51 protein-coding genes, 5 tRNA genes and 2 pseudogenes are annotated in these 50,578 nt (G+C 68.7%); 23 read left to right on the top strand and 35 right to left on the bottom strand.

The genetic code is table 11. The annotated features are described in order from the left end of the window. Positions 1 to 990: cytochrome P450 (locus PKD89_RS15205; RefSeq protein ID WP_324332520.1), on the top strand; the 990-nt coding region annotated here is incomplete at its 5' end. Here the strand turns inward: PKD89_RS15205 and PKD89_RS15200 are convergent. The 17 genes and pseudogenes from PKD89_RS15200 to PKD89_RS15125 form a co-directional block, all read right to left on the bottom strand. Further along, positions 952 to 2,079 (bottom strand): tyrosine-type recombinase/integrase, encoded by a 1,128-nt coding sequence (locus PKD89_RS15200; RefSeq protein WP_289011888.1) that lies wholly within the window; start codon positions 2,077 to 2,079, stop codon positions 952 to 954. The genes PKD89_RS15205 and PKD89_RS15200 overlap by 39 nt on opposite strands. A gap of 121 nt (positions 2,080 to 2,200) precedes the next feature. Then, positions 2,201 to 2,276, bottom strand: a tRNA-Thr gene (locus PKD89_RS15195). 30 nt (positions 2,277 to 2,306) lie between these two features. Continuing rightward, positions 2,307 to 3,314 carry a polysaccharide deacetylase family protein gene (locus tag PKD89_RS15190; protein ID WP_289011887.1) on the bottom strand — a complete coding sequence of 336 codons (1,008 nt, stop codon included), beginning with the start codon at positions 3,312 to 3,314 and terminating at the stop codon, positions 2,307 to 2,309. Between the two features lie 133 nt (positions 3,315 to 3,447). Then, complete coding sequence (locus PKD89_RS15185) at positions 3,448 to 4,578, bottom strand: DNA polymerase III subunit delta' (protein ID WP_289011886.1); 1,131 nt, start codon at positions 4,576 to 4,578, stop codon at positions 3,448 to 3,450. Then, a complete protein-coding gene (gene tmk / locus PKD89_RS15180; protein WP_287376563.1) occupies positions 4,578 to 5,207 on the bottom strand; it encodes a dTMP kinase in 630 nt (209 codons plus the stop codon). The genes PKD89_RS15185 and tmk overlap by 1 nt, the downstream gene beginning before the upstream one ends. Continuing rightward, on the bottom strand, positions 5,204 to 6,763 hold the full coding sequence (locus PKD89_RS15175; protein ID WP_289011885.1) for an MFS transporter: 1,560 nt from the start codon (positions 6,761 to 6,763) through the stop codon (positions 5,204 to 5,206). The genes tmk and PKD89_RS15175 overlap by 4 nt, the downstream gene beginning before the upstream one ends. 265 nt (positions 6,764 to 7,028) lie before the next feature. Beyond that, on the bottom strand, positions 7,029 to 9,812 hold the full coding sequence (gene topA, locus PKD89_RS15170; RefSeq protein ID WP_289011884.1) for a type I DNA topoisomerase: 2,784 nt from the start codon (positions 9,810 to 9,812) through the stop codon (positions 7,029 to 7,031). Positions 9,813 to 9,942: 130 nt separating this feature from the next. Further along, positions 9,943 to 11,265, bottom strand: a complete 1,323-nt coding sequence (locus tag PKD89_RS15165) for an acyl-CoA dehydrogenase family protein (protein ID WP_289011883.1) — start codon at positions 11,263 to 11,265, stop codon at positions 9,943 to 9,945. A 296-nt stretch (positions 11,266 to 11,561) separates the two neighbouring features. Continuing rightward, positions 11,562 to 11,918 carry a monovalent cation/H(+) antiporter subunit G gene (gene mnhG / locus PKD89_RS15160; protein WP_289011881.1) on the bottom strand — a complete coding sequence of 119 codons (357 nt, stop codon included), beginning with the start codon at positions 11,916 to 11,918 and terminating at the stop codon, positions 11,562 to 11,564. 108 nt (positions 11,919 to 12,026) lie between these two features. Continuing rightward, entirely contained in the window at positions 12,027 to 12,296 is a 270-nt protein-coding gene (locus PKD89_RS15155; RefSeq protein WP_287376550.1) for a monovalent cation/H+ antiporter complex subunit F, read from the bottom strand. Next, positions 12,293 to 12,931, bottom strand: a complete 639-nt coding sequence (locus PKD89_RS15150; RefSeq protein WP_289011880.1) for a Na+/H+ antiporter subunit E — start codon at positions 12,929 to 12,931, stop codon at positions 12,293 to 12,295. The genes PKD89_RS15155 and PKD89_RS15150 overlap by 4 nt, the downstream gene beginning before the upstream one ends. Continuing rightward, complete coding sequence (locus tag PKD89_RS15145; protein WP_289011879.1) at positions 12,931 to 14,418, bottom strand: Na+/H+ antiporter subunit D; 1,488 nt, start codon at positions 14,416 to 14,418, stop codon at positions 12,931 to 12,933. The genes PKD89_RS15150 and PKD89_RS15145 overlap by 1 nt, the downstream gene beginning before the upstream one ends. After that, positions 14,415 to 14,960 (bottom strand): sodium:proton antiporter, encoded by a 546-nt coding sequence (locus tag PKD89_RS15140; RefSeq protein WP_289011878.1) that lies wholly within the window; start codon positions 14,958 to 14,960, stop codon positions 14,415 to 14,417. Before PKD89_RS15140 ends, PKD89_RS15145 begins: the two co-directional genes overlap by 4 nt. Further along, entirely contained in the window at positions 14,957 to 15,241 is a 285-nt protein-coding gene (locus PKD89_RS15135) for a hypothetical protein (protein WP_324332519.1), read from the bottom strand. Before PKD89_RS15135 ends, PKD89_RS15140 begins: the two co-directional genes overlap by 4 nt. Before the next feature lie 53 nt (positions 15,242 to 15,294). Further along, positions 15,295 to 15,462 (bottom strand): annotated as a pseudogene (locus tag PKD89_RS19840) (MnhB domain-containing protein); the annotation flags it as partial. An 8-nt stretch (positions 15,463 to 15,470) separates the two neighbouring features. After that, positions 15,471 to 17,960: a hydrogen gas-evolving membrane-bound hydrogenase subunit E gene (gene mbhE / locus PKD89_RS15130; protein ID WP_289010181.1), complete on the bottom strand. Its 2,490-nt coding sequence runs from the start codon at positions 17,958 to 17,960 to the stop codon at positions 15,471 to 15,473. Between the two features lie 176 nt (positions 17,961 to 18,136). After that, positions 18,137 to 18,730, bottom strand: a complete 594-nt coding sequence (locus PKD89_RS15125; protein ID WP_289010180.1) for an ATP-binding protein — start codon at positions 18,728 to 18,730, stop codon at positions 18,137 to 18,139. Positions 18,731 to 18,850: 120 nt separating this feature from the next. Between PKD89_RS15125 and PKD89_RS15120 the strand changes: the two genes are divergently transcribed. Together PKD89_RS15120 and PKD89_RS15115 are read left to right on the top strand one after the other, a co-directional pair. Beyond that, a complete protein-coding gene (locus tag PKD89_RS15120; RefSeq protein WP_289010179.1) occupies positions 18,851 to 21,220 on the top strand; it encodes a DEAD/DEAH box helicase in 2,370 nt (789 codons plus the stop codon). Between the two features lie 236 nt (positions 21,221 to 21,456). Next, positions 21,457 to 21,810: pseudogene (locus tag PKD89_RS15115) on the top strand (glutathione peroxidase); the annotation flags it as partial. Positions 21,811 to 21,865: 55 nt separating this feature from the next. On the opposite strand, the gene PKD89_RS15110 reads toward PKD89_RS15115, so the two are convergent. From PKD89_RS15110 to PKD89_RS15065, 10 genes are all read right to left on the bottom strand, one after another. Then, the gene (locus PKD89_RS15110) at positions 21,866 to 22,303 is read right to left on the bottom strand and encodes a TadE family protein (protein WP_289010183.1); all 438 of its coding nucleotides are present in this window, start codon (positions 22,301 to 22,303) and stop codon (positions 21,866 to 21,868) included. A gap of 29 nt (positions 22,304 to 22,332) precedes the next feature. Beyond that, positions 22,333 to 22,626, bottom strand: a complete 294-nt coding sequence (locus PKD89_RS15105; RefSeq protein WP_287376532.1) for a hypothetical protein — start codon at positions 22,624 to 22,626, stop codon at positions 22,333 to 22,335. 64 nt (positions 22,627 to 22,690) lie between these two features. Next, entirely contained in the window at positions 22,691 to 23,287 is a 597-nt protein-coding gene (locus tag PKD89_RS15100; protein WP_324332518.1) for a type II secretion system F family protein, read from the bottom strand. After that, positions 23,284 to 24,114, bottom strand: coding sequence for a type II secretion system F family protein (locus PKD89_RS15095; RefSeq protein ID WP_324332517.1), 831 nt, complete (start codon positions 24,112 to 24,114; stop codon positions 23,284 to 23,286). Before PKD89_RS15095 ends, PKD89_RS15100 begins: the two co-directional genes overlap by 4 nt. Then, the gene (locus tag PKD89_RS15090; RefSeq protein WP_287376523.1) at positions 24,111 to 25,262 is read right to left on the bottom strand and encodes a CpaF family protein; all 1,152 of its coding nucleotides are present in this window, start codon (positions 25,260 to 25,262) and stop codon (positions 24,111 to 24,113) included. Before PKD89_RS15090 ends, PKD89_RS15095 begins: the two co-directional genes overlap by 4 nt. Continuing rightward, the gene (locus PKD89_RS15085) at positions 25,259 to 26,011 is read right to left on the bottom strand and encodes a hypothetical protein (protein WP_289011852.1); all 753 of its coding nucleotides are present in this window, start codon (positions 26,009 to 26,011) and stop codon (positions 25,259 to 25,261) included. The genes PKD89_RS15090 and PKD89_RS15085 overlap by 4 nt, the downstream gene beginning before the upstream one ends. A 172-nt stretch (positions 26,012 to 26,183) precedes the next feature. Next, positions 26,184 to 26,279, bottom strand: a tRNA-Sec gene (locus tag PKD89_RS15080). 75 nt (positions 26,280 to 26,354) lie between these two features. Continuing rightward, positions 26,355 to 27,293 (bottom strand): sigma-70 family RNA polymerase sigma factor, encoded by a 939-nt coding sequence (locus PKD89_RS15075; RefSeq protein ID WP_287376517.1) that lies wholly within the window; start codon positions 27,291 to 27,293, stop codon positions 26,355 to 26,357. 288 nt (positions 27,294 to 27,581) lie between these two features. Further along, complete coding sequence (locus PKD89_RS15070) at positions 27,582 to 28,139, bottom strand: hypothetical protein (protein WP_289011851.1); 558 nt, start codon at positions 28,137 to 28,139, stop codon at positions 27,582 to 27,584. Continuing rightward, a complete protein-coding gene (locus tag PKD89_RS15065; RefSeq protein WP_289011850.1) occupies positions 28,136 to 30,187 on the bottom strand; it encodes a methylmalonyl-CoA mutase family protein in 2,052 nt (683 codons plus the stop codon). Before PKD89_RS15065 ends, PKD89_RS15070 begins: the two co-directional genes overlap by 4 nt. Before the next feature lie 127 nt (positions 30,188 to 30,314). Here PKD89_RS15065 and PKD89_RS15060 point away from each other — a divergent pair, with 127 nt between their 5' ends. Beyond that, complete coding sequence (locus PKD89_RS15060) at positions 30,315 to 30,863, top strand: DoxX family protein (protein WP_287376512.1); 549 nt, start codon at positions 30,315 to 30,317, stop codon at positions 30,861 to 30,863. 28 nt (positions 30,864 to 30,891) lie between these two features. Beyond that, complete coding sequence (locus tag PKD89_RS15055; protein ID WP_289011849.1) at positions 30,892 to 32,307, top strand: malonyl-CoA decarboxylase domain-containing protein; 1,416 nt, start codon at positions 30,892 to 30,894, stop codon at positions 32,305 to 32,307. Here the strand turns inward: PKD89_RS15055 and PKD89_RS15050 are convergent. Beyond that, positions 32,219 to 33,733 (bottom strand): AI-2E family transporter, encoded by a 1,515-nt coding sequence (locus tag PKD89_RS15050; protein ID WP_289011848.1) that lies wholly within the window; start codon positions 33,731 to 33,733, stop codon positions 32,219 to 32,221. The two genes, PKD89_RS15055 and PKD89_RS15050, sit on opposite strands and share 89 nt — an antisense overlap. Before the next feature lie 66 nt (positions 33,734 to 33,799). After that, positions 33,800 to 34,552 (bottom strand): MBL fold metallo-hydrolase, encoded by a 753-nt coding sequence (locus tag PKD89_RS15045; RefSeq protein WP_289011847.1) that lies wholly within the window; start codon positions 34,550 to 34,552, stop codon positions 33,800 to 33,802. 153 nt (positions 34,553 to 34,705) lie between these two features. Between PKD89_RS15045 and PKD89_RS15040 the strand changes: the two genes are divergently transcribed. Beyond that, positions 34,706 to 34,793, top strand: a tRNA-Ser gene (locus PKD89_RS15040). A gap of 135 nt (positions 34,794 to 34,928) precedes the next feature. Here the strand turns inward: PKD89_RS15040 and PKD89_RS15035 are convergent. The 5 genes from PKD89_RS15035 to PKD89_RS15015 all read right to left on the bottom strand — a co-directional run bounded on the left by PKD89_RS15035 (position 34,929) and on the right by PKD89_RS15015 (position 38,434). Next, positions 34,929 to 35,453 (bottom strand): hypothetical protein, encoded by a 525-nt coding sequence (locus tag PKD89_RS15035; protein ID WP_289011846.1) that lies wholly within the window; start codon positions 35,451 to 35,453, stop codon positions 34,929 to 34,931. Positions 35,454 to 35,680: 227 nt separating this feature from the next. After that, positions 35,681 to 36,004, bottom strand: coding sequence for a protease inhibitor I42 family protein (locus PKD89_RS15030; RefSeq protein WP_287376500.1), 324 nt, complete (start codon positions 36,002 to 36,004; stop codon positions 35,681 to 35,683). Positions 36,005 to 36,032: 28 nt separating this feature from the next. Then, positions 36,033 to 36,875: a C1 family peptidase gene (locus tag PKD89_RS15025; protein ID WP_289011844.1), complete on the bottom strand. Its 843-nt coding sequence runs from the start codon at positions 36,873 to 36,875 to the stop codon at positions 36,033 to 36,035. Positions 36,876 to 37,404: 529 nt separating this feature from the next. Beyond that, positions 37,405 to 37,734 carry an SDR family oxidoreductase gene (locus PKD89_RS15020; RefSeq protein WP_289011843.1) on the bottom strand — a complete coding sequence of 110 codons (330 nt, stop codon included), beginning with the start codon at positions 37,732 to 37,734 and terminating at the stop codon, positions 37,405 to 37,407. Between the two features lie 145 nt (positions 37,735 to 37,879). Then, the gene (locus PKD89_RS15015) at positions 37,880 to 38,434 is read right to left on the bottom strand and encodes a carboxymuconolactone decarboxylase family protein (protein ID WP_289011842.1); all 555 of its coding nucleotides are present in this window, start codon (positions 38,432 to 38,434) and stop codon (positions 37,880 to 37,882) included. A 139-nt stretch (positions 38,435 to 38,573) separates the two neighbouring features. Here PKD89_RS15015 and PKD89_RS15010 point away from each other — a divergent pair, with 139 nt between their 5' ends. From PKD89_RS15010 to PKD89_RS14975, 8 genes are all read left to right on the top strand, one after another. Next, positions 38,574 to 38,900 (top strand): STAS domain-containing protein, encoded by a 327-nt coding sequence (locus tag PKD89_RS15010; RefSeq protein ID WP_289011841.1) that lies wholly within the window; start codon positions 38,574 to 38,576, stop codon positions 38,898 to 38,900. Positions 38,901 to 38,903: 3 nt separating this feature from the next. Next, entirely contained in the window at positions 38,904 to 39,362 is a 459-nt protein-coding gene (locus tag PKD89_RS15005) for an ATP-binding protein (protein ID WP_287376492.1), read from the top strand. Continuing rightward, entirely contained in the window at positions 39,359 to 40,129 is a 771-nt protein-coding gene (locus tag PKD89_RS15000; RefSeq protein WP_289011840.1) for a sigma-70 family RNA polymerase sigma factor, read from the top strand. The genes PKD89_RS15005 and PKD89_RS15000 overlap by 4 nt, the downstream gene beginning before the upstream one ends. A gap of 16 nt (positions 40,130 to 40,145) precedes the next feature. Continuing rightward, on the top strand, positions 40,146 to 40,856 hold the full coding sequence (locus tag PKD89_RS14995) for an ATP-binding protein (RefSeq protein ID WP_289011839.1): 711 nt from the start codon (positions 40,146 to 40,148) through the stop codon (positions 40,854 to 40,856). Positions 40,857 to 40,942: 86 nt separating this feature from the next. Continuing rightward, on the top strand, positions 40,943 to 41,149 hold the full coding sequence (locus PKD89_RS14990; RefSeq protein WP_289011838.1) for a hypothetical protein: 207 nt from the start codon (positions 40,943 to 40,945) through the stop codon (positions 41,147 to 41,149). Positions 41,150 to 41,234: 85 nt separating this feature from the next. Beyond that, positions 41,235 to 41,323 (top strand) — tRNA-Ser (locus PKD89_RS14985). A 156-nt stretch (positions 41,324 to 41,479) separates the two neighbouring features. Then, positions 41,480 to 41,953, top strand: a complete 474-nt coding sequence (locus PKD89_RS14980) for a group III truncated hemoglobin (RefSeq protein WP_289011837.1) — start codon at positions 41,480 to 41,482, stop codon at positions 41,951 to 41,953. Continuing rightward, the gene (locus PKD89_RS14975; RefSeq protein WP_289011836.1) at positions 41,950 to 42,423 is read left to right on the top strand and encodes a group III truncated hemoglobin; all 474 of its coding nucleotides are present in this window, start codon (positions 41,950 to 41,952) and stop codon (positions 42,421 to 42,423) included. Before PKD89_RS14980 ends, PKD89_RS14975 begins: the two co-directional genes overlap by 4 nt. A gap of 16 nt (positions 42,424 to 42,439) precedes the next feature. Here the strand turns inward: PKD89_RS14975 and PKD89_RS14970 are convergent, their stop codons facing one another. After that, positions 42,440 to 43,093 (bottom strand): helix-turn-helix transcriptional regulator, encoded by a 654-nt coding sequence (locus tag PKD89_RS14970; protein WP_289011835.1) that lies wholly within the window; start codon positions 43,091 to 43,093, stop codon positions 42,440 to 42,442. 179 nt (positions 43,094 to 43,272) lie between these two features. Here PKD89_RS14970 and PKD89_RS14965 point away from each other — a divergent pair, with 179 nt between their 5' ends. The 9 genes from PKD89_RS14965 to PKD89_RS14925 all read left to right on the top strand — a co-directional run bounded on the left by PKD89_RS14965 (position 43,273) and on the right by PKD89_RS14925 (position 49,203). Beyond that, positions 43,273 to 43,422 carry a hypothetical protein gene (locus tag PKD89_RS14965; protein WP_287376479.1) on the top strand — a complete coding sequence of 50 codons (150 nt, stop codon included), beginning with the start codon at positions 43,273 to 43,275 and terminating at the stop codon, positions 43,420 to 43,422. Beyond that, positions 43,422 to 44,297, top strand: coding sequence for a YwiC-like family protein (locus tag PKD89_RS14960; RefSeq protein ID WP_289011834.1), 876 nt, complete (start codon positions 43,422 to 43,424; stop codon positions 44,295 to 44,297). Before PKD89_RS14965 ends, PKD89_RS14960 begins: the two co-directional genes overlap by 1 nt. Before the next feature lie 49 nt (positions 44,298 to 44,346). After that, positions 44,347 to 45,069 carry an iron-sulfur cluster repair di-iron protein gene (gene ric, locus PKD89_RS14955; RefSeq protein ID WP_289011833.1) on the top strand — a complete coding sequence of 241 codons (723 nt, stop codon included), beginning with the start codon at positions 44,347 to 44,349 and terminating at the stop codon, positions 45,067 to 45,069. Between the two features lie 778 nt (positions 45,070 to 45,847). Continuing rightward, positions 45,848 to 46,345, top strand: coding sequence for a nucleoside deaminase (locus tag PKD89_RS14950; RefSeq protein ID WP_289011832.1), 498 nt, complete (start codon positions 45,848 to 45,850; stop codon positions 46,343 to 46,345). A 155-nt stretch (positions 46,346 to 46,500) separates the two neighbouring features. Further along, positions 46,501 to 46,590, top strand: a tRNA-Ser gene (locus PKD89_RS14945). 619 nt (positions 46,591 to 47,209) lie between these two features. Then, positions 47,210 to 47,410 (top strand): hypothetical protein, encoded by a 201-nt coding sequence (locus tag PKD89_RS14940; protein WP_289011831.1) that lies wholly within the window; start codon positions 47,210 to 47,212, stop codon positions 47,408 to 47,410. A gap of 230 nt (positions 47,411 to 47,640) precedes the next feature. Further along, positions 47,641 to 47,847, top strand: a complete 207-nt coding sequence (locus PKD89_RS14935) for a hypothetical protein (protein WP_289011830.1) — start codon at positions 47,641 to 47,643, stop codon at positions 47,845 to 47,847. Between the two features lie 169 nt (positions 47,848 to 48,016). Then, positions 48,017 to 48,406 carry a hypothetical protein gene (locus PKD89_RS14930; RefSeq protein ID WP_289011829.1) on the top strand — a complete coding sequence of 130 codons (390 nt, stop codon included), beginning with the start codon at positions 48,017 to 48,019 and terminating at the stop codon, positions 48,404 to 48,406. 206 nt (positions 48,407 to 48,612) lie between these two features. Beyond that, positions 48,613 to 49,203: a hypothetical protein gene (locus tag PKD89_RS14925; RefSeq protein WP_324332516.1), complete on the top strand. Its 591-nt coding sequence runs from the start codon at positions 48,613 to 48,615 to the stop codon at positions 49,201 to 49,203. Positions 49,204 to 50,578: the final 1,375 nt, after the last annotated feature.

Genomic DNA, 50,578 nt, shown 5'->3' with positions numbered 1-50,578 from the left:
AAGGCGCCCTGGTGGGCCTGCTCGATCGAGTATCTGTGCTTCGGGGAGATCGTCTCCGGGCCGGCATGGGAGATCGCCCAGAGAATCTCGTCGTTCGCTGAGGAGGACCGGCACCGGGAGCTACGAAGCCCGGTGGAGGCTCCCTTCACCAAGGGGTCGATCCTTGAGCTGGGCGACACGGTCCGGACGATCGCCCGCGAGATCGTGGGCGAGCTCACCCCGGGTGACGACCTGGGGGACGCAGCCCATCGATACACCGGGCAGGTGTTCCAGCAGGTGCTCGGTCTGCGCGACCTCGAGGTGCTCGTCACCGAGGCACAAAACTTTGCGCGGATCTGGACCTTCGAATCGGCGAGTCATCGAGATGAACTCGAGGCGGCGTGCGTCCATCTGTCGAAGATGGCCAGCGAGGTGCTGAATGCGCCGGCGACGCCGTTGGCCAAGGGGATCGCGACCGCGGAGCTGTCCGATGCCGAGCGGGTCGCCCTCATCGTTCAGATGCTGGTCGCCGGGTGGGAGACGACCGCCGCTCAGTCGGCGATCCTCGGGTGGCAGATGTGCGGCCAGACGCCGGAGCGTGACCGCTGGTGGGCGGGCGAGTGGGACGACGACCAGGTGGTCGAGGAGGTGCTGCGGTATCGGTCCTCGCCCGGCGCATTCGTGCGTGTCGCCTCCGAGCCCACCGAGATCGCGGGGCACCCGGTAGCCGAAGGTGACCGAGCGCTTGCCTTGCTGTGGGCCGGGAACATGGACCCGGACGTCTACACCGATGCGACGACCTTCGATCCATCCCGCTGGCCCGATGCCACCCCGCACCTCTCGTTCGGTGTCGGGCAACACAAGTGCCTGGGCCTCCACCTCGCCCGGCTCGAGCTGGCCGAGTGGGCCAAGGCGCTGCGCGAGCGGCGGGTGACGGTGGACCGGTCGCCGGACTGGCCGGAGAGCTACCCGCTACGACCCGGGCCGCTCCCCGTCGTCGACGTCGGCTGAGAGGCCCACTCTCGCCCCGGCCAACAGGTCGCCGATGATCGTGGCTGCGCGGCGATCGCTCGCTGCCACGGGCGCGGTGTAGGTGCTCAGCGTGAGCTTTACGTCGTCGTGACCGAGCCGGTCCGCAACCGTACGCGGATCCATACCGGCTGCGATGAGCCAGGTGGCGGTCGCATGTCGAATGTCGTGGAAGCGGACGCCCTCGATCTCGGGGAGCTGGGCTCGGACGTCAGCCCAGAGGTCGCTGATCCTGTCGGGCCTGATGGGGATGGCCCCATCGCGATCCCGCGACCAGACCCAGGCGTTGTTCTGTCCCCGGTCCGACTGGCGCGCCTTGTGCGCAGCCAGGGAGGCGAGCGTGCCCTCGTCGAGGCTGATGACCTTCGTGCTGGACGTCTTGGTCTCCTTTGGGAGGCCGTTGCCTGGGGTCGAGTCGATCGACCGCCGGATGATGACGCTGTTCCTCTCGGTGTCGATGTCGCCCCATCGAAGGCCAGCAATCTCGCCACGGCGGCAGCCGGTGCAGATCGCGAACTGCAGCACGGCCGCGAACTCCGGGGTGGCGATCCGCATCGCCCGTTCCATGACGATCGGGGTGGGGACGGTCGGCTCCCGCTTGGGGACCGACGGGGCCTGCATGCGACGGAAGGGATTCATCTCGATGTAGCCCCATCGCTCGGCCAGCCCGAACATCGCCGAGAGGCTTCTGAAAGCGGCCAGCCCGCTGGGCCGGCCGTGCTCGGCGGTCACCCGCGAGATGATCGGGGCGAGCTTCCTGGCGGTAACCTCGTGAAGCTCCATCGGCAGAAGCGGAGCAAGCGCCTCCAGCTGGAGGATCCTCCGGTATGAGTGGACGGTTCTCGGTGCAAGCCGATCGGCACAGTCGGCGAGCCAGATCTCCCGGAAGACACCGACGGTGGTCTCTTCATGACCCGACTGGGTGGCTCGCTCGTGTTCCTCGAGCATCGTCCGCCGCATGCGCTCCGCCGCTCGGCGCGATGAGACGTTACGGCTCTTTCCGGCCACGCGGACCTGCCACTTGCCACCGGGCCGAGCCCGGATGCTTCCACTTGCAGACTTGGTGCTCACGGGGCCCGATTCTAGGGGCCGATAGCGAGAATGTGGACTAAATTGTGGTCTGCAGCGGTGTTACGCTCCCGCAGCCGACCTTCATAAAGGTCCGGATGCCTTGGGAACACTGGGATGTGAGTGGAGCCCGAGAGGAGAATCGAACTCCTGACCTGCTCATTACGAGTGAGCTGCTCTGCCGTCTGAGCTACCCGGGCGAAGATCTCACCTTACCAGCGTGACGTCGCTCAGTTCCCCTCGGACTCGTTGGCGCTGCACAGCTCGATGAAGCGGGCGCCCTGGGCTTTGTAATGAGCGATGATTTTGGGAAGGGCCTCTACGGTCGCCCGACGTTCCCCACCGCCGTCGTGCGCCAGGATCAGCTGGCGCTGCCCAGGCACGGTGGCTCTGGCCAGAATTCTGCCGCTGTCGCGCACCTTCCAGTCCTCGGTGTCGACGTCCCAGCCCATCAGGCCCAGGCCGTGCTTCTTGGCCGCTCGCAGGGTGTCGTCGTTGAACGAGCCGTAGGGCGCCCTGGCGCACTGCACCGTGCCTTTGCCCAACAGATCGTCGATGATCTTGGTCGAGTCGGCCAGTTGTGCCTCCGCTGCGGCAGGCGACAGCGTCTTCAGGTCCTTGTGGTCCATCGTGTGACTGCCGACCGAGAAGCCGGCATCGGCGACCAGCCGAGCATCGTCGGGACGCTCTTGCACGTTCTGACCAAGGAAGAAGAAGGTCGCCGGCACCTTCTCTTTCTTCAGGATCTCCACCATCTCGGCGGTGTACTTCGAGGGCCCGTCGTCGAAGGTGAGAGCAATCACCGGCGCCTGCTCCCCTTCGAGCATCGGCATCGTCAGCAGTTCGTGTACCTCGGAACCGGGCATTGGGGCAGAGCCGTTCCAGACGCCCCGCTCCGGCAAAGTGGCCGCCTCGATCGCCCGCTTTTTCTCCTCCGCCTGGCGCTTCTCCTCGGCCTCTCGTGCAATCTTCTCCGCCTGACGAACAAGCGCTACCTCTACCGGGGTGCTGACGAGGGCCTCCGATGAAGCCTCAGGAAGTTCTCCAACCACCGACAGGGAAGTCAGTACGGGCTGTGGGCCACTGGCCTGCTCGGTTCGACCGTTGGCCTGCGTGACCCCTCGCCACCCGGCGGCGCTTAGCGTCACCACGACAACAGCGACCAGCGCCACCTTCAGAGCGAGCAGCGTGCGGCCATCGGATCGCTCGTGAGTGTTCTCGACGCTCGGTTGGGTCACGCGCTATCACCTCGGAGGTTGAGATCGGCTTACGGCACTGAACGCGACGAAGCCACCAGATGTGTTCGACGGAGTTGTCCGAACCTTACACCCCGATAAGAGGCTCGGGCCGCCATGCCCAGGGCGCCGTCGGTCACAGCGACGGCGTCGGCTCACCCAACGCCAGCAACAGCGCCAGCAGCGCCAGGTCCTCCCGTGCGTTGTGTAGAAGCGCCAACTCCAGATCGGCGAGCCCGTCGCCCACCCGCCCGTAGGTCTGCGCCCCGGCTGCGTCGACAGCGCGTGCCCGCGCCTCATCGGCCAACGCCGCCATTCCGGCGCGCAACGCGTCGTTGCGCAGCCGACGGGCCTCGCGTTTGTGGCGCTCCTCCAACCGCTTGCGTCGTCCGGTCTGCCCCCGTGGGGTATCCCCCTCGGCGTGATCGAACGACTCCAACTGGCGAGCATGGCTTGCGGCCAGCGCCTCCCCCGCCGCATCGAGGTCGGCGATCAGCTCGGCAACCAGCCCGCTCGCCGTCGCAGCCGTTCCGTCGACCCGGCCCAACAAGTCGCTCCAGCGGCGCCAGCGCTGCGAGGCCGCCTCGTCGGACAGCAGCGCCCGGACACGCTCAAGGTCGCCGCCCGCCGCTCGGGCCGCCACCGCAACCGCGTCCGGGTCGAAGCCCTCCTCGGCGGCCGCTGCGACCAGCACCTCCGTGGGAATCGGACGAAAGTCGACCCGAAGGCATCGGGAGGCGATCGTCACCAGCTCCGGGGTGACCTCCTCGGCCAATACGACGAAGGTTGTGCTCGCCGGTGGTTCCTCGATCGTCTTCAGCAGCGCCGGTGCGGCGTTGCGGACCAGGTGAAAGTCGACGAGGACCAGCACCTGGTGGGACCCCTCCGGCGGTGCCAGCTCGGCCCTGCGGGCGATATCGCGGGCCTCCTCGACGCTGATCGCTGCGCCGGTGCGTTCGACGACGGCGATCGCCGGGTGCGACTCCGCCGCCGCCAGGCGCCGGTGCCGATCAGCAGTCTCGGGATCGTGGCGGGCCAACAGCTCGCCGGCGAAGATGTCGGCGGCCCTGCGGGTTCCCCAACCGGTCTGGCCGACGAACAGGTAGGCGGGCACCGGACGCTGTAACGCCGCGCTGAGCTGGGCAATTGCCGGCTGCTGCCCCACCAGCTCGGCGAACGGACCGGGGGTGATCCCCGGACCGGTCGCCTCGGTCTCCAGCCCGCCCTGGCCGATACCGTCCTGGTCGGGCGTGCCCTCCTCGTTCATTAGCGGTCCACGATGACGAGACCGAGCCGCTCCTCGACCAGCGCCTCGACTGCGCGACCCACCCGCTCGATGTCGGCGGAGCCGTCGAGTACCGCCCAACGCTCCGGGTCGGCGTCGGCCTGGGCGAGGAAGCCGGTACGAACCCGCTGATGGAACGCCGGCTCAGCCGATTCGATCCGGTCTCGCTCAGTGCCGAGCCGGGCAAGCGTGACCTCGACGCTGACGTCCAACACGATCACCAGGTCCGGCTCCAGCCCGGCCACAGCAAACTGCGACAGCGCCAGCACCTCCATCGGGTCGAGCCCTCGTCCGTACCCCTGGTACGCCACCGAGGAACCGCTGAAGCGATCGCTCACCACCGACCGTCCGGCGGCCAGCGTCGGTGCGACCACGCGCTCGACGTGCTGGGCGCGGTCGGCCGCCATCAACAACGCCTCGGCCCGCAACCCGGGGGTAACCTCGGAGTCGTCGGCCAGCAGCAGATGGCGTAGCTGCGCCCCGAGTGGGGTGTCCCCCGGCTCCCTGGTGGGGAGCGCTCCCAGCGACGTGGCCAGCCGCCCGACCTGGGTGGTCTTGCCGGAACCGTCGGGCCCCTCGAAGACAATGAAACGGCCGCGCTCGGGGCTCATCGGCGCCGCTCGGGGTCGGGTCGTGGTGCGGCGCGCTTGGCCGGGTCCACCTCGGCCAGGCCGACATCGATGCCAACCGCCTCGGCGGCCTGAACCTCGGCCGTCTGAACCTCGGCCTGGCGGAGGTCGCCATGAAACAGCTCGGCCGAATACTCGGGGCGGACAGTGTTGTGGCGCAGCCCGGCTCGGACGTCGGCCAGGCCCTCGCGTAGCTGAAAGCCCATCGATCTGGCGGCCAGTGTGGCGGCGCCGAGGATGATCAGCCCGCCGAACCACAGCGCCACCCGGACGCCGGGCACCGCCAGCGACACGCCGAAGATCTCGGCCTGGGGGATGCCCTGGGCATTGCTGGGAAATATCGACGAGGTGAGCTGCTCGAACAGCGCCGCCATGGCGGGGCCCAGAAGCAGCGACACCAGCACGCACAGGCGCACCAGGGTGAGCAGCGTCGAGAAGATCCGTCCCCGCAGCTCGTCGGTCGTATAGGTCTGCAACAGGGTGAAGCCGAGGATGTAGACCGTGCCGGCGCACACGCCGAGCAGGAACACGCAGGCCGCGGCCGGCCAGAACGAGGACATCGACGCCGCCAGGAACAAGGCAATGCCGCTGACATAGGAGGCGATGAGAAACGACGCCCGCTTGGGCAACAGTTTCTGCACCACCGACAGCGCGGCGATGCCAACCGCCACGCCGAGGCCGAGCGCGGTGATGAACAGCGAGAACGTGTCCCCCGAACCAATCACCTTCTCGGCGAACACCGGCCCCAACGGCACGAGCATCGCCCCGCCGAACAGCCCGGTGGCCAGGCCCACGTTGACCCCCCGCACGACCGGGTTCTCGACGATGTAGCGCCAGCCCTCGCGCATCTCGCGGAATGTCTCGCCGACGCCCGCCACCCGCTCCTCGCCGATCACGTGGCGGCCGAGCGCGTGCTTGGGAATGCGCACCAGCTTCCAGATGATCAGCCCGCCGATGACGAACGAGGCGGCGTTGAAGTAGAACGCCAGCGCCTGGGTGTTGCCCAGCTCGTTGCTGAACTGAAGGGGCCCCAGCCAGGAGATGTTGGCCAGCGAGCCGTTGGCGGCGGTGAGCAGGTAGATCAGCCCGCCGGCCACCGGCATGGTGCAGTAGGCGGCCACCAGGCTGAGCGAGTTGGCGTCGGTCAGCTTCTTGCGGGGCACCAGGCTGGGGGTGACCGCCTCCTTGGCCGGCGACCACAGCATCGTGAACACCTCGAGCAGCAGCGAGGCGATCACCAGGCCGGTGACCGAGCGCACGAACGGCAGCGCCATGAACACGACCGCCCGGGCCAGGTCCGACCAGATCATCACCTTCTTGCGGTCAAAGCGGTCGACGAAGACGCCGGCGAGCGGTGCGAGAAACAACCCCGGCGCCACACGGGCGGTCAGCACCAGCGCCGTGGCCGCCTCGGGCGCCGACGAGAGCTGCGCCGCCAGGGCGGTGATGGCAAAGAGCCCCACCCAGTCGCCCAGAGCCGACACCAGCTGCACAACCCACAGGTAATAGAAGTCCCGAGAACCGAAGATTCGCTGCATCCAGCCCTCGCCCGAACCGGTCGAGTCCGGATCGAACGAAGAGAGGTCGGGCGAGGAGGGGAGCGTTTCGGCTTCGACGGATGCTCCGGCCGAATCTGATCCCTCTGGTGGTCTGGTGGTTCCCATCACGGTGTTGAAGGCGCGCCGACCCGACCGTTCGGACCGGGTACGCAGGCTCCTTTTCTACTGCACCGCAGGGATTCGAGGTGGGATGCGGACGCTCGTCACGCGACACCGCAGGATCGGCCGCAACCCATCGAGTGCTCTAGTCCTCGGACGGCGTGGGGGGTGGTGTCTTCTTGGCCAGCGCCTTCTTGGTTGCCGCCTTCTTTGCAGGGGCCTTCTTCTTGGCCGGAGCCTTCTTCTTCGCAGCCGCCTTCTTCTTGGTCGCCTTCTTCTTGGCGGGCGCCTTCTTTTTGGCGGCCGCCTTCTTTTTTGCTGGGCCTCGGGCACGTCGGTCGGCGAGCAATTCCTGGGCCCGCTCCATCGTCAGCCCATCGGGCGTGTCGCCCTTACGCAGGCTGGCATTGGTCTCGCCGTCGGTGACGTACGGGCCGAAGCGGCCGTCCTTGACGACGATCGACTTTTCCGGGTTGTCGGGGTTGGGGCCCAGGTCCTTCAGCGGCGGCTTGGCGCTCTGCCCCTTGCGACGCTTGGGCTCGGCCAGCTTGGCCAGCGCCTGCTCCAACGTCACCGTGAACAGCTCCTCCTCGCTGTCGAGGCTGCGGCTGTCGGAACCCTTCTTGATGTAGGGGCCGTACCGGCCGTTCAGCGCCTCGATCTCCACGTTGTCCGCCAGATCGACGCCCACCACGCGGGGCAGGGTGAGCAGCTTCACCGCCTCCTCGAGCCCGATCGTGGCCACGTCCATCGTGGCGAACAGCGAGGCGGTGGCGGGCTTCTCGTCCGGCTCCTCGGGATCGGACATCGCCACGTAGGGGCCGAAACGCCCCGCCTTGACCATCACCGGCCAGCCGGTGTCGGGGTGAATGCCCAGCTCGCGGTCGCCCGACGGGGCGTCGAGCAGCTCGGTGGCCCGATCCAGGGTCAGCTCGTCGGGGGCCAGGTCCTCGGGGATGCCGGCGCGGTCCTCGCCCCGCTGCAGATACGGCCCGTAGCGACCGACCCGGGCGACAATCTCACGGCCCTCATCATCGGAGCCCAGCGGGATCGAGTTGACCTCGCGAGCATCGATGTCGCCCAGGTTTTCGCTGACCATGCGAGCCAGGCCGGCGTCGTCGTCGGTGGCGCCGAAGTAGAACCGGCTCAGCCATGGCACGGCCTCCTCGGTGCCCCCGGCAATGTCGTCGAGGTCGTTCTCCATGCGGGCGGTGAAGGCGTAGTCGACCAGCTCGGGGAAGTGGCCCTCCAACAGGCCGATCACAGCAAAGGCGGTGAAGCTGGGCACCAGGGCGGAGCCCTTCTTCCACACATACCCGCGATCCAAGATGGTGGAGATGATCGACGCATACGTCGAGGGCCGACCCACACCCAGCTCTTCAAGCCGCTTGACCAGCGACGCCTCCGTGAAGCGCGACGGCGGCTGGGTCTCGTGACCCTTCGCCTCGGCCTCGTCGATTGTTGCCGACTGACCTTCGCTCACCTCGGGCAGCACCGATTCGGCATCGTCGGCCTCCGCCCCGTCGTCCTCGCCCTCGACGTACGCGGCGAGGAAGCCGGGGAAGAGGATCGTGCGGCCGGACGCTGACAGGGTGACGTTCTGGGACCCGGCCGAGCCGGCCGCAACCGTCTGGGCCGACAACCGCACCTGCACCGACTCGCCACGGGCATCGTTCATCTGGCTGGCCACCGTGCGCCGCCAGATCAGCTCGTAGAGCCGGAACTCGTCGCTGCGCAGCTCCCCGCGCACCTCATCGGGCGAGCGGAAGCTGTCACCGGCCGGGCGGACGGCCTCGTGAGCCTCCTGGGCGTTCTTCACCTTCTTCTTGTAGGTGCGGGGCTCCTTGGGCAGATACGGCGCCCCATAGCGCTGCGAAATTTCGCTGCGCGCCGCCGCCAGCGCCGCCCCCGACAGCGTGGTCGAGTCGGTACGCATGTAGGTGATGAACCCGTTCTCGTACAGGCGCTGGGCGACCGACATCGTCTGAGCCGAACTGAAGCGCAGCTTGCGGCCGGCCTCCTGTTGCAGCGTCGAGGTCATGAACGGCGGGTAGGGGCGGCGGGTATAGGGCTTGGCCTCGACCGAGGTCACCGTGGCCGGAGCATCGGTGAGGGTGCCGGCCAAGGTTGTGGCGGCCCCCTCGTCGAGCACCAGCGCACCCTCTCGGGTCAGCTGGCCTTCGGCGTCGAAATCGCGGCTGGTGGCCAAGCGCACGCCGTCCACCTCGATCACCTGGGCGCCAAAGTTGGTCGCCTTGCCAGCCGCTGGCGCAGCGGCGCCGCCGTCTCCGCCGGCGACGTGCACCTGTGCCTTCAGGTCCCAATACGACGCAGAGCGGAACGCCATGCGGGCCCGCTCGCGCTCGACGACGATGCGGGTGGCCACCGACTGCACCCGGCCGGCCGACAGACGGGGCATCACCTTCTTCCACAGAACCGGCGACACCTCATAGCCATACAGGCGGTCGAGGATCCGCCGGGCCTCCTGGGCATCGACCATGCGGCGGTCGAGATCCCGAGGGTTGTCGATCGCGGCCTGGATGGCGTCGGGGGTGATCTCGTGAAACACCATGCGCCGTACCGGCACCTTGGGGCTGAGCACCTCGAGCAGGTGCCATGCAATCGCCTCGCCCTCGCGATCCTCATCCGTTGCCAGATAGAGCTCGTCTGCGTCGGCCAGCAGGCCCTTCAGGTGCTTCACCTGGGACTTCTTGTCTCCAGCGACCACGTATAACGGCTTGAAATCGTTGGCTGTGTCGACGCCCAGCCGTGCCCACGACTCGGCCTTGTAGGCGGCCGGCACTTCCGCCGCCGAGCGCGGCAGATCGCGGATGTGGCCTATGGAGGACTCGACCACATAGTCAGCACCGAGGAACTTCGAGATGGTGCGGGCCTTGGCAGGTGACTCGACGATTACGAGGGAGGACATCGGGTCCAGCCAAGACCAGCGCCGCGCACGGCGTCAACACCGACCCCGCCGGACCGATCGCTCCGGGGGCCGTCGAACACCGGTGGACCGGTGGTTGGATGGGTCCGATCCCGGGCCGGTATGAGGCCGATCAGGGCCCGGAAAAGACCCCGGACCGGTCGGTGGCCGGGCCGACCGAGGGCGCCCGGTCGTCCTCGTAACGGGTCAGCTCGGCGCGACCCACCACATGCCAGTGCACCTCGTCAGGTCCGTCCGCCAAGCGCAGCGTGCGCTGGGCGGCGTACATGCTCGCCAGCGGGGTCCACTGGGAGATACCGGCGGCACCGTGGATCTGGATGGCCTCGTCGATGATCTCGCACACCCGCACCGGCACCATCGCCTTCACCGCGCTCACCCAGATGCGAGCCTCGGCGTTGCCGGTCAGGTCCATCGCCCGGGCCGCACGCAGCACCATCAGCCGCATCGCTTCGATCTCGATGCGGGCCTTGGCGATCACCTCGGTGTTCTTGCCCAGGCGGGCCAGCGGCTTGCCGAACGCCTCGCGGTTGAGCCCGCGCCGCACCATCAGCTCCAGCGCCTTCTCGGCCGCGCCGATCGAGCGCATGCAGTGGTGGATGCGGCCGGGACCAAGCCGCAACTGGCTGATCTCAAAGCCGCGTCCCTCGCCGAGCAGCATGTTGGAGGCGGGCACCCGCACATCGGTGAAGCGCAGGTGCATGTGCCCGTGCGGGGCGTCGTCCTGGCCGAACACGTGCATCGGGCCGACGATCTCCACCCCGGGGGTGTCCATCGGCACGAGGATCTGGGATTGCTGACGGTGCGGCGGGGCGTCGGGGCTGGTGCGCACCATGACGATCATGATCTTGCAGCGGGGGTCGCCGGCGCCGGAGATGTAGAACTTCTCCCCGTTGATCAGCCACTCGTCACCATCGAGCTCGGCTACGGTCGCCACATTTTTGGCGTCGGAGGAGGCGACGTCGGGCTCGGTCATTGCGAACGCCGAGCGGATCTCTCCGTTGAGGAGGGGCTGGAGCCAACGCTCCTTCTGCTCGAGCGTACCCACCCGCTCAAGCACCTCCATGTTGCCGGTGTCCGGCGCCGAGCAGTTGAGGCACTCCGCAGCCAACGGGTTCTTGCCCAGCTCGGCGGCAATGTAGGCGTAGTCCAGGTTGGACAGGCCCTCGCCGGTCTCGGCGTCGGGCAGGAAGAAGTTCCACAGTCCCGCGTCGCGAGCCTTGGCCTTGGCGCCATCGAGCAGCTCCAGCTGACCGTCGGCGAACTGCCAGCGGTCGCTGCGCCCATCGCCGAGCGCAAAGAACTCCTCGGTGATCGGGTCGATCTCGTTGGCGATGAACTCGATGACCGCTTCGTACAGCGGCAGCGCTGCGGCCGACATCGCCAGGTTGAGCGCCTCGTCGGTCGCATCACCTGAGTGCATTCCTGGTGCGGGCATGGCGGGTCCTTTCGACAACACGATCGACAAGCCGTGACGCCCGAACCTAGGCGACGCCTGCGTCGGCCGACCTCGAACGTCGACCGCGCCGCATGCCCCGTCCGCAACTCGGGAGCCCACACGACCGCCAGACCGCGCTTTGCACTCCCCGGTTCGAGGGGACTCGGAACTCGGGAGCCCACACGACCGCCAGACCGCGCTCTCGGCTCCCGACTACCGATCTGCGACCCAGGCTCGACCCGCACCCGAGCCGGACCTGTGCCCGCTCGGGAGCGGACCGAGGTGGAAGGGCCGGGTCAGGCGATCTCGTCGGGGGGCAGCCGCTCACCCAGTTCGTCGATCACCAGCCGCTCGCTGCGGGTGCGACCCGGACGCTCGGCCCTGACCCGGTAGGCGGCCCGCCCGACCAGGTGTGCACCCACCGGCGCGGTGAGGAACTGCAGCGCCAACGCCAGGATCAGCTTGGTGACCACCGACCAGCTCGGAATGGCCATCACTGCTCCAACGACGACCAGCAACCAGCCCAGGGTGGACGGCTTGGTGGCCGCGTGCATACGCACGAACAGGTCGTTGGAACGCAGCTGTCCCACCCCGGCGATCAGCGTGAGCACCGCCCCGGCGAGGATCGAGAGGGCGGCGATGACCTCGATCATCTGTCCACACTCCCGCCAAGGCGCCACAGGAACGAGCAAACCAACACGATCATCTGTCCACACTCCCGCCAAGGCGCCGCGGGAACGAGCAAACCAACACGAAACCGATCATTTGGGGGCACCTCCGCCGCTGGTGGTTTCAATGAAGCGGGCGTAGATCACGGTGCCGACGAAAGCGACCAGCCCGACGACGACCGCGACCACCACGTACTGGGTCGAATCGGTGCGGGCACTGTTCGCGATGATCGCCAGCGCCACCGTGGTGAGCACGCCATCGAGCGCCACCACCCGGTCGGCCAGCCGGGGCCCGTACACGAGCCGCGCGACAAACGCGGCTCCGGCCAGGGCGAGAACGGCCAGCGCCGCGGCGTAGATCATCGTCGCACCTCTCCGATCGCCGGGATCGTCGCTTCGTCGAGCGCTTCGCGGGCGTCACGGGAACCGAACGCCACCACCAGGCGGCGCTCCAAATCGAGCACCTGGGCACGGATCTCGTCGGGAGACTGGGCCTCGATGGCGTGGACGTAGATGACCGAGGGCTCCCGCGACACCTCGACGGTCAGCGTGCCAGGGGTGAGGGTGATCGAGTTGGCCACCATCGTGGTCAGCTGGTCGGACAGGCCACGGATCGGTGTGGCCACGATTCCCGGCTCCATCTCGGCGGGTCCGGACGGCTTCACGATCAGCCAGGCCACCCGCAGGCTGGAGGCGACCAGCTGGCCGAGAAACCACACCGCAAAGACGGTTGCGTGCAGCGGGCGCAGGGCGACCCGGGAGTCCACTCCACGTTCCCCGGGAAACACCCACAGCACTCCAGCGGCCACCACGACGCCACCGAGCAGGTTGGCCACGGTCGGCGCGCCCCACAAAGCGGTCCACATCACCACCAGCCAGCCGGCGAGCAGCGTCGGACCCCAGCGCTGCGAACGCCGGACCGTGGAGGTGTCACTCCCGGACACCTCCCGACTCGACCGTGCGTCTCCCGTTGGAGTCGGATCGGATGACTCGCTCATCAGCCCAACACCTCCGACACGTACTGCCCTGGGGTCAGCAACTCGTCGGCCGCACGGGTGCTGAGGTTGTACAGCGGACCGGCGGCAACGGCCACCACCAGCGACAGCACGACCAGGAACCCGACCGACAGGTACATGACACCCATGCCCTTGGGCGGATCGTCCGGGTCGGACGCCTCGTCGGTGAGCTGCACCTCGCCCCAGAACGCCCCACCCCAGATCTTGGTCATCGAGAACAGCGTGAGCAGGGACACGAGGATCGACACGGCCACCACGGCGTACTGCGCCGAGCTCAGCCCGGCCTCGACGAGCGCAAACTTGGCGACAAAGCCCGAGAACGGCGGTATCCCGGCCAGGCTGAGCGCCGGCAGCAGGAACAACAACCCCAATACCGGGAAGGCCCGCGACACGCCCCCGATCGCCGCCAGCCGGCCCGACCCGGCGCGCACCTCGACCAGGCCGGCGGTCAGGAACAGGGTGGTCTTCACGATGATGTGGTGGATCACGTACAGCAGCGCACCGGCCAGGCCGGCGACGGTGAACAGGCCCAGCCCCATGATCATGTAGCCGATCTGGGACACGATGTGGAAGCTGAGGATGCGGGGGATGTCGTCCTGGGCGATCGCCCCGAGCACCCCGACCAGCATCGTGATCGAGGCGACGACGAGGATGAGGGTGCCCGGCCGGGTGCCCGGGTCGAGGAACAGCGTCTGGGTGCGGATAATCGCATACACACCCACCTTGGTGAGCAGGCCGGCGAACACCGCCGTGATCGGCGAGGGGGCGGTCGGGTAGCTGTCGGGAAGCCAGGAAAACAGCGGAAACAGCGCCGCTTTGATGCCGAACACGACGAACAACAGCAGCCCGAACGCCAGGCGCACCCCGTTGGGCAGGTCGCCGAAGCGCTCGGCAAGCTGGGCCATGTTGACCGTGCCGGTCGCCGAGTAGATCAGCGCCAGCGACGTCAGAAACAGCGCCGAGGCCACCAGGCTGATCACGACATAGGTCATGCCGGAGCGGATCTGTTCCCTGCCGCCACCGAGCGTCAACAACACGTAGCTGGCGGTGAGCATCATCTCGAAGGCGACAAACAGGTTGAACAGGTCACCGGTGAGGAACGCTGCGGCGACGCCCGCCGACAACACCAGATACACCGGGTGAAACGCACCGTGGTTGCGTTCGGCGCCCGGCTGGCCGATCGCGTAAACCAGCACCGAGATCAACATCACCGCAGCGACGGCCAACATGATGCCGGCGAGGCGGTCGGCGATCAGGGTGATGCCGAAGGGCGCCGGCCAGCCGCTCATCTGCGCGACGACCGGCCCGGAGGTATCCGCCTGGATCAGCAGAATGCAGCTGATCGTCGCAGTGGATGACAGCACCGCCAAGCTGATCATGCGCTGGACGCTGCGGTGCCGAAAGGCCATGATCGACAGCGCCGCCCCGAGCAGCGGCAACACGATGGGCATGGGGAGGAGCGCGTTCACCTCGGACCATCCCGCCGGCCGGCGCCCGGGCTGTCCGAGTCGGGCTTGATGTCACGGTCCGGGCCGGGGTCCTCATCGTGACGAGCCAGGGCGGCGTCGGTGAGGCCATCGGGGTTCTTCCCTGCCTTGGCCGAGGCCAGGCGCTCCCCGGTCAACTCGGTGTCGGCCACCTCCTCGTCCAGGGCTGCATCACGCTCGCGTGCGACGCGTCGGTCCTCGCGGTCATCCTCGACCAGGTCATCCCCGGTCAGCACGAAGCTGCGCCAGGCCATCGCCAGCAGAAACGCTGTGACCCCGAAGCTGATCACGATCGCCGTGAGCAGCATCGCCTGGGGCAGCGGGTCGACGTACCGGTCGGGATCGTTCGGCGTCCCGCTGAGAAAGGCGGGCAGCCCGCCCCGACCGGAGGTGACCAACAACAGGTTGGCCCCGTGGCTGATCAGGCCCAGGCCGATGATGATGCGGCTCAGCCGGCGTTGCAGCAACAGCCACGTGCCGATGCCAAAGAGCAGGGCCGCCCCGGCGGCCAAGGTGAGGCTCATCGCTTTTCGCTCCGGCTCGTCGCCGCGCCCGGGGCCGGGTCCGGGCCGTCCTCGGGCACCGCCGGCTCGCCGAACGCCCCGAACATCATCAACACCAGGCCGACCACGACCAGGAAGACGCCGACATCGAAGGCGAGCACCGAGCTGAGCTTGATCTCGCCCAGCAATGGCGGGTGCAGTTTGCTCTTGCCGCTCTCGCGCCGCCCCCCGCCGCACAGCAGCGGGGGGGTCGACCGGGCGGCGCCCCAGGAAAACCCGGCGGGGGGTTGGCCGGGCGGCAACCGGGAAACGGCCGGGGGCCAAAGAAGACCCCCCCGGGGACCCGGCCGGCCCGGCGGACCTCGTCCAACCCGCCGGTCGCGTAGCGCAGTGCGAAGGCGGCACCCGCCACCAGGCCCCCGACGAAGCCGCCCCCCGGCTGGTTGTGCCCGGCGAAGAGCAGGTACAGCGCCAGCACCATCGCCGAGGGGAAGACGACCCGCACCACCGATTCGAGCACCATCGAGCGCCTCACGACGGTCGCTCCGGCGGCCGGTCGGGCTCCTCGGGAGGGGCGGCGGCCCCATGCGGACCGTCGTTGGGATCCAGGCGACGGCGGATGTCGGCGAGCGCCCCGTGGTCCGCTTTGCGCGGCTCGATGTAGGAGCGCAGGCTGGGCATGACCAACGCATCGTCGTCGGGCTTGTGAATCGTCAGGCCGCGGGCACCGGCGCGCGCCAGCGCAACCAGGCCGAGAGCGGCCACGGTGAGCACTGTGATCTCGCCCAGGGTGTCGAACCCGCGAAAGTCGACGAGGATCACGTTGACGACGTTGGAGCCGCCGCCCTCGGACACCGCACGGGCCAAGAACTCATCGGACACCGGGCGTGCGGTTCGAGAACCAGATGCCACCAGGGCAAAGACGAACACGAACACGCCGACCGACGCGGAGATCACCAGGCGGACGGCGCGACCCAACCCGGTGGGCCGCTGACGAAACTCGTTGGGGAGCACCCGCAGCACCAACACGAACAACACGGCGCCGAGGGTTTCGATGCCGAGCTGGGTGAGCGCCAGGTCCGGCGCGCCCCGCAGCACGTACAGCAGCGCCATGCCGTAGCCGACCGCGCCCAAGCACAGCACCGCCGACAGGCGACGTTGGATGGTGGCGGCTGCTGCGGCCGCCACCACGATCAGCGCGGTGAGGGCCACCTCGCCCGGGCTGTCGGCAAAGCGGGGCAGCGCCTGGCCCTGCATCGCCCCGATCAGCGCAAAGCCCGGCACGGTCACCACGGTGACGAGCACGACGCCGACATAGGTGGGCAACGACCCGGACTGGACGATGCCGGTCACCCGGTCGGCCACCCGGTTGAGCAGCCGCAGCACGCCCAAATACCCACGGTCGCCCCAGGTGAGCGATGGCAGCACACCCTGGACCGCCGCAACCTGGCGCCCCCCGGCCACCATCGCCGCACCGAGAGCGATCGTCAGCGCGCTCAGCGCCAGCGGGGTGCTCAGGCCATGCCACAACGCCAGGTGACCCTCAGGGGCCGCGCCGTCGAGGGAGGATGCCGCGGCGTACACCAGGCGGGAGGCCAGGTTGGGAACGACGCCGAGCACGATGGTGAGCGTTGCCAGGATCGCCGCCGGTACCCAGAACGCCGTCGATGGGGCCCCTGCCGGCTGGCCACCGGAGGTGTGGTCATGTTCGGCCGCCGGCAGCGGCGGCGCGCCGGGCACGTCCCTGGTGGTGAACGCCCCGAGGAGAAATCGGCCCGTGTAGGCGAAGGTGAGCACCGAGCCGGCGACGATGCCGGCGAGCACGACCCACTCGCCGGTTCCGGCGTGATGGGAGAACGCTTCGTAGGCGGCCTCCTTGGCGATGAAACCGAACAGAAGCGGGATGCCGGCCATCGACAGGCCCGAGACGATCGCCACCCAACGGGGACCACCCCAGCCCGGCCCCCAGGCGCCCAGCGCCCGGATGTCGCGGGAGTGGGCCTGGTGGTCGATCACCCCAACCACCATGAACAGCGGCGCCTTGAACAAAGCGTGGGCGATGATCAACACGACGCCGGCGAGCGTGGCCTCTGGGCGTCCGGCCCCGAACATCACCATCAAAAATCCGAGCTGGCTGACCGTCCCAAACGCCAGCAGTCGCTTGAGGTCGGTCTGGCGCAGCGCCCGGGCCCCGCCGGTGATCATCGTGATCAGCGCCACGCTCAACACGACCGGACGCCAGAACCCCACGTCGGCGAAGGGCGGCGCAAACCGGGCGACCAGGTACACGCCCGCCTTCACCATCGTCGCCGAGTGCAGGTAGGCCGAGATCGGCGTCGGCGCGACCATCGCTCCCGGCAGCCACGACGAGAACGGGAACTGCGCCGACTTGGTGAAGGCACCGATCAGGATGCAGACCAGGCCAACGCTGACCGTGGTGCCCGAAGGTGGCGACGCAACGATGGCCGACAGCTCGTAGGTGCCGGCCGCCTGGCCGACCAGGATCAGCCCGACCAGCATCACCAGTCCGCCGGCCGCGGTCATCAGCAACGCCTGTAGCGCCGACGAGCGGGCCTCGGGGTCCCGGTCGGACCAGCCGATCAACAGGTAGCTGGTGATCGAGGTCAACTCCCAGCACACGTAGAGCCACAGCAGATTATCGGCGGTCACCAGGCCCAACATCGCCCCGGCGAACAGGGTGAGCAGACCCGCCAGGCGGCCCAGGCCCGGCGTATCGGGGTTGAAATAGCGGCTGGCGTAGACCTGGATGAGCACCCCGATGCCGGCGACGAGTAACACCATCACCAGGGAGAACGCGTCCACGCGCAAGCTGACCGCCAGGTCGAGCCCGCTCACCCAGTTGATCGTCTCGCTCACCGCGGTGCCGTCGAGAATTCCTCCGGCGCGCGCCAGTACCCAGACCAGCACGGCCGCTGGCGGGATGGCGGCCACCCAGAACACCCGACGATCGTCGGAGCGTCCCAGGCCCAGCAGCGCCGCGCCGAAGCACAGGTGGACCAACAGCAATACGGTCAGCGGGGGCCTCCAACCAGAGATGCCCGCCGCGCACCTGATGAGGGGGCCGCTGGGGCGGTCGAGTCGGTGCTGGCCAAGTGGGAAATCCTAGCCGACAGGGCGGAAAACCGGCACCCCGACGCGTCGGACCGAACCGGGGCCAATGCCGCCGGTCGGGTCGACTACGGCGTCTCGGGTTCGCTGTCGCCGCTCGGGTAGATGACGAATCGCACCGAGGTTCCGCCATCGACCGGGCTGAACTCGGCCTCGTCGGCGAACGCGTCGATGATGCCGAGGCCGAACCCGCCCTCGCGCTTTTGCACCTCGGGTGCCGACACGTCGGGAAGCGAGGTGTCGATCACCGGATGGGAACCGGTCGTGGCCAGGAATCCGCCGCCCTGGTCGAGGACCGATACCTCGACGCGATCGGGGCTGAGACAGCACCGCAGCCGCAAGGCCTCGGGGGTGCTCTGCTCGGCGTGGGCGGTCACCGCGTTGGCGACCACTTCGGTCAGCACCAGGCGCAGCTTGTCCAGGTCCTCGGCCCCCATCGTGGCGGTCAGCCGGGCCACCTGTTCCACCCGGCGCCGCACCATCGCCAGGCTGGCCAGATCAGCCGGGAAGTAGAACTCGATCTCCACCGGTTTGGCGGGCGGAACGGTCAGCACCTTGTCGTCGACCACGCTGTCGTCGACCACGCTGCGATCAGCTCCGGGGCGCGCCGAGCCGTTGGCCTCGTCCGGTGAGGACTGATGCGCTCGGTTGCGGGACTGCACACGACCCCTTTCTGCGCCCCCAATCTAGGCCCACGACCCCCCTGTTGCGGCCACTCCGCCATTATTCTCAGAAAGCGGTGGGGCGTGACTGTCGGAGTCGATCCGTAGCCTGGGGGACCCATGCTCGCTCTCGGCCCCCACAGCGCCACCGCCGACCGCCTCTCCGGCGATGTCGTTGCCACCAGCGTCGCCCTCCCGCCGGCGTTGGCCCACCTGGAGGGCGACCCCCGGATGGCAGGGGTGTTGTCGGTCCCCGGCCGCCCGGGGTACACGGCGGGGCTCGCCACCCCGCTTCCCGATCGCCTGTCCGCACTGGCCGAGCCGCCGTTTTGGGCCCACCAGGCGGCGGCGATCGACCTGCTCCGGGCGGGCCGCCACACCGTGATCGCCACCGGCACCGCGTCGGGCAAGTCCCGGTGCTACCAGGTGCCGATCGCCGAGGCGGTCACCGAGCCCGGCGTCGGGGCCACCGCCCTGTTGATCTATCCCACCAAGGCGCTCGCCCAGGACCAGCTCAGGGCCCTCGGCGACTTTGGCGTCGGGGAGCTGTTGGCGGCCGCCGTCGACGGCGATGCCGGCCCCGAGGAGCGCTCCTGGGCCAGGAGCTCGGCCCGGGTCGTGTTGACCAACCCGGAGATGCTCCATCACGGGTTGCTGGCCCACCATCGGCGCTGGGCCCGGTTGTTTCGCAACCTGGCCTACGTCGTCGTCGACGAGCTCCATCTGCTGCGGGGCATGTTCGGGGGCCACAGCGCCAACGTGCTTCGACGCTTGCGACGGGTGGCAGCGCTCTACGGCGCCGACCCGACGTTCGTGTTCACCTCGGCGACGATCGGCCGGCCCGGCGAGCTGGCGGGGGCGCTGATCGGCGAAGAGGTCGACGTGATCGATGACGACGCCTCCCCGACCGGAACCCGCACCCTGGTCGTCTGGAACCCGCACGCCGAGCGCTCCGGCGGCGGCGCCCCAACCCAGTCGCTCACCGAAGCCACCGCCGCCATCGCAGCGGCGCTGGTCGCCGGCGGGCACCGCACGTTGGCCTTCACCCGGTCGCGGAAGGGTGTCGAGCTCGCCTGGTCCCGGATGCGCCAGCTGCTCGACCCCGAGACGGCCGCCCTGGTTCACCCCTACCGGGCCGGGTACCTGAGGGAGGAGCGGCGCGAGATCGAGGCCGAGCTGTTCGCTGGGCGCCTGCGGGGCGTCGTGGCCACCTCAGCACTCGAGCTGGGCATCGATGTCGGGTCCCTCGACGCCGTCGTGTGCGGCGGGTTTCCCGGCACGGTGGCCTCCTTCGCGCAACAGATCGGTCGGGCCGGGCGGGGCGCCGGTGCGTCGGTGGCGGTGTTGGTGTGCGGCGAGGACCAGCTCGACCAGTGGATGGCCCGGCACCCCCGTGACCTGCTCGAGCGGGTGCCCGAACCGGCGGTCGTCAACCCGGCCAACCCGTACGTGTTGCACCCGCACCTGCTGTGCGCCGCCCACGAGTACCCGCTGCGACCCGCCGACGACCGATTTTGGGTCGGCGAGCTGGACGAGGCGGTCACCACCCTCGCCCGCAACGGGGCACTCACCGTGCGCCGGCGGGGTCGAGGCGCCGGCCGCGAGGTGGTGGCCACCTGGGCGGGCACCCGCTGGCCGTTTTCGCTGGTCGGCCTGCGGTCCAGCGATCTCGCCGAGGTGGAGATTCGCTGCGGGCCCGACCTGATCGGCACGGTCGGCGCCGGTCGGGCGCCCGAGACCGTTCACGAGGGCGCCATCTACCTGCATCGCGGCCGGGCCTGGCGGGTGATCGAGCTCGACCTCGACGCCCGGTTGGCCACCGTGATCGAGGACCCCGGCGACACCTACACGCTGGCCCGAACCACCTCCGACGTGCGGCTTCTCGAGGTTCCGGAGGGGCGGCCACTCCTGGCCGAAACAGGGACACCCGATGCCGGCACCGGGCGGGTGCGGGTGGCCCCGGTGCTGGTGACCAGCCGGGTGACGGGCTATCAGCGACGGGCGGTGGGCAGCCACGACAACCTGGGCACCACACGCCTTGAGCTGCCGCCCCAGGAGCTCGAGACCCGGGCGGTCGTCTTCACCTGGGACGACGACGATCGCCGATCGAGGGCCGCACTCGACGCGGGCTGTGACGCCGCCACGCTGCCGGGGGCGCTGCACGCTGCCGAGCATGGCGCGATCGGCATGTTGGGCCTGTTCGGGCTCTGCGATCGCTGGGACGTCGGCGGGCTGTCGACCGCCGACCACCCCGACACCGGTGGGCCCACCGTGCTGATCCACGACGGCTATCCCGGCGGTGCCGGCATCGCCGAGTTGGCCGAACGCGTCGCCGAGGAGCACCTGGCCGCCACCCGCACGGCGATCGCCGAGTGCACCTGCGAGGCCGGCTGCCCCTCGTGCGTGCAGTCACCCAAGTGCGGCAACCTGAACGAACCGCTCGACAAGGCAGGAGCACTCATCGCCATCGACGCCCTGCTCGGCCGCTGACAGCGGCGTCGAGACCGGGGCGATCGACCCCGCTGTAGGGTTGGTCAGGGCCATCGCCGGCCATCGCCGGCCATCGCCGGCCTCCCACGACCGAGCAACCGACCGAAGGGCTCCCGATGAGCGCGTTTCACGACCTGGAGATGACGTCGATCACCGGCGAACAGATCTCGTTTTCGAGCTTTGCCGACAAGCTGGTGCTCGTTGTCAACGTCGCCAGCTATTGAGGCCTCACCGGCCAGTACGCAGGTCTGCGTACCCTCGATTCCAACAATGACGACCTGGTGGTGTTGGGCGTGCCCTGTAACCAGTTCGGTGCCCAGGAGCCCGGGACCGACCAGGAGATCCTGGCCTTCGTCACCGAAAACTACGGCGAGCCCTTCCAGCTGCTGTCCAAGGTGGACGTCAACGGCGACAACGCCGCCCCGCTATATCAACTCCTGCGCAACGCGCTGCCCAGGGAGGACGGCGTCGGCGACCTCACGTGGAACTTCACCAAGTTCCTCGTCGACCGTGACGGCACCCCGCTGAAGCGCTACGAGCCCCAGGTCGAGCCGGAGGAGATCGGCGTCGACCTGCCCAACTTCGTCTGAGGGCTTCGGGCTACGACGACCGCCCGACCAGCGCTCGGCTCCGTCACGCAGCCGGTCAGCCGCCCAACGACTCGACGCGGATCACCAAGCGCTCGGCGACCTCGGGGTCGCCGAGCATGGGGCCCACCAGCGGCAACCCGGTGACCAGCCGTTGATGGCAGGTGACCGTGACCAGCGAGCCCACCGAGCGGGACCCGCTGAGCTCGGCAGAAAACCCGGACCCGCCCTCGGCTGCCGACGCACCGGCGGCCGTGACCGCCGCAGCGTCGGGTCGCACCATCGCGTGGCGGGCCGCAACCCCGCAGCGGTGGGTGAGCGCAATGCGGTCGCGTGCCAGCAGCGCCGCTTGGATGACGAGCAACGTCACGATCACCAGCACCGGCAACAACGCCGCCAGCTCGACAGTCGATTGACCGCCGCAGGACCGTCGATGTGGACCACTCCGCCAATGCGGCCGACCAGCCGGTGGCGGGCTGGTGGAACTGGCCGCCACCGGGTGGCCCACCGCGGCACCTCGGGGCCTCACCCGACCCGGCCGGTGACCCACCGGAACACCCGGTCGAACAGCGCACCGACCACGTCCGTCGAGCTGGCCCAGGCCAGCACCAGCAACGCCAAGGTGGCGATGCCCACCACCAACAGCGCATACTCGACCGTGCTCTGGCCCCTGGCCAGGTGGCGGCGGGCAAACAGGATCTGTGGCTGAACCCACCGGGTTGGTCGGCGGTGTGGACCTGCGCCCGCGTCCCGGGCCGGGGTTGCACCCCGGTAGGTCGAGGCCGGCGTGGCCGAATGCGGCGAGATCGGTTGCTTCATCGCTGACATGGGAATACTCCTTGTGGTTGGTCCCGGCCGGTTGGCCGAGGGGTAGTTGGGGGGTTCAGGGGACGGTGGTGCTCAGCTGGCGGAGCGACACCAGGGCCAGCGGCCCAAACGTGGCGATCATCAGTGCCGGGAGGATGCACAACACCAGCGGCCCCAGCAGTCGCACCGGCAACCGCCTGATCTGCTCCTCGGATCGTCGACGGGCCAGCTCGCGCTGCTGATCGGCGCACCGGGCCAGCACGGGCAACGACGAGGATCCGGTCCGTTCGGCCGCGCCGAGCGCCGCCCCGAGTGGTGCCAACGGATGGTCGGAGCTGCGCCAGGCGCCGAGGACCCCCGACACCGACTCACCGCGCCCCAGGCTTCGACGGGCGCTGCGCAGGTCGGAGGCGAGCGCTCCGGGTGCGACATCGGCCACGCCGAGCAGGGCGCTGCGCACGGTCAACCCGGCGGACAGTGCGACGACGAACAGGTCGGCCACCTCGGGCACGTCGGCGAACCGGGCGGCCTGCTCGTTGGCGCGCCGACGCCGCTCGGCCAGGTGGCGCCGGGTCCACCAGACCCCGACACCGATCGCCAGCATCGGGTGCACCGCCAGAGCGACGACGGCAGCGATTACCCAGCGCCGAAGCGACCGTTGGCGTGCGATCAATGCCGGGCTGCGTCGGTGGTCGGGGGCGCGCCCGGCGCCCCGGGCCCACAGGCCCCCCCCCCCCAACAGGGCCGCCGGCGCTGCGGGGGGGCTCGGCGGGGCCGGAGCGGGCGGGCCCCGGGGGACGGGAGGCCCCTGCCCCAGGCGGCCCCCGCCAGTTCGAAGGCGAGCGCACCCAACAGTGCCATGACGCCGCCCGGCGAGGCCAACGCGCCAAGCAGCCGAGGGTCGACCATCGAGCCGAGCGCCAGAAACAGCGGCGGGAGGGCGGCGAGCACCCAGGCGGAGTAGCGGGCCTGGGACGTTTGGGCAGCGAGTTCGGCGCTGACCGCCGTGCGGTCGCGTACGGTGCCGGCGACACCGTCGAGCGCATCGGCGGTTCGACCCCCGTGGCGGGCGGCCATGCGCAGCGCTGCCACCAGCAGCGCTCGTTCGGCCGACCCGCCGACCCCAAATGCCCTCAGGGCGTCGTCGACTGGTTCGCCCCGACGAAGCAACGTGCCCATGGCGGCCAGGTCGGCGCCCAGCGGCTCGGCCGTGGTCGTGGCGCCGACAAGCGACTCGGGCAGCGACGCCCCCGATCGCAGCTGGGCGGCCAACCGTTCGGCCAGCTCGCCCACCGCCCCCTGCTCGTCATCCACCCGGCGGGCCCCGGCCCCCGCGTCTGTGCGCCAGCGGCCTCGGCGCTGGCCACCACCCGCTCGATCGGTCTCGCCAGGGCGCGTGCGTGCTCGACGGCTCGGGTGACCGGTGGCCAGGACCACGGCCGTCACCGCTGCCCCCGCCACCAGCACCGCCATCGCCCACGGTCCCAGACCGCCGCTCATCGGCCGACCGCCTCGATCTCGACCCCGGGGGTGAGTTCCTCGAACTCGGGGGATTCGGCCGACCCGGCCACGCGCCACACGCCGGTGACCGATCGGGCGCCGTCGCCCCGCCGGGCCACGCCGACGAGGACGTCGATGGCCGCATGCAGGCGGCGACGGATGCCGGCGACGCCGAGGCCGGGTGCCCCGAGCAGCGTCATCGATTCGAGCCGGTCGAGTGCCTCGGCCGGCGAGCCGGCGTGCACGGTGGACAGGCCGCCGTCGTGCCCGGTCGACAGGGCGGTGACCAGGTCGGCCGCCTCCCCGCCCCGCACCTCGCCGACGATCAGTCGGTCGGGGCGCAGCCTCAGTGCGGTGCGCACCAGGTCGCCCAGCTCGACCGAACCCGACCCCTCGGCGTTTGCCCGGCGGGCCTCCAGACGCACCAGGTGGCGGCCGGGCGGAGCCAGTTCGGCGGTGTCCTCGACGACGACCAGCCGCTCCTCCGGAGGCAAGCGGGCGCACAGGGCGTCGAGGAGGGTGGTCTTGCCCGCCCCGGTTCCACCGAACACAACCGTGTTGTACCGGCGAGCGATCACCGCTTCGAGCGCAGCCTCCACCCGGGGCGACGCGAACCGGTCGAGCGGCACCGCCCGAACCTCGAAGCGACGGTAGGCGAGCACGGGGCCGCCGAGGGCCACCGGCGGAACAACCACCGCCACACGCGTGCCGTCGGCCATCGCAGCATCGGCGATGGGCAGCGCGGGGTCGACGCGCCGACCGAGCGGTCCGAGCGTGCGCTCGACCAGCCGGGCGACATCGCCCGCATCGAGGACGACCGAGGTGCGCTCGAGGGCACCGGCGCGTTCGATCCACACCGGCCCGGGGCCGTTGACCAACACGTCGGTCACGCCGGGCGTCGCGAGCAGAGCGGCAACCGCCCCAAGTCCGACCAGCTCGGCGTGAACGCCGCTGAGCAGCTCGGCGCTCTCAGCCTCGTCGATCAGCGGGTCGGCGCGATGAAGCACCGCTTTGACCTCGTCGAGCGTCCAGTCCCCGTCGGGTCGGCTGGCTTCGAGCAGCTCACGCACCCGGGCGATCAGCGGCGGCGACACCGCCGCCGCGCCCAGGCGGGCCCGGTTCCGCAGGACATCGGCATCGCCGGTCATGTCACACCCCCGAACACCGAGCCGGCCCGGCGGGCGGTGGGCACAACGTCGACAAGCTGGCGCTCCAGGCGCCGAGGCAGTCGCGAGGTCAACAATCCGGAATCGGTCGCCCGGGCGACCGCCGGGTCGATCTCAACGGTACCCACCACCGGCGCGCCGACGGTCGTCTCCAGGTCGGCCGCCACCAGCGCCCGCCGAGGCTCACGCAGAAACACGATCGCGTCGGCGGCCAGGTCGAGCCGACCGAAGCGGCGCAACGCCAGGTAGCAGGCCCGCACGACGACGATGTTGGTCGCAGCCGCTCGCACGGCCTGGCGGCTGAGGTCGGCCCCGTAGGCGAGGCGGAGGGCGCCCGGGGCAGGCGCCGGGACGCCCGCATCGACGAGCACCAGATCGGCCAAGCCGTCGATCGCGCCCCACAGTTCGACCACCCGGGATGGGCGGGCCACCTCGGGGGCATCGGTCGGCCGAGGCCGAACCGACGGCGGCCCGCCGCCCCGGGGGATGAGCGTCAACCCATCGATGACCTCGATCGCAGTTCTTCCCAGCGCCTGTGGGGACGCCCGGGACCCGAGCCAGTCGAGCACCCCAACCGAGCCAACACCCTCGACGCCGAGCACCGCCGGCTGATCGCCGGCAAGGTCGACGATCGCCACGCTGGCACCGTCATGTCGGAGGTGCGCCAGCGCCAGAGCGGCGACTGTCACGCTGAGGCCCTGGCCCCCTTTGGGGGACCACACGGTGATCATGGGACAACTCCTGAACCGTTCGACCGGTGGTGGTCGAGCACCTCTCAGCATCCCCATGCGACACGACCGTGTCATTGGGCCGCCCTCCCCGGGCCGGTCGCACCGGTCGGCTCACCCGGGGGCAGACGCGAATCGGACCCGGCCATCTGGCCGGGCCCGATTCGATTGCGTGTGGCGGAGGTGGACGGGAATCGAACCCGCCGGACGGGGATCGCCCGTCCCACCCGCTTTGAAGGCGGGGGGGCCCACCAGGTACCCGGACACCTCCACGACTGTGATTACCGAACGGCGCGATCGCTGCGCTGTGCGACGGGAGGCCGCTCGGCCTCCGAGTCGTCGGACCTTAGACGGCCAGCAGGTCGCGGGCACCGGTGTCCGAGGACGGATGGCGCAGCTTGCTCATCGCACGGGCCTCGATCTGGCGAATGCGCTCCCGTGTGAGGTTGAAGTGCTCCCCTACCTCCTCGAGGGTGCGGGGCTCGCCCCGGTCGAGGCCGAAGCGCAGCTTCAGGATCTCGCGCTCGCGCTGGTCGAGCGGGGACAGCAGCCGGGAGATCTCCTCGGGCAGCAGCGCTGTGGCGGCCACCTCGAAGGGGGACTCGGCCGAGCGGTCCTCGACCACGTCGCCCAGTTCGGCGTCGCCGTCCTCGCGAAGCGGCTCGGACAGCGACAGCGGCTCGGCGGCGAAGCGCAGCGCCTCGGTCACCTTCTCCTCGGGCATCTCAACCTCGGCGGCCAACTCGAGCAGGGTGGCCGGACGGCCCAGCTTCAGCTCGAGGCGGGCACGGGCCTTCTGCAACCGGGCCAGGGTGTCGCCCGCGTGAACCGGCAGACGGATCGTGCGGCCGGTGTTGGCGATGCCGCGCGTGATCGCCTGGCGGATCCACCAGGTGGCATAGGTGGAGAACTTGAAGCCCTTGCGCCAGTCGAACTTCTCGACGGCGTGCATCAGGCCGAGGTTGCCCTCCTGGATCAGGTCGAGCAGCGGCAGTCCGGACGCCTGATACTTCTTGGCGATCGACACGACGAGACGAAGGTTCGACTGCACGAAGGTCTGCTCGGCGGCGTCACCCTTGCGGGCGGCGCGCCGAAGCTCGCGCTTCTTGGCCGGAGTCAACGTGACCTCGGGGTTGTCCAGTTGGCCGCGCGCGTCGGCGCCCTTTTCGATCACCTGGGCGAGGCGCACCTCGTCGTCCTTGGTGAGCAGCGGATACTGGCCGATGTCGGTGAGGTAGAGGCGGACAAGGTCCTCCTCGTCGCGCTCTACGCGATCTTTCGCCACGTGGTTCCTTTCGGTGCTGAGAGTGAGTGCTGAGTGCTGGTGCGGGGTTCGGGTGAACGGCCAACCGGCTCCTCGGCCAAAACATCGCTGCGGTCGCGTTGGGTCGCACTCTGGACGACGCGACATTGCGGTGCTGCTGGTCGTGACAGGGGTTGGGGTCGGGCGCCCAAGCGGGAGCATGGGTCGGTCGGGTGTGCCATTCCGGCCTGGGCAATGTGCAGGATACGTTCGACGTCAAGGGGCATCCCACCCCGGGGAGCCGTCAAGCGTGCTCCGAACGGCCTGCGCTCACTGCGGCTCGACCCATGCCGACAGCGTGGCGGTGGCGGTCGGGCTGCACCCGAGCGCACCCAACTTCCCACTCACCGCAAGGAAATCGGAGGTGGCGTCGCCCAGCGAACGCTCGGCGTTTCGCCGCACGACGACGCCCGCCGGCCCGTCGGCCAGCCGCACCAGGGTGCGATATCCCACCATCAGCCTGGGCAATATCATTTGTGCGGCGACCCCCAAAGCGGCCACTGACGTCGGTTCATCCCACCGCTCACCGTCGGTCGGCCCCAAGGCGCGGTCGGCGGCGAGCACCTCGCCGATGAGCCCCCCCAAGGGGTCGTCGGCCCCGGCCGGGGGTGGCGGATCGGCGGCAGCACCGTCGAGGCCTCCACGCCGGGCGGGCCACAACTCGCGCCATTGCTCGGCGCGCCAGCCATGGTGAGCGCTCACCGGGCCGAGCGCTGCGGTCACCCCATCGACCGTGGCTGCGACCGACCAGCGGCCCACCGACACACAACATTGATGCTCGGCCCAGGCCAAGCTCAGCGTCCAGGCGGCCAGGTCGTCACCGGTCATGGGGTCGAGACGTGACGGGCGGCGTCGTGGGCATCGCCGAGCAGATCGAGCAGGTTCACCCCGACGCCGGCGTCGGCGGCGATCGACCCGGCGACCTCGTCGAACGCTGGACGAGCGCGCCCGGCGACGTAGAGGCGCGCCGGTCCGGCCGCGTCGAGCGCGGTCACCGCCGCCTCGCCCCACTCGTCGTAGACGGCGTCGGAGGAGCAGACGATCGCCAGCGATGCGCCGCAGTCGACAAACGCGCTCGCCAGCGCCTCGGGGCTGTCGAACCCGGCGTTGTCCAGCGCCTCGATACCGCCCGCCTCGAAGGCGTTGCGGGCCCAGGAGGCTCGGGCGGTATGGACCGCCGCCGGGCCGAGGTTGGCCAGAAATACCCGGGGGCGGGCGCCGGTTGCGGCGAGCGTGTCGTCGCTGCGCTGACGCAGCGCCTCCCAGCCCTCGGCCCAGCGCACCGGCGTCAGCGGGGCGGGCAGCACGGTGGCCGGGGTGAGCGGCGCTGCACCGTCGGCCGAGTGGGGCCAGGCGGCGAGCGCCGCCCGGCGCAGCTCGTCAAGGTCGCGGGAGGGGCGGTGCACCGGTTCCTCGTCGAGCAGCGGGAACTCCGACACGCCGGTGATCGGCCGAGCCCGGGTCGCCACCTGCTCCAGCGTTGCGGTGCGTTCACGGGCGATCTCGTCGCCCCACCACCCGGAGGTGAGCGCCGCCACCATGCCCCCACGTCCCTCGATCTGTTGGAACGTTTCCCAGGCTGCAGTGCACAGCGAGTCGGTCAGCGACTCGACGTACCACGACCCCCCGGCGGCGTCGACGACCCGTCCCAGCCCGGATTCCTCCTGGGCGAGCAGCTGGGTGTTGCGGGCCATGCGGCGGGCGAAACCGTCGCTGTGCCCGCCGAGCGACGCGTCAAACGGCGCCACCGTGATCGATTCGGCGCCGCCGAGCGCGCCGGCCACGGTGGCGGCGGTGCCGCGCAGCAGGTTCACCCATGGGTCCCGTCGGGTGAGCATCGCCGAGGAGGTCCGTGCGTGCACCGAGGCGGCGGCGGCCGCTTCGCTGGCCCCGGCCGCCAGCGCGAGGTGGCTCCAGCACCGGCGGGCGGCGCGCAGCAGCGCGATGCCTCCCCAGATGTCTGCGTCGAGGGCGACCGTGATCGTGACCTGGGCCAACGCCTGGTCCAGGCTCAGCCCACCGTCGGTCACCGCATCGAGCACCTGGCGGCCGGTGGCCAGCATCGCCGCCAACTGTTGGGTCGGCGTGGCCCCGGCCTCGGCGTAGGTGCCGGTGTCGATACCGAGGGCGCTGACGTCGGGAAAGGCCTCATGGGTGCGGGCGGCCAGGCGTCCCGCAGCAGCAAGCGCTTCGTCGATCCCACCGGGCAGGGTGCCGGCGGCGGCCAGGGCGCCGATCGGGTCGGCCCGAAACGCGCCCAGCGCCTCTGAGGGGTCGATGCCCCGCCGCTGCCAGACCCCCACCAACAGCTCGGCGGCACACTCGAAGGAAGCGCCGGCGTCGAGCGCCACCGGAGCCGCCTCCAGGACGACTCCTTCGAGCGCAGCGTCGAGGGCGTCGACCTCCAGGGCGAGCAGGCCGTCCACGCCGGCGGCGGCCTGCCAGGCCTCGTCGCCAGGCGCGAGGCCGCGGCGGGCGGCCTGGTCGAATCGGATGGTCAGGCTGGACGCCCCACCGGTCAGGTCGCCGAGGGCGTCGGCAGACGCCGTCCCCGGGTCGGCCGCGTCGATCACGCAGCGGATGTCCCAGGTGCCCTGGGCTCGACCGGCCGGGGCCACGCCCCGGGTGAAGGGCGCCTGGCCGGGAAACCCGGCGGCGTCGGCGACCGTCCCCACGGGGCGCTGATAGAGCGGCCCCACCTCGATCCCGTCGCGCCGGGTGGTGACGATCGTGTCGATCGGGCGGCCGCGCAGCGTCTTGTCGACCAGGGCCAACCATTCGCTCTCGTCGGGCGCTTCGAAGGCTGCGGCCAACTCGTCGAGCTCCGGCTCGACATCGGTCGCCGGGCCATCCTTGGGCGGTTCGGCTGTTCCCATGGTTCACTCCTCGGCTCCGACGAACCCCCAGCGTAGAGAACGGCGGTTCCGAGCACGAAGGGGGCCGTCTCGGCCTCGGAATCTAGGATCGCCTGTCAGGTCCCCCGACAACCCCCGGAGCCCCTTCGTGTTCGCCCAGATCCTCGCCCAGACCCCCAACTACACATCCGTCGACACGGCACTTCTCATCGTGCGCGTCGTCTTCGGCCTCACCTTGGCCATGCACGGCTGGCAGAAATTCTTCACCGGCGGGCGCATGCCCGGTACCGCCGGGTGGTTCGACGGCATGGGGATGAAGCCGGGCAAGGTGATGGCCCCGCTGGCCGCAAGCACCGAGATCGGGGCGGGTTTGGGCTTCGCGATCGGGCTGCTGACGCCGCTGATGTCGGCCGGCTGTGTCGGCATCATGTTGGTGGCCGCTTGGACGGTGCACCGCGAGGAGTTCTTCATCGTCAAGGGCGGCTGGGAGTACAACATGGTGCTCGCCACCGGCACGGTCGGCGTGGCCATGATCGGCCCGGGACGGTTCTCCCTCGACCGGACGTTCGGCTTCGACGGCACGCTCAGCGGCTGGCTCGGCCTGGCCCTGTCGGCCGGCCTCGGCATCGTCGGCGGTGTGAGCCTGCTCGCCGTCTTCTACCGGCCTCCGGCCCCCGAGTCCGATACTGCACCATGAACGATTGGAAACATGAGCGGTCGGGAGCATGAGTAGCCGGGAGGCGAGCAACCGGGACCTGGGTCACCGGAGGGGCCGCTCGGGCCTGCAGGGTGTGCTCGACCGTCTCGGCGCGTGGAATCGCAGCCCGCGTAACCCCGCCGAACACCACGAGCTGAGCACCAAGGATCTCGGTCGGCTTCACCGGGTGTTCGCCCGGCTGACCGATGCGCCCGAGCTGTCCGAACGTCGCCGGATCGCCGCCGAGCTGGTCACGATGTGGGCCGAGGACGTGCCGTCGGCCCGCCCCAACCTGCTGACGGCGTTGGCCCAACGGGCCCTTCCCGGCGCCGCCCAACGAGCCGATCTGGCCGCGCTGGGCAGCTCGACGCCAACCAGCGCCGACCAACAGGTCCTTCTCGATCTGCTGCGGGACGCCCAGCGGGCGATGCGCATGCCGGTCGACCCAATCCTCGACGAGCTGTGCGCGGCGCCGGGAGGGGTGCGCTTCCTTATCGAGCTGCGCGCCGCCGCCCTCGAGCTGGCCACGGGTGAGGCCGGCGCCGAGGCCGATCCGCCAGCGGCCGCCCTGGAGGCGTGCCTGCTCGCTCGCCTGCGGGTGTTGATGACGCCCTCGTTGATCGAGATGCGGCGCTTGGACTGGGAGACGCCGGCCAGCCTGTTGCAGCGGGTGGCGGTACTGGAGAAGGTCCACCCGATCGACTCGATCGACCAGCTGCGCGACCGCCTGGACGAGGACCGGGCGGCGTTTGCGCTGTTCCACCCGGGCATGGACGACGAGCCGCTGGCCTTCGTGTGGGTTGCCTTCACCCTCGGCGTCCCCGACTCACTCGACCCGATCACCGACCCGGCTGCGCCCAGCGTCCCGCTCGAAAAGGCCGATACCGCCGTGTTCTGGAGCATTTCGGCGTCACAAACGGGGCTGTCCTCCCTGGGCCTGGGCAACGAGCTGATCAAGGCGGCGGTGCGCGAGCTGCGTGTGTCGCAGCCCTCGTTGAGCACCTTCGTCACCCTGTCGCCGATCCCAACCCTGGCCGCTCACGTCCTCGAGACGGTTGCGGACGGCGACGCACTGGGAACGAACCGCTCGGTCGACGACGTACAGCGCCTGCTCACCGACGAGGTCTGGTTGGTCAGCCACGAAGCCGACGAGCTGGCCTCCCCACTGCTGGGCCTGGCCGCGCGGTACCTGACCGACACCGGCGCCACCGGACGCTCACCCGACCCCGTCTCCAACTTTCATCTGGGTAACGGCGCCCGACTGATGCGGCTGTGCTGGGCGGCCAACCGGAGCCCCCAGGGACTCGGCCAGTCGCTGGGCGTCATGGCCAACTACCTGTACGAGCCGCAGGAGGTCAGCGATCGCGCTCGTCACTACCGGGGTCAGGGTGTTGTGAGTGTTGGCGATGAGGTGGCTCGCCTTTTCGAGGGATCAAGCGAATGAGCGAGGCTCGCACGCGTTCCGGGGCCCGTTGGTCGGTATTGGGGCCCACCGGCTTCTCGTCGTCGTCCCCCCGACCGCTTTTGCCGACGACGTCGGCCGGTTGAACCGCGACGGCGGTCAGTCCTGAGCTCACCACCTCGTGGCGCTGGAGGAACGCCGACAGGAACGCTTGGATGATCGCAGCCAGGGGCAGCGCCAGCAGCGCTCCAACCGGGCCGATCAGGCTGGCGCCGGCGATCACCGACCCGAAAGCCACCGCCGGGTGGATGTCCATGGTGCGTGCGGTCACCCTGGGGGCAAACAGGTAGTTCTCGATCTGTTGGTACACCGCGAAATAGATCAGCAACCCCAGCGCAGCGATCGGGTTGTTCACCAGGGCGATGAGCACCGGGAGTGCACCGGCCAGGTAGGTGCCAACCACCGGCACGAACTGCGACAGGATGCCCATCCACAGCGCAAGCGCCAGCGCATAGGGCACGCCGAGCAGCTCGAGCGCAATCCAGCTGAAGACCGTCGACAACGCCGCCAGTACCAGGCGGCTGTACAGGTAGCCGCCGGTCTTGGCGATCGCCAGCTCCCACAGGTCGAGCACCATGCGTTGGTGATCCTGTGGCAGGCGGGAGCAGATCGTGTTCCGGAACTTGGGCCCGTCGGCGGTCAGGTAGAAGGCGAACAGCCCGATCGTCAGCAGCCGGAACACCGCGCCGACCGCCGTCGCCGACAGGGTGACCACCCGGCCGCCGACGTTGGTGGCCATCTTGGACAGGTCGCCCTGATAGGTCTCGATTTGTCTCACCAGGTCGTCGGAGGTGACCTCGGTGTTGAAGCGGGTGTTCACCCAGTCCGTGACGTCCTGCACGTAGCGGGGGGCGTCGTCCACCAGGCGGCTCGCCTCGCTGATCACCAGGTCCACCATGGCGTAGGTCAGCATCGCTCCGCCCAGGACGACGACAACGAACACCAACCCGGTGGCGGCGCCGCGGCGCCAGCCGCGGTCGGCCAACCAGTTGACAGCCGGCTCGACGGCAAAGCTGACGAACAGCGCCACCATCAGCATCAACAACAGGTCGCGAAGCATGTAGATCGTGGCCCGCAAGAGCACCAGGCCGGCGACGGTCAGCGCCGTGTAGATCAGCGCCCGGGGAAACCAGGGTGGGATGCGGTCGCCGAGCGGGCTGTGCGCTGCCTCGGTCCGGGGTTGTTGAAGCTGTGCCCAGCCCGGGTCGTCCAGCACGGCACGATCGCCCTGACCAGGGTGCCGCTGCTGGTCCCCGTCCGCCGAGTGGCTGCCCGGCGAACCCGCTGCTCCCGAGTCGTTGCCGGCGTGAGACTCGTCCGGCGAGGAGTTCGGCGGCGTCTTCGCGTCGTCTGGGTGCGGCTCCGTAGGTTCGCGCGTCTCGCTGCCGGGTTCGGCCTCGTCGCTCATCGCCCTAGCTTCGCAGGTACCGACACCCTCGGGGCACTTGCTGGGGCCGTCTTTGACAGCAGCCGGCTATCGACCGAACATGCCCATCCATTCGGTGGCGTTACGCGGTGCGAACACATAGTTGTGCTTGCGGGTCTCGCCCATCGGGGCAGAGGGTTCCGCCGAGTACATGTGACCCGGAAACAGCACGGTGTCGTCAGAAATGTTGGCCAGCCGCCGGGTGAGGCTTTCGTACAGCGCCGCGGGGTCGCCGCCGGGCAGGTCGGTGCGCCCGCACCCCTCCAGAAACAGGGTGTCGCCCGCGATCAGCTTGCCATCGACCAGAAAGCACTGGCTGCCAGGCGTGTGGCCCGGCGTGTGGATCAGCCTGACCGCCACCTCGCCCACCATCACCACGTCGCCGGAGGTGTGCGTGCGCAGCTGGCTCTCGGGAACCTCGGTGACGATGCGCAGCCATTCCTCTTCGTCAGCTTGGATGTGGACCGGCACGTCGGCGCGTTCGAGCAGTTCTCGCACCCCCGCGATGCCGTGGCCCATCATGTCCCCGCCGCAATGATCGGGGTGATAGTGGGTCACCAGCGCGCCGGTGAGGGTCATCTCGTCGGCCTCAAGCACGTCGACCAGTTCGTTCGGCGCATAGGCCGGGTCGACCAGCACCGCCTCACCGGTCTCACGGTCGCCGATGGCGTACACGAAGTTGACCATCTGCCGGGCGATCGGGTCGTTCTTCGCGAAATCGCGCCCGGCCAGCAGCTGGCGGAAGTACACCCGGTCGGAAGCGGTCGGCGTGGTGGGGGTGGTGTCGGTCGAGTCGCTCATGGCCACCAGTGTGGTCGGCGCGCCGACGAGCGTGCGGCCAGCGGGCCGGGCAGCGGCCGGACACCGCCCATCCCAGCGCGTCGGGTCCCTGCCAGCGAGCGCCTTGGACTATCACTTCGTCGACCATCCAGGGTCGGTTCTAGAGTGACGCACGGAGGGATGGCAGAGCGGACGAATGCGACGGTCTTGAAAACCGTTGAGGTGCAAGCCTCCGGGGGTTCGAATCCCCCTCCCTCCGCCACTCAACCTCCCTATGGGGTGAGGCGAGCTCGTGAGCACCCTCCGGCAGCCAGTTGACCAAGGTTGAGTGAACGAGCAGTGACCGTTGACAATCCACCGGTCGACGGGACCGCCACTCCCCGCCGAGAAGCGGTGCCTACTCGCCGAGGATCCGGGCCCTCTGTTCGGCGAACTCGGCCTCGGTCAGCAGCCCGAGGTCCTTCATCGCGACGAGCTGGGAGAGCAATTCCACCGGGTCCTTCTGCGGGCCGCCATGCATGAGCGGGGCGCCGACGCCGGCAGCTCCGGGTGTGATCACCATGGCGCCGTTCTGCTCGGCCCACTGCGTAGCGATGGCCTGGGTGTCGGCCGTGGAGGCGCCGCTGGTCGCCGACGTGATGAGCTGCTGGATGAAGTCGATCTGCCCCGCCGACTTGCCCTTCCCCTGCATCATCGCCGCGATGTTCGGTGCCGGATTACCGTCCAGCATGATGGCGTCGTGTTCGTCGGGGTCGTAGATCACGGCCAAGTGCTGGCCCTCGGTGGGGATCGAGAGCTGCGCGAAACGAAAGCGTTCCTCCACCTCAAAGGCTGGTTCGTCCTGCGGCTCGACACGGAGCGTGAGCTTCAATGCGATCTCGGTGTTGGAGACGACGTTGTCGGAGCCGTGCGTGATGGCCATCCCCCGCTCACCTACGGCGACCACGGTGGCGGAAGCGCGACGTCCGTGCTGCTCGAGCTTCTTGCGTGTGCGGCGACTGGGCTTTCCGAGGATGTATTCACGGGAAACCTATTGCGCCGCGATCCAAGCACGGCAGGGCTCGCTGGCCCCCTGGGAAGAAGGTCACCCCGCAACGATCCGCGTCCAACTCACCTGCGCCATCGGGTCGGAGAACCTTGAGCGGCTCATCAGAGGCGGGCGTGAACAGTCAGGGTGAACCGGTCCAAGACTGACGCGTCTCCTTCCCACGGCCGCCCTTGCTTGAGCGCGATTGAGGTGGTACCCGCGGCGATAACGCTCAGGGTCCAAGTGGTCACACCACCACCGCCCATTGCGCCGCTGGACGGCTCGTAGCCCGAGTTGGTCAGCACCAAGGAATCGCCGGTCACGGGCTCAAACTCCCACCGGTAGCCGGTCGTGGGATTGTCCGCCAGGCGCAGCAGGATCGTGTCGCCGACATCCGCTTCGATCGAGGTGCCGTCCTCAGCGCTGGTCACTTCGATAGTGGCCATGGGCGTCACCCGGTCAGCGAGCCTGGGGTCACACCGTGACGCCGTAGGACTCGTTGAAGAATGCCGCCGCGATGTAAGCGGGCGAGGCATAGCCGAAGCCCTTGTCGCCCCAGCCGGTACCCCAACTATTACGGATGATGAAGCGGCCATTCGGCAGATAACCCACCACCGCGATCGCGTGGCCTCCGCGGACCGTGCCCGGCTGGAATTTATCGAGGATGCCCTTGGTTGCGGTTGCGTTGCCCCACGTAGCGTCCACCGACACGCCAGCCAGGATCGGTCCGTGAGATGCCAGCCACGACTTCCACTTGGTCAGGTTCCGTTGCAGGTTGAAGTACGCGGAGATCTTGCGCTGGGCGGCATCAGCGAAGAAGGCATTCTCGTCGCCGGTGTACATCTTGGTGGCCACGTGGAACGGCAGCACTTTGTCGGTGACCACGCCGTAGTTGCGGGCAGCGTCCATGGCCGCCTTCAAGGATGTGCCTGCCCCCTCGATGAAGGACGTCGGATGCGTCGTGAACTCGTCGGTCTCCTTGGACGCCATCCACACAAACCTCGGTGACAGCGGTTCGCTCTGACCAACTTTGCCCGCTTGAACCATGTGGTACCGCAGCACACCCTCGGCCGTGGCCCAGCCGACGCACGATCCGGTGTTCTCCTGATCACCGATCGTCCACCATTTCTGGCGCCAGTCGACCTTGGCCGGCGGTGCCGCCACCGCTTCCAATGCTCCAGACGCCACCGCGTCCTCAAATTGCCAGTCCTTCTCGGTTTCTGTTGAGGGCACCAGATTGCAGATCCGCTCATGCTTGGGGGGGGACGTCTCCGTTGCCGCACGCTTTCGCTTTGGCTTGGCCGCCACCTTCTTCACCGCGCTCGTGGTCTTGCCCTTCGATCCTGCTGTTTTCGCCATCACCGCTCCCTCGAGTCACCGAGTCTGAGCCAGGGACGTCCCCTGCCCCGCGAGCAGTATTCACCCAGGATACAGTGGATGCAACCACTTCATGATCTCGCTTCGATGCCGGGCGAACCGGGCGCGCCTAGCACTCACCAACTGCTGCGAGGTGGCCACCGTTGAAGTGGTGTCCGTGTGCGGCGATACGGCCAGGCTCGGTTGATGGGTGGACTCGCCGGCCTCGAAACTCGGAGGGTTGGCGGGTTGAGCCGTCGACTCAACCTGCGCCAGGACAACACCGACCGGTGCGTTGCCAACCTGTCGATCGGGCAGGCCGGCCACTCCCACGGGGCCGCCCGGCTGAGACGACGCTCGCTTTGGGATGATTAAAGGTCAGGGGGTGGCCCGTTATCGTCCCAAAGGATCCGTGCCCGCCCTGCTGGGAACACGGGCCCATCGGCCTGCTCGCTCCTTCCGTCTACACCGACCTGCTCGCTCCTTCCGTTCACACAGTGGAGAGACCACCGTCGACGGCGAGGATCTGCCCGGTGACGTAGCCGGCCTCGTCTCTGAGGAGGATCACCACCGGCGCAGCCACCTCCCAAGCCGTGCCCTGCTGGCGAAGGGCCGCCAACGCCTCGGTGCGGCCGGGCCGTCCCCTGCTGGCAAGACGCCCCACTGGAGTGTCGATCAACCCGGGTGCGACCACGTTGGCCCGGATTCCCCGCCGAGCGCCCTCGAAGGCGACGTGGCGTCCGAGGCCGGCCGATGCCCACGTTGAGCACCAGGCCGTCGAGCAGATCCGTCGCCTGGCCCACCGTCGCCTCGCATGCATCGGGTTCGGACACGTCGGCAACGATCACTTTGGCTGTGCCGCCCTCGTCGTGGATGAAGGCGGCGCTGTCCTCGGCAGAGCGAAGGTTCATGTCGGCGCAGGCGACCGGTGCCGGGTCGGTTTGCGCCCGTGGTCACGTCGATCGTCATCGGGGCAGCCCTTCGACGCCGGCTTCTCGGGCGATACGCAGTGAGTTCAGCGTGAAACCGACCAGGTGGTACTGGCCGACGACCATGCACACCTCGATCAGCTGTTGCTCGTCGTACAACTCGGCCAGCCCGGCCCAGGTGTCGTCACCGATGATGCTGTTGGCGTGCAGCTCATCGGCCGCCCGGACCAGGAGTTCGTCGCCCGCCGATCGCTCGACGGCGTCGAACGACGCCAGGGCAGCCATCTCGTCGTCGGTCAGGCCGGCGAGGCGCCCCAGCAGCAGGTGGTGGCCCCATTCGTAATCGGCCTCGGTGTTGGCGGCGGTGCGCAGGATGAGCACCTCTCGGTCCCGGGCGGGCAGCGCCCCGCCGGCCAACAGCATGCCGCCGAAGGCGGACCAGCGCTTGAGCAGCCTTGGATGGTGAGCGAGGGTGGCGAACAGGTTCATGTCGTCAGCTTCGGGGTCGAAGCGGAGCGATCGGACCAGCTCCTCGGTGCGGGCATCGCGGCCCTCGGGAGCCAGCGGCGCGATGCGAGGTGCGTCAGTCACGGTCGTCATCATGACGCGCCCAACGCCAGCATGCTTTCCAAGCGGCGCCGCCGTGGGGCAGCACGATGAACGTTGGGTATCTTAAGGGGGTCGCAAGTTTCGATTGCGTCACGACCCGGGTACCCCACTGGAGCGAGAGATGACAGGCAACGAGTTCACGGTCGCCCACGAGCGATCAAAGGACGGCATCGTGTTGGTACTCCGAGGAGAGCTTGATATGACGACGGCTCCGCTGGTGGAGGCTGCCGTCGATGAGGCCGCCAACGACGGTGCCGATGCGCTGAGCTTCGATCTGGGATCGGTGGGCTTCATCGACTCCTCCGGGCTGCGTTCGCTCCTCCAAGCCCGCCAGCGTTTTGGCGATCGCAACGACTCGGTCACCCTGGTCTCTCCGCAACGGGCCGCCCTGCGCCTCCTCGAGGTTGCCGGCGTGCTCGACCATTTTGCGATCGAGAGGCTGGACTGAACCATGTTGGATGCCGACGAGATCCAAGCAACCGATGCGGGCGATGACGCCGCACGGCGGGCGATTGCCGGGCCCATCACGTTGGGTTTCCCCGCTCGACCCGAGCCGGTGCGCTTGGCCCGCCTGGTCGGCGCTGCGGTCGCTGGATCGGTCGACGCCTCGCTCGACGACATCGAGGACCTCCGCATCGCCGTCGGAGAGGCCTGCACCATGCTGGTCGGCCACGCCACGCCATCGGCGCGGGTCGAAATCACGATCGAACCGCGCGCCGAGGCCATCGACTTCAGCGCCCAGCTGCGCGGCGGCCTTCGGCCGGACCCCCAGGTGGACGACCTCGCCCAGCTCGTGCTGCGGTCGCTGGCCGACGACGTCGATTTTCGCCTCGGCACCGATGATGCGGCGCTGACGTTCTCGTGGCCGATCGCCGGAGCGGCGAGCAGCGGATCCCAGAGCGGCAGATGACCGACGAGGCCATTGCGGCCCGCACCAAACGCCGCAGCCGCTCCGAACTACGACGGGCCGACAACGATCAGCTCTTGGAATGGTGGGTGGCAGAGCGCGGCGAAGAGGTCCGCTCCGAGCTGGCCGTGCGCTACCAGCAGATGGCCAAAAACCTGGCGTCGCGCTTTGCCAACAGAGGTGAGAGCCGAGAGGACCTGGCCCAGGTGGCCGCCTACGGCATCCTCAAAGCGCTCGACCGGTACACGCCCGACCGAGGCGGCACCTTCGAGAGCTACGCCGTGCCGACCGCCGTTGGGGAGATCAAGCGTCATTTCCGCGACCACTCCTGGGGCTCGAAGGTGTCGCGAGGCGTCAAGGACCTGATGCCACGTGTGCGCCAGGCGGAGGAATCGCTGACCGCCCGCCTCAACCGCAGCCCCACCGTCCCCGAGGTGGCGGCCGAGTCCAACCTCCCGATCGAGACGATCCACGAGGTGCTCGAGGCCAGGCGCATGTATCGACCCAACAGCTTGGAGGGCCGACCCGAGGGCTCCCCCGACCCGGCGGTGGGCGATATTGGCGTCACCCGGGCCGTTGACCGGATGACGATCGAGGCACTCCTGGAACGCCTTCCGGAACGAGAGCGCACCATCCTCGAACTGCGATTTTTCGAGGAGTTGAACCAGAGCGACATCGCCGAACGGGTCGGCGTCAGCCAAATGCATGTTTCACGATTGATACGACGGGCACTTGAACGCCTAGCGACCCTCGTCGATCAAACCGACTAAGTGAACTGACTGGCTGATGAACCTCTTGATCTGCTCACCTTCCACCTTCTCGACCATCTTCGAGCGGCTCTGTGAAGACCACGAGTGGGCCTGCACGCTGGTCGAAGCCTTCGAGGACGGCCTGCTGAGCGATCACCAGCTCCCCGACGGAACGCTGGTGATTAACCCGCAGGAGGACTGGCCTCTGCACCGCATCCTCACCAGCATGCGCAAGGTCGCCCCTACTTCGTTAATCGCCGGCGCCTATCTGGATGCGTCCGACGACTCGGTCCTCTCCGAGCAACAGATCGAGAAGTGGGTCGCCCGAACCGTGGCCGGCCGAGGACTGGCCCCGGAATCCTGGGCCGATGACTTCGAGTCGCTTCGCTTGGACGATGGCGGATCGCCGGCTGAGGTTCGCAAGTGGGTGGTCGAACGCCTGGACGAGTGGGGCCTGGATGACCTCACGATGGACGCCGCTTTGGTCGCCTCGGAGCTGACGACCAACGCCCTCACCTCGCGCAACGATTGGCAAGCGAACGATCCGATCGACGTCGAACTGGCTCGCCTCGACCAAACCGCGCTGCTCTCGGTGATCGACACGACGCCCGACCTGCCTACCCCGCTCCCGCTGGCCGACGCCCGCATCTCCGGCCGCGGGCTGCACATCGTGTCCGAGTTGGCTCAGTGGTGGGGGGTCACCTCCTGGGATGCGTCCAAGGTTGTGTGGGCCGAGCTGGCCGCCTGATCCGTCCGGGTCCGATTTTTCCGGTTAGGGCCGGCCGCCGCCGGGTACCCCGTTCCTGAGTTTCCCTATCGACCCGGAGGTCACCAATGAGCGAACACGGCGAAGTATCCGATTCCACTACCGAAGCCGACGAGGTTGATGGCCGCACGACCGGCGCTGCCGACCGCGCCGCCACCCCGGAGGAAGCCCGGATGGCCGACCAGCACGGCGACGCTCTGACCGACTCGGTGCGCGAGCACGAGGAAGAGATGATGGAGACCGGTGCCAACGTGAAGGGCGAGGGCGAAGTCTGAGATCCCGCCCTCACGTCGGCGATCGCACGGGTGAGCGCCGGGTCTGCGTTGGGCCGGGTGGCTCCGCTACGCTTGCTCCCACCTTGGAGAGGTGCCAGAGCCAGGTCGATCGGGCCTCCCTGCTAAGGAGGTGAAGGGGCAACCCTTCCGTGGGTTCAAATCCCACCCTCTCCGCACGACGATGTCGGACGACATCACGAGCCCCCGAACCGACTGGTTCGGGGGCTCTGCCGTTGTCTCGCTATCGGCAAGGTGGGTGGATATTTCCGCTGTTGAGTGGATAAACTCGGGATCGTTGTCACCGATCCGCGAAGCCAGCTTGAGGAGACCATGAGCGCCAGCGCACACGACCACCGGGAGCGCGACCTGGACTCCCCCGAGGAGATCGCCGAGATGGTTCGGCGGTTCTACCAGGACGTCGCCCAAGACGACCTGCTCGGCCCGATGTTCAACGACGTGGCCCAAGTCGACTGGGCCGAGCATCTCCCAAAGCTGGCCGCCTTCTGGTGCCGCGCCCTGCTCGGCCTGCCCGGCTACCAGGGCAACCCGTTTCGGGCCCACACGCTGGTGCACGCTCAGGAGCCGTTCACCCCCGCCCACTTTCAACGGTGGTTGGAGCTGTTCACCGACACGATCGAGTTCGGTTGGAGCGGCCCCAACTGCAACCGGGCGCTCACCCTTGCCCACAACGTGGCCCGGGTGCACAGCAACCAACTGCTCGGCACCCCGGCCGAGACATCGACCGCCCCCGATGAGGTGGTGTCCGCCACCATCGGACGCCCTGCCGGCGCCGTGGCGCCATGAGGGGTGACGCCACTACCGACGTGGAGGAAAAGGCGCCCGCCGGCCCCTCCGTCGACTTGACCACCCGCCCGCAGGTGCACGACCTGGTCGTCGACTTCTACCGCGAGATCGTCTTCGACGAGCTGCTCGAGCCGATGTTCGGTGAGGTCGCCGAGGTCGACTGGGCCAGCCACATCCCGCGCCTGATCGACTACTGGTGCCGCATTCTCTTCGGCACTAAGGAGTACGTCGGACAGGTCATGGCCGTTCATCGACACCTGAACTCCCTCGAAGCCGTGCGTCCCGAGCACTGCGACCGCTGGTTCACCATGTGGAGCGCAGCGGTCGACCGCCATGGGGCGGGGCCGACCGCCGATCACGCCAAGGGCCACGCGGCCACGTTGATGGCCGGGATGGCCAAGCACATCTTCGGCTACGAGTGGACGCCGCCGGTGCCCGCCGACACCGAAGCAGTCAACGGTACGAACTGACCCGATCCGTGCAGGCTCAGTTCGGGTTGACCACCCGGCAGCGCAGCACGCAATGGGCGGTGCGGGGGTCGCGGGGGGAGAGCGACTCCACCTCGATACCCCCGATCACCTCGGCCGCGCCCTCCGCCAGCCCCAGGTGTACGCCGCACACCGTGTCCGGGGCGACCAGCACCGCCGAGGCGAAGGGGCACTCCCCCAGCACGATCTCGACAACCTCGCCGTCGTTGCGCACCGACGGGTCGAAGCCCTGCCGGGACATCTGGGCCACCATCTCCTCGATCGGCGACGACGACGCCCCGGCCGCCCGGTAGCCCTCGCGACCGACCCGTCGGCCAAGCTCCACCGGGGTTTCCTTCGACGTGATCGCTTCGGCCAGCCACATCGACAGCCGCTCGTACGGGCCGGTGACCCCCCAACGGCTCTCGGCTCCCGGCGCCACCGTGTACTGCAGGCGAGGACGACCGCGACCACTGGGGGCGGCCACCGTTTCCTCGACCAGGTCGGCAGCCACCAGTTTGGCCAGGTGCTGGCGAATGGCGTTGTGGTTCAGCCCAAACTCGGCGGTGAGGTGCGCCACATCCAACGGCGCGTCACCATCGACGATAGCGCGAAACACCTTGTGCCGGGTGGGATCACCCAACGCTCTCGCTTGCACCTGAAGGTTCGCCATGGAATCGCAGTGAGCTCAGCGGCCCGAGCGGGCCGGGCACCAACCGACCGCCGGTCTTGTCATGTTGTTCACTCTAGCAAACGCTGGAGATATTACGACTCCGGCCGTCGGGCCGAGGCCGAAACTCGAACGGGAGGGGCGCGGCTCGACACAGATTACTTCTCATGTAGACTAGAGATATGCCCCAGGATCTGGACCCGATCTCCCCGTCGGCCGACCACAACCGACCCGAGCCCGATCGGCCGAGCCACCCGATGGGTGCGTCGCTCCTCGTCGTCGGTGGCGTCACGTTGCTGATCATCCTCCTCGCCGTCATGAGTTCGTTCTGATGACCAACATAGATCAACGCCCAACCTCCTCCGATGCCGAGTCGGCCGCCTCCTCCGGCGCAGCGGGCCCTCGTGCAGCAGCACCCCGAGCCAAGCAACGTTCGACGCTGCGTACGGTGGCCCTGCCCAGCGAACACGGTGGCTGGGGACTCACCCTCGAACCGGTGCTGTTGGGGCTGCTGGTCGCCCACAGCGTCTCGGCCTTCTGCATCGGCCTGGCCGCCGTACTGGCGTTTCTCGCCCGCACCCCGCTGAAGCTGGCGGTCGTCGACGCACGACGGGGACGCACCTTGGAGCGCACCCGGATGGCCCGCAAGGTGGCCGCTGCGGAGCTCGCCGTGCTGGCCGTTCTGGTCGTCGTCGCCTTCCTCACCGCCACCCCGGGCTTCTGGTGGCCGATCTTCGGCATCGCGCCGTTGCTGCTCGTCGAGTTGTCCTACGACATCCGCTCCCGCAGCCGTCGGCTGATCCCCGAGCTCGCCGGAGCGGTCGGCATCGCCGGCGTGGCCGCCATGATGGCGTTGGCCGGCGGCCTCGATACCGCTGTGGCGCTTGGGCTGTGGGCGGTGCTGGCCGGGCGGGCGATCGCCGCCATCCCGACGATCCGCTCCCAGGTTCTCAAGCTGCACGGCCGACCAACCAACGACGTCCTGCCGGTCGTCGCCGACCTGGTGGCGCTGGCCCTGGTCGCAGCGACCGCCGTCGCCGAGCCGGCGCTGCTCGCAGGTGCGGTCGCAGTGGCCGTCGCCATCGTTGCCCAGCGGGCCCTGATCGCGTGGGCTCCCACCGAACGCGCCGTCGTGCTCGGCATCCGCCAGACCGTGATGGGACTTGCCGTGGTGATCGCCACCGCCGTCGGCGTGGGCCTCGCCTAAGCCACATTCGTTCTCGACCTAACCAACCGCCATCCCACGAGGAGCAGCAATGAGCGATACGACCGTCACGCAACTCGACGATCTGCCCACCGATCCACCGCTCGGCGCCCTGGTCACCGCCAACCCCGGTGTGGCCCGGGTGCTGGAACAGTTCGGGTTGGACTACTGCTGCGGTGGCCAGACCCGTCTGACCGTCGCCTGCATGGAGGCCGGCCTGGACCCCGACGAGGTCCGCAACGCGTTGGCCAAGGTCGCCATCGACGACGGGGTCGCCTGGGCCGATCTGGAGCCGGTCGAGCTCATCGACCACGTGCTCGCCGTGCACCACGCCTACCTGCGCGACGAGCTGCCCGCCCTCGATCAGCTGGCCAACAAGGTGGCGTCGGTCCACGGAGAACGGCATCCCGAGCTGATCGACCTGGCGGCGACGGTGGCCGAGCTGCGGGCCGATCTCCTACCCCACATGGCGCGCGAGGAACTGGCGCTCTTTCCGATGATCCGTCAGCTGGTCGCTGCGGACGGCGAGACGACTCAAGGCCCGACGGCAGCCGACCTTGATCGAGGGCCGATTGCCAGCATGCGCATCGAGCACGACCAGACCGGGCGGCTGCTCGAGCGTCTCCGCTCGCTGAGCTCCGACTTCGACGTGCCCGCCGACGGCTGCGCCAGCTACACCAGCCTGTACCAACGCCTGGCGGCGCTCGAGGCCGATACGCACCTCCACGTGCACAAGGAGAACAACGTGCTCTTCGAGGCGGTCGCCGGCCTGTAGGGCGAGCCGATGCCGGCCCGTCGTTGCGGATCGACCCGGCCTCCACGCCCACCACGGAGAAGGCCCAGCCCACGAACACCCCGGGCACGACGAGGGCCCCGGGCCGGTCCGCAGACCGGGCCCGGGGCCCTCAACACCGGTATCCGCCAAGCGACCTGGCGTCGGCCGTAGCCTGACGTCCAAGCGCTTACTCATCGCCCGTCGTTCCCGAGGGTGCGGCGGGCGATGCCGTTGTAGAGGCCTCTGGCCCGAAGGCCGTCCTCCCCCTGTGTGGACCGTTCACCCGAAGCGACCGGTCCATCCGCACCGGTCCGGGGATCGATGCGGGTGGCGAATGCCGGTGTCCTCCACGGACACTGGGACTCTGAGCCCCGGTGCCACCTCGGGCCGAAGCCCTCGGTGGTGCCCAACCGAGCTGGCGCCCGCTTGGGTCGGTCGGACCGAAGTCCTTCCGAGTCGCCAGCGTGACCTTCCGGTGTCCGATCGGCCGAAGCCGCTCAGAACCACCCTCGACGACGAAGCGCCTCCGGTGTTGTCCGTCGGGAACGCTGACGTTCCGTGTGGAGAGAGCACTGTGCGCCCCCACGCCTTCCGGGTCAACCATTTTGTCGACGATCCCCAGGTTGTCCCCAGTGTTTGTGGATTGTCCCCCGCCCCCCGCCGGTTCTCCACCGCTCCATGCACACTTCATCCACAGGGCGACATCCGCGGCGCCCTGTCCACATCTTGACTCGCTCACGGGCATCATCGCGCCCGGTCTCACTCCTACACTGAGGGAGTGAGCATCCCCGGATCGGCGGTCTTCCCCGCCGGCGACCAACCCTCGAGCCCCGAGGCCGCATGGATGGCCACCGCCATCGACGAGGCCCGTTCCGCCCTGGAGCACGGCGACGTGCCGGTAGGAGCAGTCGTCGTCGTCGACGGCGTCATCGTTGCCGCCCGGCACAACGAGCGGGAGCTGACCGGAGACCCCACCGCCCATGCGGAGATCCTGGCCCTCCGCGACGCAGCTGCGGCCGGGCAGAATTGGCGACTCGACGACGCCACGCTGGTCGTCACCCTCGAACCGTGTCCGATGTGCGCCGGGGCGGCGTTGGCCGCTCGGGTGGGCCGTGTGGTGTTCGCCGCGCCCGACCTCAGCGGCGGCGCTCTCGGCTCCACGTACCACCTCGGCTCCGATCCCCGCCTCGGCTACGAGTTTCCCGTCGAATCGGGCCCGGGGGCCGAAGAGGCCGCCGCCCTGCTCCGGACGTTCTTCGGCGACCGCCGCCCCTGACCCCGGTCGTCGTTCCCGCCCTGCGGAGTCCCCGCTCTGGGGAGCACGGCGACGAAGCTCCACCGACGGCTCCCGGACGCTTGTGCCGGACCCCGATCGGCGTCGGCGGACAACCAGCTAGGAACACACCCGGCCGCCCGGCTAACGTCATCGACGGAGAGTTGCCAGAGCGGACGAATGGGACGGTCTCGAAAACCGTTGAGCACGCAAGTGTTCCAAGGGTTCAAATCCCTTACTCTCCGCCATTCGCAGCCCTACGGGGCACTGGGAAGTAGCCGATCCAAAGGGCTCCCAGGAACACCCAAGCTCATTCCGTTCGAGCGGGGCAACTCATCCCTCATCCCATCTGGCCGCCAAACTCTCCTCACCGAAGGCGGCAAAGCTGGCCGCCCGCTCTCGGCCCAATCGGACAAGAAGGCCCACAGCATCCTCTGAGCAGCGCTGTCCGCTGCAGAGCGGGGTTTCGTCCTCCATCCCATCCAATTGCTGATTCGGGTTCCACGGGCTCAGGTCCCCGAAACTGTGCGGTGGCGATGCTCTTCGGCGCCATGGCGGCTGCCCATGTCTCCAACCCGTCCCCGATCGAGAGGTTGGTCGGACTGGTTGAACGTCGCATGTGACGCCCAAAGGGGTTGCCACATCCGCCAGGCCAGCCGATACTTGGGAGCGTCAAAGGCACGAGCCAGCGGAAGTGAACCCCGGTGCCATCCTCGGACGAGGTGAGCCGGGGTTCTGCGCGTTCAGTCCTAGCGCTCCCTCCCGCCGGCTGCTTATCGATTGGCTGTGCGCCCCGCCGCCGACCCAACCCCTCACGACCATGGTCCATGGGAGGCAAGAGCGGAACCGGCCAGGTAAAACGTTGGGGTGGCAACCACCGCGAAGACCCCGAGTGGGGCCGTTACTGCAGCGGTCGCCGATGCCCGGCTCGAAGGCACCGAACTCCACCCCGACGCGATCAGCATTCTTGAACAACTCGATGCCGGGCACATCGACTCGGACACCGCAGGACGGCAACTCCTCGCACGCCACGATATCACAGCGCCCGCCGGTCACCCCCTCGCCTGATTTCCCTCGGTCGTGAGCGCCACCGGCGGCGACCCGGACCTGGAGCCCAGAACCGACTGCCTATGAACGTTTGGATGACCGCGTGGGCGACCAGTTCGGCGTCGCCCAGCTTCGCTGGGCAGACCCTTTGCGGGTGCCTCATCCTTCGTTGTCACTCAGGTTGGTCATAGTGGAATCTGTTCATCACGTGTAACATGAGTGTTACTGCAACCAGCTTGAGAGGGGCCCCGATGAGCACCGCGGTGACGCACGAGAACGTAGACACTCTCGACGAGTTCGACAACGATGGCCTCGAAGATGTGTTCGACGGCATTGCCCGAGAGCACCTTGGAATCTCCGGCGCAGAGTTCATCAAGAGGTTCGACGGGGACGGGTTCGGCGAAGCGGACCACACGTCAGTGATGTACGTCGCAATGTTCCGCCCCAGTGGGCGGTAGGACACCGAACGACGCTGTCGAAGCGTTTCGTACACCGATTGCTGAGGCGTTGGGGTGCTTCGGGCACGTCAGTCTGAGTCCGGCCCCAGGGCAAACGCCTGGCGACCGAAGCACCAACAAGTACGTCAAGGGTTCGGTCCGCACGTTCGGCATCAACGCTGGCCGAGGCATGGACCTGAAGTCGCAGAGCGAGCCGATGAAGCTGCTTCTCGCGATCCAGGTCGAGATAGTTGCGGGGCGCGAGAACGTCGCGGACGAGCGGTTCAAGGTTTCCACCCGCAAGTGGATTCACGTTCTGCGAAGAGAGGGCCGCGAGATTGTGGCCTATCACTGGCATCCGGACGAGCCGGGTGACAAGACCTACCCGCACCTGCATCTCGACGGCAAGAGTTCGCCTCACTACCCGACCGGCCGCGTGCTCATCGAGGACGTGCTGATGCTGGCAGTGGAGATGGGGGCCGAGCCGGTTGACCGAGCGAGGTGGGACGAATGCTGCGAGCGCAACCGTTCCAACTTCGCGCTCGGCGCGACGTGGGGGCTCCCGGTGAATCGCGCCTGACTCACCGGAGCCGCGCAACGCGACGGATCTAGCTGCAGCCGAAGAGAGTTCGCAGGTCGACCCGCAGTCAGGCGTCGCAGCACCTCTGTTTCGTCAGCGGCCTTGAGCGCCCACGCTGTCAGGGCGTCGGGCGTAAGTGACTTGTCCGGCCGGACGAGGAAATGGTGGGTCGAACGAAGTCGCGTGGTTGGTCGGACCGTTTGGCAATGGGGGCACTGGGGAGTTGCCGCTCGGCGGGTCGGCGGTGGCCTGGCTCAGACTGCTGTGGCCGGGCCTCTCGAATCGCTTCGCTGGTACGGCCCTCGATATGGCTTGGGTCGAGGGGGGGGACGAACACTATCGAGTTCCTCGTCGGCCGGAACAAGCTCGAACGGATCTCCACCGACGACTTGGGGCCAGCCACCGCGGTACTGGTGCAGCGTGCGACGAAACGGCTCGAAACAGCGAAGGGTGCCCTGGCTGCGGAGGACTTCGATGGGGCTTTCACCAACGCCTATGACGTGTACCGAATGGCTGGCGAGGCACTTCTCCTGGTCCAGGGACTGCGAGCTACCGGCGGCGACGGATCGCACGTGACGGTCGAGGACGCGGTCTGCGCGCAGTTTGGCGGCGTGGTCGAGGACTTCAACAAAGCCATCTATGAATGCTTCCGTCAGGGCCGCCACGCAGCTCAGTACTTCGATCCGTCCAAGGCAGAGAAGACCAGACCCGATGCCGGGTGGGCGCTGTCGACGGCTGACCGAGCACTTTCCCGGAGCACTGCGCTCATAGACGGTGGGACCGTCGAGCCCTACTGAGTGACGGGGCGCTCGAGGTCGATCGGCACGAGTGGACGGGAGGTGACGGTGGCATGGAAGGGTCCTTCCCCATCGGTGAGCCAACCTGGGTTTCGGATGGTCACCTGCACCTCGCGCCCGAGTGGTTCCCGCTGACCGGGCAGCCAGACCTGTCACCCCTGTGGTGTAGCTCGGAACCGCCCTGTGAGGGTGTTGATCCCAGAGAAGACCCGAAGCGACCGTCAACCAATCCTGGGGCAGACCTCGCGACCGGTCACTCAGGCCGGGCTGGGCGTAGCCACAACCTGCGGCCCGTGGCATTGGCCACCGTCGAAGCCGAAGAGTAAGGCGTAGTTCAGGCAGAGCGGGTAGTGAAAGGCGCGAATCCGCGCTCGGCGTACTCGCGTGCCTCCGCGTTGGTGCTCTCGATTGACGCGTGGCGGCCGTCGATGATGACAGCTTGTCCGGTGGGTTCGTAGAGGAACCCGTCAGCGTCCGGGAGGTACCCGCCTGCCGGGTAAAGCGGCGTGTTCGGGGTGGGTGTCGGTGCGGTCTTGGTAGCAGTCATAGAAAGGTTGCCCGGGTGCTTGGGCGGAGCTTCATGGAATGGATCACTCGGTATGAAGTATGGGCCGGAACGTAGACAACTTCCAGTAGCTGACCATCTCGGGCCGGACATACAACCAAGATCCTATGGTCGGGACGTTCGGGTGGTTCAGCATCGAGGGGCCATTCTTCGACGCGGTGGCGGAGGGCGTGCATCGTGTCGTCTTCGTCGATCCCGTGGACGAACGCCGAAGGCGTCGGTATGTAAGGCGGTGGTTCTGGGGTGGTCATGACCCCTCGAATCGTAGATGCCCGACAGGTTGACCTCGTCCCCGGAACTGTGGCGAGGTTCACGCCGCTGGGCAGTAATCGCGACGTCGGTGGGCATTTTGGTGCATCCCGTGGTGTCGCTGTCTCGGACTGCACAGGTGGGTAGGTAATGGTGTGACCCGGCCTTATGGCTCACATGTAGGCCGCCGGTCCTGTGACTGGTGTGGGATGACGCGGCAGGCCACCGTTTCGTCACCGGGTTGAGCTTCGCTGCCGCCGCCGGGTCGACGGCCATGCCAGGGGCCGATGTCGACGCCATGCGTCGTCGATCTCAAGGTGGCTGTCCCTCCCTGACGCAGGGCTGAGCGATAGAGGCGTGGCCATGAAATTGGCCATGATCGGAACCCTCAATGAGGGTATGAAACCCCTTGGAACTGGCAGGGTGTCGCTGTTTCTGGGGGTTTTCGAGGGTGGAGGAGGGCTGTGCAGCCGTCTCGAAAACCGTTGAGCACGCAAGTGTTCCAACTGACGTTCCGCACTTCTCGGGGGCGTTATAACCGCATTTAGGTGACCGGCCGGG

This window comes from Candidatus Neomicrothrix sp., from assembly GCF_035329545.1.
GTDB classification, from domain to species: Bacteria; Actinomycetota; Acidimicrobiia; order Acidimicrobiales; family Microtrichaceae; genus Microthrix; species Microthrix subdominans.
This window is presented reverse-complemented; position numbering and strand designations above follow the sequence as displayed.

What these genes read in the sequence shown, in the direction of transcription:
- PKD89_RS14980 (WP_289011837.1), top strand. Translation starts at nt 41,480, where the DNA reads ATGAGCGCCAGCGCACACGACCACCGGGAGCGCGACCTGGACTCCCCC.
- PKD89_RS15175 (WP_289011885.1), bottom strand. Translation starts at nt 6,763, where the DNA reads ATGCAGCGAATCTTCGGTTCTCGGGACTTCTATTACCTGTGGGTTGTG.
- PKD89_RS15020 (WP_289011843.1), bottom strand. Translation starts at nt 37,734, where the DNA reads ATGCATGCGAGGCGACGGTGGGCCAGGCGACGGATCTGCTCGACGGCC.
- PKD89_RS15095 (WP_324332517.1), bottom strand. Translation starts at nt 24,114, where the DNA reads ATGAGCGGCGGTCTGGGACCGTGGGCGATGGCGGTGCTGGTGGCGGGG.
- PKD89_RS15150 (WP_289011880.1), bottom strand. Translation starts at nt 12,931, where the DNA reads ATGAGCGAGTCATCCGATCCGACTCCAACGGGAGACGCACGGTCGAGT.
- mnhG (WP_289011881.1), bottom strand. Translation starts at nt 11,918, where the DNA reads ATGATCGAGGTCATCGCCGCCCTCTCGATCCTCGCCGGGGCGGTGCTC.
- PKD89_RS15165 (WP_289011883.1), bottom strand. Translation starts at nt 11,265, where the DNA reads ATGCCCGCACCAGGAATGCACTCAGGTGATGCGACCGACGAGGCGCTC.
- PKD89_RS15050 (WP_289011848.1), bottom strand. Translation starts at nt 33,733, where the DNA reads ATGAGCGACGAGGCCGAACCCGGCAGCGAGACGCGCGAACCTACGGAG.
- topA (WP_289011884.1), bottom strand. Translation starts at nt 9,812, where the DNA reads ATGTCCTCCCTCGTAATCGTCGAGTCACCTGCCAAGGCCCGCACCATC.
- PKD89_RS15185 (WP_289011886.1), bottom strand. Translation starts at nt 4,578, where the DNA reads ATGAACGAGGAGGGCACGCCCGACCAGGACGGTATCGGCCAGGGCGGG.
- PKD89_RS15140 (WP_289011878.1), bottom strand. Translation starts at nt 14,960, where the DNA reads ATGAGCCTCACCTTGGCCGCCGGGGCGGCCCTGCTCTTTGGCATCGGC.
- PKD89_RS14995 (WP_289011839.1), top strand. Translation starts at nt 40,146, where the DNA reads ATGAACCTCTTGATCTGCTCACCTTCCACCTTCTCGACCATCTTCGAG.
- PKD89_RS15005 (WP_287376492.1), top strand. Translation starts at nt 38,904, where the DNA reads ATGTTGGATGCCGACGAGATCCAAGCAACCGATGCGGGCGATGACGCC.
- PKD89_RS14960 (WP_289011834.1), top strand. Translation starts at nt 43,422, where the DNA reads ATGACCAACATAGATCAACGCCCAACCTCCTCCGATGCCGAGTCGGCC.
- PKD89_RS14930 (WP_289011829.1), top strand. Translation starts at nt 48,017, where the DNA reads ATGGACCTGAAGTCGCAGAGCGAGCCGATGAAGCTGCTTCTCGCGATC.
- PKD89_RS14975 (WP_289011836.1), top strand. Translation starts at nt 41,950, where the DNA reads ATGAGGGGTGACGCCACTACCGACGTGGAGGAAAAGGCGCCCGCCGGC.
- PKD89_RS15000 (WP_289011840.1), top strand. Translation starts at nt 39,359, where the DNA reads ATGACCGACGAGGCCATTGCGGCCCGCACCAAACGCCGCAGCCGCTCC.
- PKD89_RS14935 (WP_289011830.1), top strand. Translation starts at nt 47,641, where the DNA reads ATGAGCACCGCGGTGACGCACGAGAACGTAGACACTCTCGACGAGTTC.
- PKD89_RS15120 (WP_289010179.1), top strand. Translation starts at nt 18,851, where the DNA reads ATGCTCGCTCTCGGCCCCCACAGCGCCACCGCCGACCGCCTCTCCGGC.
- PKD89_RS15065 (WP_289011850.1), bottom strand. Translation starts at nt 30,187, where the DNA reads ATGGGAACAGCCGAACCGCCCAAGGATGGCCCGGCGACCGATGTCGAG.
- PKD89_RS15030 (WP_287376500.1), bottom strand. Translation starts at nt 36,004, where the DNA reads ATGGCCACTATCGAAGTGACCAGCGCTGAGGACGGCACCTCGATCGAA.
- PKD89_RS15090 (WP_287376523.1), bottom strand. Translation starts at nt 25,262, where the DNA reads ATGACCGGCGATGCCGATGTCCTGCGGAACCGGGCCCGCCTGGGCGCG.
- ric (WP_289011833.1), top strand. Translation starts at nt 44,347, where the DNA reads ATGAGCGATACGACCGTCACGCAACTCGACGATCTGCCCACCGATCCA.
- PKD89_RS14925 (WP_324332516.1), top strand. Translation starts at nt 48,613, where the DNA reads ATGGGGGCACTGGGGAGTTGCCGCTCGGCGGGTCGGCGGTGGCCTGGC.
- PKD89_RS14970 (WP_289011835.1), bottom strand. Translation starts at nt 43,093, where the DNA reads ATGGCGAACCTTCAGGTGCAAGCGAGAGCGTTGGGTGATCCCACCCGG.
- PKD89_RS15055 (WP_289011849.1), top strand. Translation starts at nt 30,892, where the DNA reads ATGAGTAGCCGGGAGGCGAGCAACCGGGACCTGGGTCACCGGAGGGGC.
- PKD89_RS15155 (WP_287376550.1), bottom strand. Translation starts at nt 12,296, where the DNA reads ATGATCTACGCCGCGGCGCTGGCCGTTCTCGCCCTGGCCGGAGCCGCG.
- PKD89_RS14965 (WP_287376479.1), top strand. Translation starts at nt 43,273, where the DNA reads ATGCCCCAGGATCTGGACCCGATCTCCCCGTCGGCCGACCACAACCGA.
- PKD89_RS14990 (WP_289011838.1), top strand. Translation starts at nt 40,943, where the DNA reads ATGAGCGAACACGGCGAAGTATCCGATTCCACTACCGAAGCCGACGAG.
- PKD89_RS15010 (WP_289011841.1), top strand. Translation starts at nt 38,574, where the DNA reads ATGACAGGCAACGAGTTCACGGTCGCCCACGAGCGATCAAAGGACGGC.
- PKD89_RS15105 (WP_287376532.1), bottom strand. Translation starts at nt 22,626, where the DNA reads ATGAAGCAACCGATCTCGCCGCATTCGGCCACGCCGGCCTCGACCTAC.
- PKD89_RS15035 (WP_289011846.1), bottom strand. Translation starts at nt 35,453, where the DNA reads ATGGCCATCACGCACGGCTCCGACAACGTCGTCTCCAACACCGAGATC.
- PKD89_RS15045 (WP_289011847.1), bottom strand. Translation starts at nt 34,552, where the DNA reads ATGAGCGACTCGACCGACACCACCCCCACCACGCCGACCGCTTCCGAC.
- PKD89_RS15070 (WP_289011851.1), bottom strand. Translation starts at nt 28,139, where the DNA reads ATGACCGGTGACGACCTGGCCGCCTGGACGCTGAGCTTGGCCTGGGCC.
- tmk (WP_287376563.1), bottom strand. Translation starts at nt 5,207, where the DNA reads ATGAGCCCCGAGCGCGGCCGTTTCATTGTCTTCGAGGGGCCCGACGGT.
- PKD89_RS15085 (WP_289011852.1), bottom strand. Translation starts at nt 26,011, where the DNA reads ATGATCACCGTGTGGTCCCCCAAAGGGGGCCAGGGCCTCAGCGTGACA.